Source organism: Halorientalis marina, from assembly GCF_023028345.1.
Classification (GTDB): domain Archaea; phylum Halobacteriota; class Halobacteria; order Halobacteriales; family Haloarculaceae; genus Halorientalis; species Halorientalis marina.
Genome location: NZ_CP095487.1, coordinates 3,579,028 through 3,634,170, shown reverse-complemented (window position 1 = coordinate 3,634,170; position 55,143 = coordinate 3,579,028). Strand labels below are relative to the sequence as shown.

The window sequence follows — 55,143 nt, the reverse complement described above, 5'->3', positions numbered from 1 at the left end:
TACGCCATCTTCGCGACGGCGACGCTCGCCTCGGTGCTGGACCCACAGACCGCGGTCGTCATCGTCATCATCCCGATCCTCGCGGCGAACGTCTCGCTGGTGCGCGAACTCGACCGGAGCGGCCTGCGGTCGTGTGCGCGCCGGTTCTGGCCGTTCGTCGCCGCGGCCGCCGCGGGGACGGTCGTGGGGATGATCGGGCTCGCCAGTGTCTCGCCGGCACCGCTCGCGGCGGGTCTCGGCCTCTTTACGCTCGCGTACGTCGCCACCGAACAGCCCTGGCTCACGGTTCCGGGCCAGGCGTGGCTCGCCGAGGTCTGTGTCGGCGAGTCCCGGCCCAAGAAGGCGGTGCTGGGACTCGTCTCCGGGGCGGTGTTCGGCGCGACGAACGCGGGCGTGCAGGTGATCGCCTACCTCGAGGCGTTCGACCTGGACCACTCGACGTTCGTCGGCGTCGTCGCGATGATGTTCCTCGGGATCGGCGGCGTCCGGGTGGCGGTCGCCTGGTGGCTCGGGCTCTACGATTCGACCGATCTCGTGGTTCTCTCGACGCTCGCAGCGGTTCCGGGTCTCGTCGGGGTCGTAACCGGCAAACGCCTCCGGCCGCGTATCTCGCCGGCCCAGCGTGACGGTGCCGTCTACGTCCTGCTTTCGGTCATCGGCGCGAAACTCCTGGGTGACGGGCTGGTCGCTCTCGCGTAGCCCTCAGGACTCCGACTGGAACTCCTCCCAGAACACCTCGTCCAGCCCCTCGGAGTAGTCCGCCGCGAGGTAGTCCTCCTTGGTGAGGTTGGCCTCCTCGATGAGGGCGGCGGCCTCGCCGGCCCAGGCGTAGAAGCCGACCAGCGTCTCCCGGCGCATCTCGGCGAGGTCGATGGAGTGATAGACGTTGACGACGCCGCCGTCCTCGCGGTTGAGCTGTGACTTCTGGAGGAGGCCGATCTCGACGAGGCGGTTGAGGTAGCGGCGGACGGTCGACTCGTCGTAGTCCAGGTGGTCGGCCACGTCGGCCGGCGACATCGCCCCTTCGCCGATGACACAGAGACAGATGTCCAGCCCGGGCTTGGGGAGGCCGAAGGCGTCCAGCAGTACCTGCTTGATATCGGGCGGCTGGACGTCCATCGCGACGCCGGTGACTTCCTCCATCGGCTTCCCGTGGCAGGTCATCCCGCCGTCGCAGTCCCGGAGCGTGAGAGCCACGTTCTCGCAGTCGGTGCACTCGTAGATGTTGTACTGGCGTTCACCCGGCGGCCCGATGGTAGTGTCGTCGGTCATGCCCGGTCTCCTGCGCTCGGTTCGAACGTCGTGATGGCGAACGTAAAGGTTGGTGTCCCCGTCGACGCTACTGTTCATCGCTCGCGTCCACGACGACGAACTCGTCGTCGATATCGAGTGCCAGCAACTCCCGTGCCGTCACCGTCGGCCTGAACCCGTCGCTCTCGGGCGCGAGCAGTTCACAGTCCGCCAGCCGGTCGAGGCGTTCGGTCGCCGTCTCGGCCGTCAGTCCGAACCGGTCGGCGACCGCCGACGGTGTCAACGGCTCCTCGCGCTCGTCGTAAACCCTGACGGCGAACGCCAGTATCTCGTGTGGGGAGACGGTCATCGATGGGTGCCGACGGTCCGCGCGCCGTATCCGGTGGTCGGGTCACTCCCTAAAACCGCCTCCGTACCTTCCGCTCACCCACTTACGCGCACCTCAGCCACGCTCAAATGGCCGCGAGGTCCCCGTTTTCTCATGCGTTCGCTTCGCCGACCCGGGCCGTCCGCCGCCGACCACAGCGGGGTTCGGTAACGATGGCCGGGGACCGCCCGCGCATCGAGTTGTTCCTCAGATCGCTCGCACCGGCCACCGGCCGGGACGGACAGGAACGGATCGTCGAGCGGCTCCGGACGCTCGACGAGGAGAACGTCGTCCGCGACTTCGAGGTGGTCCTCTGTGGGGAGTGTGTCTGTCCGCAGGCCGCCACGGCCGAGACGGAACCGGGCGAGCGCCTGCTGACCAGCTACGAGGCCTTCGAGGCCTGGGCCGACGACCGCGACCGCGAACTGTCGGGCTTCGAGCAGCGGGACACCAAATCCATCCTGACCGGCACCACGGTCACGGGGATCGTCTTTCCGCGGGTCGTCCTGGCGGAGTACCGCGACGGCGACCTGACGTTCGTGGCACCGTCTGCGGACGACACGGAGAAAACGAGCGTGAGCGACCGACTCTCGGCGTACGAGTCCGGGGAGGCTGCGGAGCGCGCCTCAGACGAGGCCCAGCGAGAGCCACGCGCCGAGGACGCCACCGTAGACGAGGTGGAAGAGTAGGAAGAGCCCGACCACGTTGGGCTCCGGGTCCATCGCGAGGACGAGCCGCATCCACAGGATGGCGCCGACCATCGTCAGGACCACGCCGTAGCCGAGGCCGAGACCGACGGCCAGCGGGAGCGAAAGGGATACGCCGAGGAACGGGATCGCGATCGCCAGCGCCGCACCGGCGCCGATCCCGTACAGCATGTGTAGGGCCATCCCCTGTGGCATATAGTCCTCGGGCGCCCCGTCGCCGACGTATTTCGACCACAGTGCTGCCGTCGGCGGCGGCGAGTCGTCGCCCAGTGCCATCATGAAGACGGTCATGACGACCGTCGCGACCAGTCCGCCCGCGAGTCCGTTCAGTATGCTTGGATCTGCCATTGTGTGACCTCCGTAAAAACCTTCGATTGGTTATCGGGTTACTACAGGTAACTAACTATCGTCGACTCGGATAAAGCCGCGTTGAGGGCTGTGAAAGCCGGTTACGTCTCTGAAACCCTGGGGCTGGTCAGCGGAGCCGCCCGGGGCGCCCGGGCGGCGCGGATATCGGCAGCGGACGGCCGCCGGGACGGGCGAACGTGAGATTATATATGTGGCCCAGACGGTGGGGCACACAGGGATCGCAGTGGTTTCGGTACTACTCATCATTGGGTTGTTCGTCGCCGCCTTCGTCGGGTTCAACATTGGTGGATCGTCGACCGGTGTCGCGTTCGGACCGGCCGTCGGAAGCCGGCTCGTCCGGAAATTCACCGCGGCAGTACTCTTCAGCGCGTTCGCGTTCCTCGGGGCGTGGACGGTCGGCCGGAACGTCATCGTGACGATGAGCGAGGGGATCGTCCCGGCCACACAGTTCACCCCGGTGGCCGGTGTCGGGGTCCTGTTTTTCACCGGCCTCTCGCTGCTGGTCTCGAACCTCTACGGCGTCCCCGCCTCGACCTCGATGACGGCGGTGGGTGCCATCGTCGGCCTCGGGCTGGCGACGGACTCGCTCAACGCCGCGCTGATGTTCACCATCGTCTCGGCCTGGATCGTCGCCCCGCTGATCGGGCTGGCGATCGGGGCCGTTATCGGCCGGTACCTGTACCCCCAACTCGAAGCCCGTATGTCGTTCACCCGCCTCCAGCGGCAACTGATACAGATCGACCGCACAGGTGGGCTCCCTCGCCTCCGGTTCAACGAGAACGCGTCGCTCCGTGACATCGTCGGCTCGGCGCTGGTGCTGGCTATCGCCTGCTACATGGGATTCAGCGCGGGGGCGTCGAACGCGGCGAACGCGGTCGCGCCGCTCGTCGGCAACGGCGCTCTCGACGTCGATCAGGGCGTGTTGCTGGCCGTCGCCGCCATCAGCCTCGGTGGATTCACTATCGCCAGGCGCACGCTCGCGACGGTCGGCGACGGGATTACGGACCTCCCCATCCTGGCGGCGCTCATCGTCTCGACAGTGGGCGCGACCATCATCACCATTCTGTCGTTCTACGGCATCCCCGCCAGCCTCGCGGTGAGTACGACCTGCTGTATCATCGGCCTCGGCTGGGGCCGGGCGAGCCGCGCCGCCACGCTCGCGGAACTCGCCACGCCGAAGCCCGCGGGGGAGCCGAGACCGAACCACCCGACCGGCGCGCTCGCTACCCAGGCCAAAGAGGAGGGCGCCGCCGCCGGCCCGACGGTGGGCGAACTCGCCACCGGAGAAGGACCCGGCCCCGACGAACAACCGGACGAGGCACCGCCGATCCCGGAGATCGGCGAGGAGGACATGGAGGAACTGACCGCGGAGGCCCTGTTCGACCCCGCGGCGACGACCCGGATCGTCGCCCTCTGGATTCTGACGCCGTCGCTCTCCGTCGCCGGGTCGTACCTCCTCTTTGCATTCCTGCTCTGAGCGGGGCGTCCCGTGGGTTCGACAGTTGCGCTCCGACACGAACGCTTATTCGCGTCGTCGATAAAAACTGAAGACATGATCTCGCCCCCGATCCGTGGAGGGCGCTAACCGTGCCGGGGATCGTCTTCTGGGCCCTCGTCGTGTTGGCGACGCTCACGAGCCTCGCGACGGCGTGGGCACTGGGCGCGAACAGCAACTCGCCGCCGTTCGCCCCGGCGATCGGCGCGAACGCGGTCTCGACGATGCAGGCCGCCTTCCTGATCGGCATCCTCGCCGCGCTCGGTGCCCTGGTACAGGGCGGCGCGATCTCCGAGACGGTCGGTGGCGGGCTCATCAACGGCGTGCAGATCACGTCGCTGGCGGCGACGGCGGGCCTGTTGACCGCGACCGGCTTCATGGCCTTCGGCGTCTACACCGGCTATCCGGTCCCCGCGGCGTTCGCGACGACGGGGGCAATCGTCGGCGTCGGGCTCTCGCTCGGCGGCGCACCGGCGTTCGACACCTACCGGCGGATCGTGATCTTCTGGGCGCTCGTCCCGCCGGTCTCCGGCGGGCTCGCGTATCTCACCGCCACGCTCCTCCGCCGTGACGACGTCCCCGAGACGATCAGCGTGCCGCTCCTGGCGGCGGTCGTCGGCGGGATCATCGCGAACGTCCGGCTGGCGGTCATCCCCTCGCCGCCCGACGCCACGGAGAACTCGATTGCGGGCTTTCTCGCGGGCGTCGTCGAGACGCCGACGGCCGCCGGCGTCGACCCGCTCGCCGTGCTGGTGACACTGGCCGCCGCCGCGGTCAGTTTCCAGTTCATCCGCAAACGAACACGGGAGTCGCCGGAAAAAGGCATCCGGACGTTCCTGCTCGTCCTCGGGAGCGTCGTGGCCTTCTCCAGTGGCGGCAGTCAGGTCGGACTGGCGACCGGCCCGCTGGAGAACCTCTACGGTGCGGAACTCGGCCTGCCGGGGATCGTCCTGCTCGCGCTCGGTGCGACGGGCATTCTCGCCGGCGCGTGGATGGGCGCGCCGAAACTGCTCCAGGCGACCTCCCGGGAGTACGCACAGCTCGGGGTCAGGCGCTCCATCGCCGCGCTGGTACCCGGATTCGTCATCGCCCAGCTAGCCATCGCACTGGGGATCCCCATCTCGTTCAACAACATCATCATCTCCGGCGTCATCGGCGGCGGGCTGGCGGGCGGTTCGGCAGGGGTCTCCCGGCGGAAAATCGGCGTCACACTCGCGTTCTGGCTCATTACGCTCGTCTCGTCCATCGTCATCGGCTTCGGGCTCTACCGGGCCTTCGCCGCGGTCCTCGGTGGCTAGCGGTCAGCGGACGACGGTCACCGTCACGGGCGACTCGCCGACGACGGTCGTCGCGACGGTGCCGAGCAACCGACGGGCGACCGCGTTTCGCTCGCCGCCGTGACCGCCCATCACGACGTGGTCGACGTCGTGTTCGTCGACGTACTCCAGGATGCTCTCCGCCGGATCGCCGGTCACCACTGCCGTCTCGACCGTCCGGTCGACATCGGTCGCGCGGTCGCTCGCCCGCTCGACGAGCCGGTCGGCCCGCTCCCGTGCGTTCTCGCGCCGCTCGGCGCCGGGTTCGAGGATCCCGCCTTCGCTCATCGTCGTGTCGATCGGTGTGACGACGTTCAACACCGTCACTCGACAGTCGAACAGTTCCAGTGCCTGTTCCAGCGCCTCGTCCGCCAGCGGCGAGCCATCGAGCGGGACGAGGACGTGTGACGGCGCCATGGGCGGTCTTGTACCCGACGCTACTAAGCGCCGGCGGTGGCTCGTGGTGCGGCGTGGACAGGGGTGTGGCCGGGGCCGCTGTCGGTGTCCGAACCGGCCGGCACGCGACCCCGCTCCCGTCGGCCGTCGGTCTACGTCGTGAACTCGGCCTGGAACCGACTGATGCTCTCGTCGGTCCCGGCGACGACCAGTTCGTCGCCTGGCTCGACCACGAACGCCGGTCCGAGATCGGTGACGACGCTGCCGTTCCGGTCGGCTGCGACCACGGTACAGCCGGTGCGGTTCCGGATGTCCACGTCGGCGAGCGAGTCACCGACGACGCCCGGGGCCGTGGTCCGAACGAGTTTCAACTGTGTGCCGGGGGACAGGATCTCCTCGTCGAGCACGATGGACGCGAGCATCCGGCCGCTGACCGTCGCCAGCGAGAGGACGTAGTCCGCGCCGGCGCGGTAGAGCTTCGAGACGCTCTCGCGGTCGTTCGCCCGGGCGATAAGTTCGATCTGGGGGTTCAGCTCGCGGATGGCGAACGTCGCGTAGATCGCGGTCGCGTCGTCCGGCAGTGCGAGGACCACGGTCCCAGCGTCCTCGATGCCGGCGTCCCGGAGGACCCCCCCTTCGGTGACGTCGCCGACCACGTCGACGGCCGGCCCGTCGACTTCGTCGATGGTCGTGTACTCGAACCCGGCGTCGGAAAGCGTGGCTCCCACCGCACGACCGACCACGCCCAGCCCCGCGATGACCACCCCTCCCCGTCGCCGTCGGCCCTGGGAGCGGGTCATCCCCTTCAGCTGATCGAGCGCCTCCTCGCGACCGGTCGCGACGAGGATGCTCCGAGCGTCGAACCGGGCGTCGGGCGGTGGCGGGCTCCGGAACCGCCCGCGGTACCAGACCCCGATGACGGCGGCGCCGGTGCGCTCGACGATGTTGCTCTCCGCGATGGTCTGTCCGATCAGTTCGCTCCCGCTCTGGAGCGGGAACTCCGCGATGTCGAAATCGTCGCCGATCTCGACGGCCTCGATGGCCGCCGGATCGAACGTGCCGACCGCCTTGTCCGCGAGCTGTTCGCCCAGTATCTGCTTGGGCGAGAGGACGTGGTCCGCACCCGCGTAGCGGTGATAGTTCCCAGCGTTCGGGTTCTCGGTCAGACTCACCATCCGGACGTCGGGATTGACGGCCCGGGCCGAGAGGAGGACGCTCAGGTTCGTCTCGTCGTCGACGTTCGCGATCACCGCGTTGGCGTGTGCCAACCGCGCCCGCTGGAGCGTCGTGTCCGACTCCGGGTCCCCGTACATCACCACGTAGCCAGCCGAGTGGCGCTCGTCGGCGCTGTCCCGGTCGCTATCGACGATGACGTACTCGACGTCCCGGTCGGTGAGTTCGTCGATGAGGACCTCCTCCCGCGGGCCGTAGTTACAGAGGACGACGTGGTCCTCGACCCCCCGAATCGACGAGGGGGCGCTGGACTCGAACGCGTCCTCGAACAGCGGGACGACGAGGACCGGCAGCGCGGCGAAGATGAGGACCAGCCCCGAGAGCGCCATGAGCGAGACGAGATAGTTCATCTGTGGGCTCGACCACGGGGCGTCGCCGCCGTAGCCGACGGTCGTGACCGTCTGGACGACGACCTCAATCGACCGATATAACGGCTGTGGCCGCCCCTCCCACGCGGCCATACCGTAGTTGTAGAGGAGGGCGAACCCGCAGAGCACGCCCACGACCAACCCGAGATAGTACACCGTGACACGGGTCCGTCGGTCCATACTAGCCACAATCGTGAGACAGACTCATAACGTGCGTCCCCGTACCCCCTACCACCGTCCCGGCACCTACAGTACCGCGTGGTTCGCGCCTGCGTGGCGATTGACGTTCACCGCGTCCCGAAGCTGTCGAGCGATTCCTTCTCAAGCGGGGCCTTCGAGAACAGGGAGACGACGTCGCCCGTCTGGATGACGGTCTCGCCTTTCGGCGTGAGGACGTCCCCATCGCGCTCGATCCCGACGACGAGCATCTCGTCGGCCAGCAGCCCCTCCTCGACGGCCTGCTGGATGGTCAGGTCGGCGATCTCGGCACCCTCCGAGACGGTGAACTCCACGACTTCCGCGTCGCCGGCGAGACTCATGAAGTCCGTCAGTGACGGCCCTTTCGGGACGTCTTCCGGTCCGAACGGACCGTACGGCGTGTGGTACTCGCCTTCGATCACGCTCTCGTCCTCGATGTCCAGCCCGATATCGGAGAGTTCGCCTGCAATACTGTTGACGTCGTCGGTGTCAGCACCGACGACCGTAATCACGAGGTTCGCGGAGCCGGCCATCAACTCCCGGACGGAAACGACACCGGTGATCTCCAGCGCGGACTGTGCGAGCCGTGAACGGTCCGGGATGTTTGCCGTGCAACGAAACTGGTAGGTGACGTATCCGTTGATCGTTTTGTAGTCGATGTCGGCGAGGTACCGCCGGAGGATACCCCGGTCTTCGAGCTGCTCGATCCGGTTGCGGATCGTCGCCGGCGTGACGTCCATCTCCTCGGCGATGTCCGACGTGGCGGTGTTCCGCGCATCCAGGGACAAGTAGTAGAGGATGCGCTTGTCGATCTCGTCGATGCGGTGAGCCATGGAAGAACTACGAACACGGCTATTAAATCGTCTTCCCTGTTTCCCCGTTCTCGGACGGGCCGAGCGAATTGGCCTGTAATTCTTGTACAATCTGTGAGGGGATTTATCGTATGCTGCTGCAAATCCGACTGCCGATTTTCGGATTGCGAAATATACTAGGAATATAATTCTGCCAGGCGAAATAGAAGGCGAAGTATTATATGTCGGCAAAAACTGTCGGGTGGATAGACGGAATCCGAGACCGTGGACGGACTGCCCGAGTGCAGCTCGATACGGTCGCCGTCACCGGATCCGGACCAGGAACGGTAGCAAACCATGACCACACCCGACATCGAACGGCCGGAGGATATCCCCGAGACGGTCGCCGAGGCGCTCGAATCGAGTAGCGACGAGCAGCTTCGGGAGATTATCCATTACGCGCAGCAACTCCTCGAGGAGCAGCCGTCACTGACCGACGAAATCGAGTCACGGGACGGTGAAGAAGTCCTCCGGACGGAAGACCACGGCTCGTACACGCACGTGGTGGTCGAACGGTCCGACGATTCGGGTGGAGATACTGGACCCTACGCCTACCGGGTCAAGTGGCAATCCGGAATCGGCGACGACGAAGGGAAATACCGATGGCAATATCTCGGAAAGGTCGACGACCCGGAGGGTGAGTAACGTGTCCTCGTTGCTCTCGCGAGTGCTGGTGCCGGTCGCCAACCGCGAGGACGCCGCGTCGACAACGGCTGCGCTGGCGTCACATGTCGACGAGGTCGGCGGAACCGTCATCGCGGTTCACGTCATCGAGAAGGCCGGTGGGGCGCTCGACAAGGCGTCAGTCGAGCAGCGCGAGGAGGCGGCAGCGGATATCTTCGCCGCCGTGACCGACGGGCTCGACGACACCGAAGTCGATGCCGAGACGGAGATTCGCTACGGCACCGACGTCGCGGCGACGCTCGTCGAGACGGCCCACGACGTGGACGCGAGTGCCATCGTGTTCACCCCGCGCGGCGGGAGTCGCTGGACGAAACTGTTGACGGGCGACGTGACACACAACCTCGTCAACAGCAGTGACGTTCCGGTGCTGGTCTTTCCCGAATCCGAGGTGAGCGACGCGTGAGCGGGAACACACGGGGAGGGGACGTCCGATCCACTGGAGGAGACTGGACATGTACATAATCATCGTCGGCGCGGGCGACATCGGAACGCCGCTCATCGAGATCGCGACTGGGTCCGGCTACGAGGTCGTCGTCATCGAGAACGACACCGAGCGAGCGGACGAAGTCGCCAGCGAGTTCGACTGTCTGGTGCTCGATGCCGACGCGACGGTCAAGGACACGCTGCTCGACGCCGGCGCCGAGCGTGCCGACGCGATCATTTCGACGACGGATCAGGACGCGACCAACGTCATGATCTGCCTGCTGGCGCAGGAACTCGACATCCCCGCCATCGTCTCCGTGGTTCACAACCCCGAGCATATGAATCTCTTCAGGCAGATCGGGGTCAACACGATGGAGAATCCACAGCGGCTCATCGCGGAATCGCTCTTTCGAGCCGTCGAACGGCCGTCGATTGTCGATTATATGCGGGTCGGCGACGTGGCCGAGGTGTTCGAAATCACGGTCGCAGAGGGTGCGCCCATCGACGGTAAGACGCTCGTTGAGGCGGACGAGGAGGGCCTGCTCGGCGACGATACGCTCGTGGTTGCGATCGAACGAGAGGCGGCAGAGTCACCGATTACGCCCCGCGGTGGCACCCGGATCGAGGCTGGAGACATGTTGACGGTCTACTCCGGCACCGGCGCGACCCCCGAGGTGACGGACATCTTCGGACACTACGAGGACCACGAGTCCGACGAACCCAACGGGTTCGGTCTGTGAAAAACAGGGCAGTGATCGACGCATGATAGCATCGACTGGAACGAGCCGGTATCGGACATCTGGCGACTATACACGGAGAAAAAGGTAGTCGCCAGGCGGACACGCGAGCCCACAAATGAGAGTAAATACCCGCACTGTCGGACGTGACGTCGGCCGTATCGTACAGGCCGTCTCGGTGATGATGCTGGTTTCAATCGTCGTGGCGGCGGTCAACATGGAGTTCTTCACGATTCCGGCGTTTCTCGTCTCGGCCATCGTCATGGCCGGACTCGGGAGCGCCCTCGTCTGGCGGTATCGGGATGCGGCCCCGCCCGAGAAGCGCGAGGCGATGGTCACCGCCGCCTCGGCCTGGGCGGTCGTCGGCGTGCTCGGCGGCCTCCCGTTCCTCCTCATCGCCTGGACCATCCAGATCGACCCGTTTCCCGCGTGGATGAACACGCCGGCACCGGCGACGGTGTATCCCACGACTGCGATCTTCCTCAATCCGCTCGATTCGGTCTTCGAGAGCATGAGTGGCTTCACTGGGACCGGTCTCACGATGGCGGCCGTCGAGGAGGACCTGCCACGCTCACTCCACTGGTGGCGGTCGTTCATCGAATGGGTCGGCGGCGTCGGCGTCATCGTCCTTACCGTCGCGATCCTGCGGCGCGGCGGCGGGAGTAGCGGCTCCTACACTCTCTACGAGAGCGAGGCACGGTCCGAGAAAATCCATCCGAGTATCGTGACCACGGTCCAGGAGATCTGGAAGATTTTCGTCGGCCTCACCGTCGGCTCGATCGTCCTGTTCCTGCTGGTCGGGATGCCGCTGTGGGACGCGATCAACCACGGCATGACCGGTATCGCGACCGGCGGGTTCTCCGTGCACGCGGACTCGATCGGCCACTACGACAGTCCACTAATCGAGTACGCTGTCGTGCCAGTGATGTTCGCCGGCAGCATCGCGTTTCCGATCCACTACCTGATTTACAGAGGCGAACTCCGGAACTTCTACGCCGACCTGCAGACGCGGTGGGTGTTCATCTGGTTCACCGCCGGCTCACTCGCGCTGGCAGCGCTCCTGTACGCGAACGGGCAGTACGACACGCTCGAACACACGTTCCGAGCGAGCCTGTTCCAGTTCGTCTCCGCGGTCTCGAACACCGGCTTCGGGACTGAGACGATCGGTGGCGGGACCGAACAGGTCTGGAGTGCCGGCACGACACTACTGATGTGTCTCGGGATGCTCACCGGTGGCGCGGCCGGGTCGACGACCAGTGGGCTCAAAATCATCCGGATGGTCACCTTGATCAGAGGAACAGCTTGGCAAATCCGGGAGGTGTTCCGGCCATCGTCGGCGATCCGGTATCTCCAGATCGGCGACCGTCGACTCAGCGAGGAACAGGCGCAACGGGAGTACACCGAGGCGACGGTCGTGTTCCTGCTCTGGATCACGTTCCTCGTGATCGGGGTCGCCGTCCTCCTTCGCGTGCTCTCGCCGGCACACCCGCTGGAGTACGTGATCTTCGACGTGATGAGCGCCCAGAGCAACGTCGGTCTGGACTCGGGGATCACCGGGCCGACGATGCCCGACACCGCAAAGGCGATGCTGATAATCAACATGTGGGTCGGGCGGCTCGAAATCATCCCGATCGCGGTCCTGCTCGGGTCGATCCTGCAACGGCTAGACCTCTACCGGTGATCGCGCCGCCGTCGGGTCCTCCGCGGACTCGGCCCTGATTGCCAGTCGCCAGGTCGATGGGACCCCGCAGAACGGCCCTCCGTGGCCCATCGCGGGGAGCCCGGAGATCACGTTACACCGCGTCCTTCAGCTCGATATCCCTCGCGTAGAGGAAATACCAGGCGACCGCGACGAGCGACAGGACGACGCCGAGGAGCCGCGAGAGCGGTTGCATGAACGCGATGAGTGCGAAACTCGCGACGCCCCCGACGACCGGGACGGCCGGGTAGCCTGGGCACTCGAAGGCGGGGTCGTACCACGCCGGGTCCCGGCGACGGATCACGAGCAGGGCGACACAGATGAGTCCGTACATGACGAGATGGAGAAACGACGCCACCTCGGCGAGGACTGCCGTCCGGCCGGTGGCGACGAGGACGACGGTCACGCCGCCCACGAACGAGAGCGCGAAGTGTGGCGTGCCGTACTGGCGGTTGATCCGGGCGACCGACGCGGGGACGATGGCGTCCGAACTCAGCCCGTACAGCGCGCGGGACGCGCTGAGGATCGACGCGTTCGCCGAGGAGATCGTGGCGAGCAATCCGGCGACGAGGATGACCACGACACCGGCGAGTCCGAGGTACTCGCGTGCGACCTCGACGATTGCCGTCTCGCCCATCGGGCCGATCACGTCCGGCGCGAAGGTCCCGCCGGCGATCAGGAGCGTCACGACGTAGAGAACGGCGACCAGCACGACCGAGCCGACCATCGACAGGGGTAGGTTCCGGTCCGGGTCCTCGATGTCCTCCGCGACGGTCGCGATCTGTGCGAAGCCGAGATACGAGGTGAACACCAGCGCGGCGGTCGACAGGACCGGGCCGAACCCCCGGGGTGCGAACCGCGCCGGCACGCTCGAGTCCCCGAGCACGCCGAGGATATCGAGGCCGCTGATCGAGAGGAAGACGGCGAGGATCGCCAGCAGGAAGCCGACGACGGCGTTCTGGAGGGACTCGGTGTTCTCGGTCCCGGAGATGCTGAGCACGGTCAACAGCAGGCCGGCACCGATCCCGAACAGGAGGACCAGATCGAGGGGGCCAACGGCGACGTCGGTCGCGCCGATGACGCCCGCTTCGAGGAGGATCGCGGCCGCGTACTCGCCGAGGCCGACGAGGTAGAACGCCGAGGCGAACATGAGCCCGAGGGTGAGTCCGATTCCGACGACCGCACCCGGGAGGGTCCCGAGCCCGCGGGAGATGAAGTAGTACCCGCCGCCGCTCTGTGGCATCGCGGTCGCGAGCTCCGAGGTGGGGAGGGCGACTAGCAGGGCGATCACGGCCCCGATGGCGAAGGAAACGGCGGCCGCTGGTCCGGCCCGACCCGCGGCGAGCCCGGGGAACACGAAGATTCCCGCCCCGATCATCGTTCCCGTGCCGATCGTCATGGCACCCGCCAAGCCGATGGTCCGGTCGAGTTCACCGCCGTCGTCGGTCTCCGTCCGCTCGGACACGGTCGGCAGGTATGGCGGAGTCCGGTATAAATGTGCGCTGCCGAAGCCGGCCGGGGCTGGCCGGTCCGGGGGGCTCCGGGTTGGCCCCGACCCGCCGGGCCGCACCGACGAGCGGTACGCGGCGAGGGCCGGGCCGCGGAGGGGATATCACTAAATCCCTCTATGGCAAAATATCACGCACTGAATCCGCCGATGTCAGAGACAGTCTCCGATCCGATGATTCTCGTCCCCGTCGACGCCAGCGACCCGGGCGGGCCGTCAGAAGCGCTCGTGGAGCTGTTGAGCCCCCACCGGCTGGTCGTGCTCGGCTACTATCCGGTCCCGGACCAGACGGCGACCGACCAGGCACGCTCGCAGTTCGGGGACGAGGCGACCGAGGCGACCGAGGTGATCGCGGACCGCTTCGCTGGACAGGGGTCCGGAGCCGACTCCGTCGTCGTGTTCACCCACGACCGGTCGTCGACGATAGACAGCATCGCGGCCGAGTACGACGTCGACGCGGTTCTCACCGCCGGTCACATCGGCGACACGCTGGATCGGATCCTGGTCCCGTTGCGCGGCGACGACAACCTCGACCGCATCCTCGGGTTCGTCGGCGTCCTGCTCCGCGAGAGCGACGCGACGGCCACGATCTTCCACGTCTCGGAATCCGACGAAGCGGCGTCCCGCGGCGAACTCCTCGTCCGTGGGGCCTGTGACCGACTGGAGGAACGGGAAGGGGTCGGACCGGATCGCGTCGACTGGCGACAGGAAGCGGGGTCGGGCTCGGTCACGAGTACGATCAGCGAGGTCGCGGCGGAATACGACCTGCTGGTCGTCGGCGAAACGAAGCCTTCGCTGACCGAACGCATCGTCGGCGAGGTGACCAGCCGCGTGATCGAGCAGTCCTCCGATCCGCTGCTGGTGGTTCGGGACAAGTAACGGCGAGGGGGGCGGACTCGCCGCGACCGTCGCCGGGGGACCGCGCGATAGCACGCCCCCAAGGGACGCCGCGGTGGGACGGCGCCGGTCACGCGAGCACGAACTCCGTGACGATGATGAGCAGGCCAACGAGCGAGAAGACGACGCCGAGGCCGGTCTCCATCAGTTCGCTCGGGAGGTACTTCCCGACGCGCGTGCCGACGGTGCCGCCGAGCAGGACGCCCGGGATCGACCACGCGACGACGTACCAGACGGGCGTCGCCGTCAGGGCGTGGACGAGTGCGCCGGCGCCCGCGGCGACGGCGAGGACGAACACGCTCGTCGCGACGGCGACCCGCGGTGGGACCCGACAGCGGACGATGAGCTGTGTCGTCACGATTTCGGGCAGGCCCGCACTGATGAGGCCGGTGACGAACGCCCCGACTGTCGACAGCGCGACGCCCGGCGCTCGCCAGCAGGTGTCGTAGGTGAACGTCTCGCCGTCGGTCGCCTCGATGGTCGTCGTCCCGCGCCCCGTGTTCTTCTCTTTCAGGTACTCGCCCTCGCACTCCCCTGGCTCGCAGTTCTCCGGCGACTCGTAGTAGACGAGGAACGCGCCGAGGGCGATCAGGCCGACGCCGAAGATGCCCTTCAGGAGTCGCGGGTCGACGTAGTGCGCGGCGAACGCGCCGACGACGACGGCCGGGACGGCCCCGGCCAGCAGCCACTTCGCCGTCCGGAAGTCGACGACCTGCTGTTTCACGTAGGAGCGAAGCCCGTTGCCCATGCCGAACACCTCGGTCAGCAGCCCCGCGCCGATGGCCTGTGAGGGGGTCAGCCCGACGCCGAGCATGAAGAAGGGGCTAAAAAAGAGTGCCCCGGAGACGCCGGAGGCGAGCGCGACCGTCGAGAAGGCGACCGAGGCCGGGAACACCCACCAGTGCGCGAGGAACTTCGCCATCGGGAACCCACCCGGCACCGACAGCACGCCCGGCACCGACAGCACGCCCGGCACCGACAGCACGCCCGGCACCGCGAATCCGCCGGCGACCCCGGACCCGCACGCGGCGACCGCGGCCCCACCCGCGACTGCGGACCCGCCCGCGGCGACCGCCGACCCCCCACCCGTCGCCCCGAGGGCGGTGCCGACCGTCGTGAACAGTCCGACCGCGACCAGGCCGGCGCCGAGTGCCCGTCGCATCTAGAATAGCTCGGCGATTTCCTCGTCGCTCGGCGTCCAGCCGACGAACTCGCCGCCTTCGAAGGGGAGTTCGACCGACGCGACGTAGTTACAGAGGCCGACGTAGAAGTCCACGAGCAGGCCGACGGCGACGATCTCGCTCGGGTCGTAGTGGCGGGCCACCGCCGCGTGAATCTCGTCGGTCACGTCGCCCGTCGCGACGGTCTCGGCGTACTGGAGCAGAACGAACTCCGCGCCGTCGAACGTCGAGAAGTCGCCGCCGCCGATGGCTCGCATCTCCGCCGTCTCGACGCCCTTCTCGCGGGCGATGTCGACGTGCTGGTGCCACTCGTAGCGGGCGCCCCGCGCCCACGCGACGGTGAGGATCACGAGTTCCTTCTTGCGCGGGGTCAGCTGGTCGTAGAGCGTGTTCAGGTACTCAAGCGTCGCTTCCAGCACCTCGGGGTTGTGCGCCCACGCCCGGAAAATGTGCCTGTCGCCGAGGTAGTCGTCGGTGAAGAGGTAGTGGTACTCCTCGGGAATCTCGTCCAGTTCGAGCAGGTCGACTCGGGTCACGGACGGGAGTTCGCGGAACCGGCTAAAAGCCGTACCTCACACCGGGGTAACCCGATTAGTGACGGCTCACTGCGCCCTCACAGCTCGTGTCCGCAGGCGCAGTTGCCGATGCAGTAGGTCGTCCCCTCGCCGGCCAGTCGCCGTCGCAGACTCTCGCTCGCCGGCCCCGACTCGCCGAGGGCGCTCTCGGGCGGGCGCACCGTGGCGGCGGTCGCGCCGTAGGGCCGCGGTCCCACGGGAATCGTCGCCGTCACCGACCTGCTTTCGTGGTCGATGACCTTCACCTCGTTTTCGGTCTGGACGGGCACGTACAGTTTCTCGTGGCTCGGCCCCCAGGTGCCGACGAAGGCAGAACCGCCCACGTCGATGCGGCCGGTGACGGTGCCGGCGTCGAGGTCGATCACGCTCACGTCGTTCGTCCCCGGCGTGAACACGTAGCCGGTCGCCGAGTCCGGGCCGATTTCGCTGGTAAGCGGTCGCCGTCCGAGGCCGTCGTCGGCCGTCAGCCGGACGCGCTCGGTCGGGGCCGCCGGGTCGCTCGTGTCCCAGACGCTCTCGGTGCCGGCGCTGCCCTCGTTGTGCTCGACCAGCAGCGTCTCGCCGTCGGGTGCGACCGTGCCCATCCAGGGTTTGCCGGCGTCGCCGACGACCGCGGGCACGTCGATCTGCGTGGCGATCTCGAAGGCCGCGACGTCGAGGACGGTCAGCGTGTCGCCGTACAGGTCGGGGACGTAGGCGTACTCGCCGTCGGGGTGGACGGTCACGTCACAGGGGCCGGGGCCGTCGTTGCTCCCGCGGCCGCCCTCCGCGGTGCGGTCGAGTTCGGCCGTGACGCTCCCGAACGACTCCGAAACGGGGTCGGCGTCGATCCGGACCTGGCGGTGTGCCGGTTCGCGGGCGCTGACGATCAGGTGAGCGCCGTCCGGCGTGACCGCCTGCCAGTTCGCGCCCGAACCGGTCTCGACGGCGGCGACCTCCGAGAGCGACCCGACGGCGACTCCCCGAACCCCCCGGCCGACGTTGAGCCAGAGGGGGTCGTCCGCCGCGTCGGTGAGGCCGGGCGCGTGCTGGTTCGCGGGGAAAGAGGCCGTCACGCCGATGTCCGCGGTGCCGACGACCGAATCCGATTCGACGTCGACGACGCTCACCGTCCGGTCGCCGGTGTTGAAGACGTACACCGTGTCCGCGGTCGCGGCCTCTCCCCCCTCCGCTCCGGTTCCGGTGGCGGTGCCGTCGCGGGTGGCCGTGCCGTCGCCGGCGTCCGACGAACAGCCGGCGGTCGCGGTGACGCCGGCGGCGGCAGTACCGGCCAGCAGGAGGCGTCGCGAGACGCGCGTGTCGGCGGCTCCATCCTGGTTCGGGTGGAGGAACTCGTCGTCGGTCATACCCGGAAGTCGGGGCGTCCGATTACCAGTCTTCCGCCGGTGTGCCGGCCGGAGCACACAGCCGCGGCGGTCACCGCCAGCCGTCGAGCGCGACCGTCGAGGCGGCCTGGATCCACTCCTCCGTCTCCGCGACGTGGTAGATGATGCCGTGTCCGTCCGCCGTCGTGACGAACCGGTACTGGTCGTACGGTGCCCGTTCGGGGCCGCTCGTGGGAAACCGGTCGCTCGGACCCCGCGTGTCGGTCGTCATCGTGTCTCACTTCCTGCGAGGGGCATACACAGTGGTACGAGTGGTGATCTAAAGGCGTTCCCGCACCGAGCCCTCACCCGGTAACCGACCGGTAAGGACGGGCGAGACAGGACCGGCCCGGGTTGCTGGTCGGCCGCCAGTTCACCGGCGGTGCTCCGTTCGAGAACACCCAACAGAACGGCTCGCTGGCAAACGGGAAATCGAGCAGACGGGCCTGGCGGTCGAAACGCCCTGAATATACGGCCTCCGCCGTCCCAGATCGGTAGTTCCGGACGAGAAATGGCGGCGTCCTCGCGGACGAGCGACGGCGAGCGACGGGTCGGTCCATCCCGGACGAGCCACCACCAAGGGCCACAGTACGGGACGGAGACCACCTGCGAACTGTGCGAGACCGAGAGACGCTGTTTCGCCCAGTACGGCCCGACCGTGTGGCAGGCGTGTCACCACGAACTCCTCCCGGGTGCGGGCGCGTTCTCGGGCGCTGGCGTGTTCCGAGCGCCACCCGACGACAGTGGTCGGCCGACGCCCGCGGGAACCCACCAAACGCTCTTTCCCGTTCCGGTCGAAAGGCGACCATGTCCACGACCGTCACGACGCCCGATACGGACGAGACGTGTGCGTACTGCGGGTCACGCATCTTCGACCACGACCCCATCTGTGTCCGCGACTGTGCCGACGACTGTGGCTCGCCGACCTACTTCTGTAACTACGCCTGCCTCTCCGTCTACGTCGAGGAGAACGGTTTGACGACCGGTGACGCCTGCGAGTGGTCGCCGGACGGCGACGGCTGTTGCTGATCGCCCACCGTCGGTCCGTCCGCTCCCCGCCCGGTGGGGGAGTTACCCCGACGTGAGGTGACGTTAACCCTGGTGGGCCTGTCGGTCCACCCGAACCATGACTGACGATTTCGATCTGAGCGCGCCGGAACTGGCGAGCGAGGACCTGCTCGTGCTCGAGGACCCGTACTTCGGCCCGGAGACGGTCGCCATCGTGACTGGCGCGGCTTCGGGCATCGGCCGGGCGACGGCCCTCGCTCTCGCCGCAAACGCCCTCACAGTCGTCGGCGCCGACATCGACGAGGCGGGGCTGGCCGAGACCGAGGAGATCGCCGCCGACCTCGGCGTGGCGGGGACGATCCACGGGATCGAGACGGACCTGACCGACGACGAGGACGTCGAGGCGGTCGTCGCGGCGGCCGCCGACGAGGGCGACCTCCGCTACGTCGCCAACATCGCCGGGATGCAACACATCGCCGGCATCCACGAGTTCCCGATGGAGCAGTACGACCTGCTGACCGACATCATGCTCCGCTCGCCGTTCAAGATGGCCCAGGCGGCGATGCCCCACATCCGGGCGACCGACGACGGCGCGGGTGCCATCGGGAACATGTCCTCGGTCCACGGCCACTACGCGACGAAGGACAAGCCGGCCTACATCACGGCCAAACACGGCCTGACGGGCCTGACCCGCGCCATCGCCGCCGAAGGCGAGGGAACCCTGCGCGGTTTCTCGGTCAGCGTCGGCTACGTGTTGACGCCGCTGATGGTCGACCAGATCGCCGATACCGCCGCGGAGCGGGGCATCTCCGAGCGGGAAGTCGTCGAGGACGTGATGCTCGGCCAGGCCCGCACGAAGGAGATGATGACCCCCGCCGAGGTCGCGAACCTCTTCACCTTCGGCTTCTCGAGTCACGCGAAGCACCTCAACGGCGCCGACCTCTTGTTCGACGGCGGCTATACCCACACGTATGAGTGAGTCAGACGACGTGGGGGCCGAGACCGGGACCGTGTCCGACGGTGACACCGACCGCGCGGCCGCGACCGTCGCGACCGACGGCGGGACGGAGGCCACGAACGTCGCCATCGCCTGTCAGGGCGGCGGCAGTCACACGGCCTTCACCGCGGGCGTCCTCCAGCACCTGCTCGAAGAGTGGGACGACGACGAGTACGAACTCGTGGGCATCAGCGGCACCTCCGGCGGCGCCTACAACGCCCTGGCGGCCTGGTTCGGCATCGTGACCGGCGACCGGGCGAAAGCCATCGGTATCCTCGACTCGATCTGGGACGACCTCGCCACCGACGGCTTCTCCGACCGGCTGATGAACCAGTGGGTCACGTCCCTCTCCCGGATGGAGAGCGCCGGGGTTCCGCTGCCCTCCGTCAGCCCCTACCAGATTCCCGGCCCCGAGGTCGGGAAGGAACGCATCACGGAGACGCTGGAGCGCCACATCGACTTCGACTCCATCCCGGACCTCTGTGGGACGGACGCCCCCGAACTCGTCGTCGGGACGGTCGACATCAACGCCGGCGAGTTCGAGACGTTCACGAACGAGGACGTGACGCCGGAGGCCGTCCTCGCGTCGGCGGCCGTCCCGAACCTCTTCGAGGCCGTCGAGATTCACGGCCACCTCCACTGGGACGGCCTGTTCTCCCAGAACCCGCCCATCAACGCCCTCATGTCGGTCCCGCCGGCTCGCAAACCCGACGAGCTGTGGGTCGTCCAGATCAACCCCCAGGAGTTCGAGGGCGAACCCGAGACGCTGGACGTCATCGCCGACCGCCGCAACGAGCTCTCGGGGAACATCTCGCTCAACCAGGAGCTGAACTTCATCGAGCAGGTCAACGCCTGGATCGACGAGGGCTATCTCCCCGAATCGGAGTTCTCTCACACCGATATTCACCGCATCGAGATGGGCAAACGGTTCCACTGTGCGACGAAGGTCGACCGGGACCGCGACTTTCTGGACGAACTGATGAAACTCGGCCACGAGCGCGCGAGCGAGTTCCTCGCGGGGAAGTGAGCCGCGGCGTCGACCGGCCGTCGCCCGGACTGTCGAGCGCTCACGGGACGGCGGTCGAGCGCTCACCTGGAGGTAACTGGGGCTTCAAGGAGCGCGCGACCGTAGCTCCGTCATGGACGAGTTCGACTTCCTGGTCATCGGCTCGGGTTCGGGACTCGACGTGGCGAACGCGGTCGCGAACCAGGGGCAGTCCGTCGCCGTCGTCGAGAAGGGGCCGCTCGGCGGCACCTGTCTCAACCGCGGCTGTATCCCCTCGAAGATGCTGCTGTACCACGCCGACGTGCTGGAGACCGTCGAACGCGCCGGCGAGTTCGGTATCGACGTCGAGGTCGGGGACGTGGACTTCGCGGCGTTCGTCGCGGAGATCAACGACGACGTGAGCGAGGACGCGGCCTCGATTCGGCGGGGCCTCTCCTCCTCGGACCGGCACACGCTCTACGACGGCGAGGCCCGCTTCGTGGACGAGCGGACGGTCGAGGTCGACGGCGGCGACGACGACGGCGCCGAAATCCGCGCCGAGACGGTGCTGGTCGCGGCCGGCACCAGGCCCGCGATTCCGGACATCGACGGTATCGAGGACGTGGACTATCTCACGAGCAAGGAGGCGCTGCGGCTCGAATCGCCGCCCGACCGTCTCGTCGTCGTCGGCGGCGGCTACATCGCGGCGGAACTCGGCCACTTCTTCGGGACCTTCGGGAGCGACGTGACCATCGTCGGCCGCCGGCCACACCTCCTCCCGGAGGCCGACGAGGCGGTCGCCGAGGCGTTCACCGACCGCTACCGCGACCGCTTCACCGTCCACACCGGCCACGAAGTCACTGCGGCCTCGGAGGCGAACGGCGAAATCACCGTCGAGGCACGGCCTTACGAGTACGGCGACGACGGCGGCGTCGTCACGGGCGCGGAGCCGGTCGCGGTGACGGGCGACGAACTCCTCGTGGCGGCCGGCCGCCGGCCGAACACGGACACGCTGAACGTCGACGCCGCCGGTATCGAGACCGACGACCGGGGGTTCGTCGAGACCGACGAGTACCTGCGGACGAGCGCGGACGGCGTCTGGGCGCTGGGCGACATCGTCGGCGAGTTCCTCCTGAAACACAGCGCCAACCACGAGGCCCGGACGGTCGCCCGGAACCTCGTCCGCGACGAACTCGAAGCGGTCGACTACAGCGCGATGCCCTTCGCCGTCTTCGCCTCACCCGAAGTCGCCGGCGTGGGTGCGCTGGAGCAGGACCTCCGCGCCGCGGGCCGCGACTACGCGACCAACACCTACCGCTACGAGGACACCGCCCGCGGCGACGCGATGAAAGCCGAGGGGTTCGTGAAGGCCATCATCGACCTTGACGGCGAGATCCTCGGCTGTCACGTCATCGGTCCCGAGGCCTCGACGCTCGTCCAGGAGGTCGTCGTCGTGATGCAATCGGGGTCGGGCACGATCCAGGCCATCCAGGACGCGGTCCACATCCATCCGGCGCTGCCGGAAGTCGTCCAGCGGGCCTTCTCCGGGCGGTTCACCCGCGGCGGCGACCACGACCACCAGCACGACCACTGAGGTCACCCGCCGTAACGTCGGCGTGACCGGGTTACCGCGGCGTTAGAGGGTCTATTTGTAACCCGATATCGTCTCGTCACCTGCAATGGCTAACGCAGCAATCGTCATCCTCGCGGGAACGGAATCGCACGCGGACACTGGCCGACTCGTCAACGGGCTGGAAGCGGCAAAGGAGTTCGCCGAGACCGACGGCGACGAGGTGGAGGTCATCTTCGACGGGGCCGGGACGCAGTGGATTCCCGAGCTCGAGGACCCGGACAGCGACTACCACGAACTCTACCGGGCCGTCCGGGACGACGCCGCCGCCTGTGACTTCTGTGCCGGCGCGTTCGGCGTCGACGACGCGGTGACCGACGCCGGCGTCGCCCGCCTGGACGACCACGACGGCCACCCGAGCGTCCGGTCGCTCGTCGACGACGACTACGAGATCCTCACGTTCTGACGCGTCCGCCGTTCGACGCTGCCAGCTGCCCGGTTCACTCGTAGTCGTCACACCGGGCCTGGACGTTGGGTTTCCCCGTGGTGTTTGCGTTGTTACAGACGTACTGGATGTCCGTCTCGGCGTCCTCCAGATCGTCTTCGAGGTCGACGATGGTCTCCTCCTGGTCCTCGATAGTCCCGTTTTTCTCGTCGAGCAGGTCCGACCGCCGTTCGAGCGTGATCTCCAGTTCGGTGTTTCGCTCCTGGAGGTCCTCGACCCGCGTTCTGAGCTCGTCGGCCTCGGACTGGAGGCGTTCGGTCTCCGATTCGAGATTCCGGACTCGCGTCGAGAGCTGGTCGTTCTCCGCTTCCAGGTCCTCGATGGTCGCCTCCGCGGCCGAGAGGGACCGCCGCGCTTCCGAGAGGGTCTGCTCGGTTTCGTTCAGTTCCGTCTCCGTCTCGTTCAGCGACTCGGTCAGGGAGACGACGTCGGTCGTCCGCGCAGAGACGCTGGCGTTGAGGTCGCGGAGCTGGTCGCGCGCCGCGTCGAGACGGCCACGTACCTGCTGAAGGGATTGATTGAGCTCGGCGTTCCGTTCGCGGGCCTGTTCGACCTGTTGCTGTGCCGTGTCGACACGGTGTTCGTAGAACAGCGTCGCGCCGGCGGTGCCGACGACGGAGACCACCACGAGGGCTACGAGGACCGTGTTGAGTCTGGTTCCGATCATGTGTTCTCCTCCGGGCGGCGACGGACAGGGCAGCGACGGGGACCAGTGACGACCGCTCTTCCATCCACCCCACCGGCAGGCTCGACGCGTGACCACTGCGGCCAGTTCGACGTGTTCGACCGTCCGTGCGTCCGTTTACGTCCCCGGGCGACGAGGTCGACCCGAAACCGGATGTTATTGCCGACTACCCGGGACGCTGGTCGGTGTCGGGCGGGGCCACATCGATCAGTCGGAACTGGTGGGGGAGACGGCGGGGGTCGGCTCGTCGTCGACGGCGCTGGCGACGAGTCGTTCGCTGCGCTCGTCGCCGACGCAGATGACGACGGGGGCGGCCGCGGGTGCGTACAGGTCCATCTCGGCGCCGCGGGCGGAGTACCCGGTCTCGACGACCTCGACGAGTCCGACATCGGTCAGCGTATCGAGGTGGTAGACGACGTTCTGGAGGGACGTGTCGACCGCCTCGGCGACCCCCGAGGGAGGCATCGGCTCCTCGCCCAGGGCCGCCACGATCCGTCGTCTCGTCTCCGAGGCCAGTGCCTCGATCATCGCGTCGGCGTCGTCGAGCGAGACGACGGTCGGTTCCTGCTCCGGGTCGACGTCGGACGGCCCCATCGGGAACGCGCTTTGTGCCATCTGTGACAGGCACTCGGCGCTCCAGCCGCATATACCGGGCCGCACTGTTTCCGAACCGGAAACACCGTCCCAGCCACCGCCAACGCCCCTCGTCGCCGCGAACGTGTGGGGGATTTTATCCGGTCGCGCATCCTCCGTCCGAACAATAGGATGCGCCACCGATGACATCTACGCGTCAATCACGTCGGGTGGCTGTGGTAGGGGACGACGAGATCGCGTCCCGGCTCGGGACGGCGGGAGCCGACGCCGGCACGTCGCTCGAACTGACGAGGACACCGCCGGGAGCCCTCCCGGACGCGCTCGACACTACCGACTGTCTGTTGATCGACCAGGCGACTACCGACTCGTGGGACGGGCTCGTCGACCGTGCCACGGCCCGGCGGCCGGGGCTGCCGGTCGTCGTGCTCGTCGCCGGCGACTTCGAGGCGGTCGTGCCGACGGCAATCGAGGCCGGCGCGACCGACTACCTCCCCCGGTCGCTGACCGAGACCGACCCCGCGGCCGTCACGACCCGTATCGCCGAGTACGTCTCGGGAACCGCCACCGCGGACGCGACCGACGCGGGGGCGGACACCGCGAACACCGACGACGTGGCGCAGGACGCGGCGAGCGCGACCGACGAATCGGCCGCGTCGCCGTTCGCCAGCGACGACCAGTTCCGGCTGGTCGCGGAGAACGTCGACGAGATCGTCTACGTCGCCAACGAGGACTTCTCGGAGATCGAGTACGTCAACGGGGCGTACGAGGCGGTCTGGGGCCGCCCGGTCGCGGAGCTGTACGAGGACGCGACCGCTTTCATCGAGGGGATCGACCCGCGGGACCGCGAGGCGTTCGAGGCCGACTTCGCGGCGATGCGCGAGGACATCAGGGCGGGAGAGCCGGCGGAGAGCTACGAGTTCGAGTTCCGCGTCGAGCAGCCGGACGGCGAGGTCCGGTGGGTCCTCGCGAACGGCTATCCGGTCACGAACGAGACCGGCGACGACTGGTACGTCGGGATCGCCGAGGACGTCACCGAGCGCCGCGAGCTCGAACGGACCTACCGCGAACTGTTCGAGAACGTCTCGGACGGGCTGGTGGTCCACGAGCCCGAGACGGGCGAAATCGTCGACGCCAACGCCCGGTTCTGCGAGATGACCGGTTACGACCACGACGAACTCGTGGGCGAACCCGTCAGCCTCGTCACCGCGTCGGACGCCGAGTACACCTACGACCGGGCACGCGAACTGATCGAGCAGGTCCCCGAGGAGGGGGCACAGCTGTTCGAGTGGCGCGGCGAACGGAAAAACGGCGAGACCTACCCGGTCGAAGTTCACCTGACGCTGGCGGCGTTCCGCGGGACCGAGCGCGTCCTCGCCAGCGTGCGTGACGTCTCCGAGCGCAGGGAGACGGAGGCCCGGTTCCAGACCATCGTCGAGCGGATCGACGCCGGCGTGATGCTCGTCCCCGAGGGCGAGACCGAGCCGGCGTACCTCAACCCGGTCTACGAGGACCTGACCGGGATTCCGGTCGAAGAACTGTACGACCCCGAGCGGTTCGTCGAGTGCATCCATCCGGCGGACCGGGACGGGTACGTGTCGGACGTGGGCGCGATGGTCGAGGACATCCTCGCCGGCGAGGCCGACGACAGCTACCAGTTCGAGTTCCGGTTCCAGCGGCCGGACGGCGAGACGCGGTGGTTCCACTGGACCGGCTACCCGCTCCTCGAGGAGGACAACGACTACTCCTACGTCGGGCTGACGACGGACGTGACCGAGCGCCGCGAGCGCCAGCGGCGGCTGGCGGCCGAACGCGACCGCCGCTCGGTCCTGTTCGAGAACACGCCGGACCCGATCATGGCCGTCGAGTTCACGGACGGCGACCCCTACATTACCGAGGTCAACTCAGCCTTCGAGGACGCCTTCGGGTTCGAAGCCGAGCGCGTCGCGGACCGCCCCATCGCCGACGTCATCGTCCCCGACGAGGAGCGGGCGGGCTACGAGCGAATCCGGGAGCAGACCCTCGCGGGCGAACCGGTCGAGGCGGAGGTCCGCCGGGAGACCGCCGACGGCGTCCGCGATTTCATCCTCCGGGTCCTCCCCTTCGAGAGCAACGACTCGCACCACGCCTACGTCTGGTACACCGACATCACGGAGCGAAAACGGCGCGAGCGGGCCATCGAGGAGGAGCGACAGAAGTACACGACGCTGGTCGAGCAGAGCACCGACGCCGTCGTCGTCGTCAGGGACGGCCAGTACGTGTTCGTCAACGACCGCTTCTGTGAGATCACCGGCTACGACGAGGCGGAACTGCTCGACATGCCGTTCCAGGACGTGTTCACGCCGGCCTCGCGGGAACTCGTCGAGGAACGGTACGAGCGCCGCGTCGCCGGCGAGTCGCCGCCCAACCAGTACGACGTCGAGGTCGAGACGAAGACGGGCGAGCGGATCACGCTCGAACTCTCGGTGTCGCGCATCCAGCACGAGGGCGAGCCGGCGACGATGGCGAACTTCCGGGACGTGACGGAACGGCGCGAGCGGGAGCGGACGGTCGAACAGCTCCAGACGGCCACCGAGCGGCTCCAGGGCGCCGAGACGACCGACGAGGTGTATCGGATCGCCGTCGAGACGGCACGTGACGTGCTCGGCCTGCCGATGACCGCCTGCTGGCGCCACGACGACGACGCCGAACGGCTCACGTACGTCGCCGGGACGGAGCCGGTCGAAGAGATGCCCGACGGACCGGTCCCGTTTACGGCCGGCGACTGGGAGTACGCGGCCTTCGAGCGCGACGCGGCGACGACGTACGACCCGAGCGAGCATCACGACCACAACCCGCTCGACGCGTCGATCATCGTCTCGCTGGGTGACCACGGGCTGCTGGCGGCGGGCGAGCGAGGCCGCGAGGACTACGCGTCCTACCTCGTCGACGTGACGGGGGTACTCGCCGGCCACGTCGCGAGCGCGCTGGAACGGGTCCACCGCGCCCGGCAGTCACGCGAGAGCCAGCGCCGGCTCGAGGCCATCGTCGACCGCATCGACGAGGCGATCTTCCTCGCGCCGGCCGCGGAACTGAGCGAACCGCGGCCGGCACCGGAGTTCGTCAGTTCCGGCTACGAGACGATCTGGGGCCAGTCGCTGGAGGGCCTCCACGAGACCTACGAGGAGGGATTTTTCGGGACGCTCCACCCCGACGATTACGACGGGTATCGGGCGTTCGTCGACCGAATCACCGACGAGGTCGAGCGCGGCACTGCCCCGGACCGGTACAGCCGGGAGTACCGCATCGAGCGGCCCGACGGCGAGGTCCGGTGGGTCCACTCCGATTTCTACCCGACGGAGTGGGACGACGGCGTCTCGCGGGTCGTCATCGTCAGCCGCGACGTGACCGACCGGAAGGAGCGCGAGCGGACCCTGGAGTCGTTCCACGACGCGACCGCGGCCCTGACGACGGCCGACACCGTCACCGACGCCGGGGACGTGGCGGTCACCGCCGCCGCGGACGTCTTCGACATCCCCGCCACCGCGGTCTACCGATACGACGAGGAGACCGCCGAACTCGATCCGACGGCGACCGGGCCCGCGGTGCCGGCCCCGGGCGACCTCCCGACGGTCAGTGCCGACGACACCCGCGCCTGGGAGGCGTTCGTCGGCGAGACGATGCACCGCGTCACCGTCGACGAGGCACCAGCCCTCGACGTGGGCGCGGGCCGGGAGGCGCTGCTGTTCCCGCTGGGCGGCAACGGCGTGCTCGCGGTCTGGCGGACCGGGGAGGCGTTCGACACGGACGCGGCGAGCATCCTCGCGGCGACGCTCGAAGCCGCGCTGAACCGGTTGCGCGGGGAGCGACAGCTCGAGAGCCGGCGGGCGGAACTCGAAGCCCAGACCGAGCGGGCCCGCCGGCTGGAGGCGATCACGGAGCTGACCCGCCGCGTCGAGGCCGCCATCACCACGCAGTCGTCGAGACAGGGGATTCAGAACGCGGTCTGTGCGGAACTGGTCGACGTCGACCCCTTCGAGGCGGCCTGGATCGTCGCGGCGGAGGTCGGTACCGACCGCCTGACGCCGCGGACGGTCGCCGGTATCGACCGCGACGACGCCGAGCGGGCGCTCGACGGCGAGCGGCCCGACGGGACCGACACGCACCCGGCGGTCGAGGTCTGGGAGACGGGCGAGCCACGCGTCGTCAACGACCTCGTGGGCGGGGGGAGGCGGAGCGACTGGCGACAGCTCCTCCTCAAGACGGGCGTCGGCTCGGTGTGTGCCGTCCCGCTCGCCTACGGCGGGATCACCTACGGCGTGCTCACCGTCGCCGCCGACGAGCCGGACGCCTTCGGCGACCGGGTGCGAGAGGTGCTCGCACAGCTCGGTACGTCCATCGGCTACGCGATCACGGCCATCGAGCGCCAGCGCGCCCTGGAGTCCGACGACACCCTCGAACTGGAGTTCCGGGGGACCGACATGGACCTCCCGTTCGCCCGCCTGGCGCGGGAAACGGGCTGCCGGGTCCGCCACGAGCGGACCATCCGGCGCCAGGACGGCTCGGTCAGCGTCTACTACACGCTCCGGGACGACGTCCCGGCCGACGTCGACGAGACGGCCGTCGAGACGCTGCCGGGCGAGGTCGAGGTCGTCTCGGAGGGGGACGGCGAGGCGGTCCTCGAACGCCGCGGGTCGTCCTGGTTCGGCGCCCTGATCTCGGAGTACGGGGGCGTCCTCCGGCGCGGCCGGGCGACCGACGGGGGCGTCGAACTGGTCGTCGAACTCCCAAAGGAGGCGGACACGCGGACCATCGTCGACCGCCTCCGCGAGGAGTTCCCGGCGCTCGAACTCACCGCACAGCGCCAGCACCACGAGACGGACGCGACCCCGAGCGAGATGCGGAGCCGCCTCCAGCGCCGGCTGAGCGACCGCCAGTACGAGGCGCTGGAGACGGCTCACGCGATGGGCTACTTCGAGTGGCCGCGCGAGAGCAGCGGCGAGGAGGTCGCGGCGACGCTCGGCATCACGCAGCCGACGGTGAACAAACACATCCGGCTCGGCGAGGGGAAGGTGTTCGACCTGCTGTTCGGCTCGGCGTCCGACACGCCGGCGTAGCACGGTCCGCGGGGACGGACCCAGGGCGCGTGGCGGCGTCGGGCAGTGCGGCCGTCGGCGAGGGCCGAACGCGTGGGGGAGCGGGCCGAGTGTCGGGGGACAAGAGGGAGGGCCGAACGCGTGGGGGAACCGGAGGAGGGCCGAGCGTCAGCGGGTGCGACGGGAGCGCCGAGTGCGGGCGCCAGCGCGATGACGGGGCCGCCGTGACGTCAGTCGCTCGCGGTGTCGGTCCCACGGACGGCACCGTCGACGCCGTCCGCACCGACCTGGAACTCGATCTCGTCGACGGCGAGGTGGAACTCCCGCCGGTGGTGGCCGTCGCTCGCGGGCCGCAGCCTGGAGTCGACGATGCCGGCGTCGGTCAGCCGGTCGAGGCGCCGGTAGACCGTCGTCCGGGACATCCCGTGGCGCTCGATGAGGTCCCTGGCCGGCAGCGGCCCGTCGGCGAGCGCACGCAGGATGTCACACGCGTACTCGTCGCCGAGGAGGGCCAGGAGGTCGTCGGCCGCTGCCGCCGTCGGTCGGTCGCCGGCGACCGATTCGTCGGCCGGCTCGTGGGTCGGACCGTGCTGTTCGGCCGGGAGACCCCGTTCGTCGGTGGGGCCGTCCGTCCGGGGTGGGCTGCGGTGTGCCGTCATCGTATCGGTCAACGACACCCATCCTCCCAACCGTGATGGAAACACTGACTGCCCGGCGCCGTGCGACGGGGCTATGCATATTGACTGCCCCCTCGAAACCGCGGGACGCGATCCCGTCGCGGATGCGGTCGGTGGGGCCTGTTGCTGTGTCAGAAACACGCGCCGCCGGTTTACGGTGGCGTCCGTCGTAGCTCGACCCATGACGAGACACCCGCCCCACCGACAGTGGACCGCGCCGACCGACTCCGAACGCTCGACCACGGGACGACTCGACTGAACGGATGGTCGGACCACTCTCGTCCGCCGACCGAAGCGAACGGGGCCCTGCCGGGGACGAACGGGGGCGATCGCCGGCGACCGCTCGGCCGCGGGACCGGCAGATACTGGTCGTCGGCGACGGCCTCGCCGCCGCGGCGACGGCCGGGTTCCTCGGGCAGGCGGGGTTCGATCCGGTGCTCGCGTCCGCGTCGAGCGAGCGCACGCGGTCGCCCCTGGTCACGCTCTGGGAGCCGGGCCTGGCGCTGCTCGAACGGATCGGGCTCCGGCGGCCGGTCGAACGACTTGGCACGCCGCTGGACCGCCTGGCGCGTCCCGACGCGGCGCAGTCGTGGATGCGAAACGGCGACGCCCGCCCGTCGCTCGTCGCCGTCCGGCGGTCCCGGCTCCGGGCGCTACTCGACCGGCAACTGCGCGGCCGTCTCCGAACGGCCGAGCGTCCGGTGACGGACATCGAGCCGACCGCGGACGGCGTCAGTGCGACGTTCGAGTCCGGTATCGACGAGCCCTTCGACACGGTCGTCACGACCGACCGGTCGCTCCTGTGGACGCGGGAGGCCACCCCGACGGCACGGAGCGTCCACACCTGGGCGTTCGAGTGGCCGGACGGGGTGCCGTCGCCCGACGCACCGACGGAAGCGTGGGACGACGCCCTCGCCGCGTTTACCGTGCCCGTGGCCGACGGCACACTCGTTCGTCTCGTCGCGGGTGTGGAAACGGCCCCCGCCACGGCGGTGTCCGTCGACGAACTCGGCGGCCTGTTCGGTCCCCTGTTCGCGGCGACCGGCGACCCCTTCGCCCGCCTCGACCAGCATACGCTCCGGTATCGGCGGGTCCCGCTCGTCGTTCCCGCGTCGATGCGGCCCGGTCGCGTCGCGCTCGTCGGCCCGGCCGCGCGGACGACGCTCCCGGGGAACCCGCTGCGGGCTGCACTCGGCGTGGAGGATGCGTGGGTCCTGGCCGACACGCTCGCGTACGGGCCGCCCGATATCGACGACGCACTCGACGCGTACGAACGCCGACGCCGGCGCCGGTCGACCGAGTTACTACCCGGCCACGGCAACGCCGCTGGCACTCGCGTCGACGCCGCTCTCTGCCCACCGCTCCGGCGGTTGTGTGCCGCCCGCACGCTCGCGTTCGGCCACGTCGTCGACGGCCGCGTCCCCGAACTCGCCAGGTCCGTCCCCGACGCGCTTTGAACCGCCCCCGGACGGCCCCGCCGCCCCGTCTCGCCGGCCGCGGTCAATGTGAATAGCCCTGTCACGCGGTCCCACGGTAGTCCACCGTGACAGGACGGCTACGGGGATGGCCGCGAAAGAGCGGAGTACGATGACGACGACTGCCGACGGAGCGCGTCCCCGCTCACCCCGTCACGACCGGCGCACCGACCCGACGGACGACTCGCTCGTGTCCCGGAGCGACAGCGAGGCACCGACACGGCTCAGCCTGCTCGACGACGAGTACGCACGCGAACTCCTCACAACCCTCACTGCCGGCCCCATGCGCGGCCGGGAACTGGCGGCACGCTGCGAGGCGTCGCGGCCGACCGTGTACCGCCGGCTCAACAGCCTCGAATCGGCGGGGCTCGTCGCGACCGAGACGTCCGTCGACCCCGACGGCCATCACTGCAAGGAGTTCCGCCTCGTCCGCGACCGTCTGACCGTCCGGATCGAGGACGGCGCCATCACGGTGACCGCGTCGCCCGCATCCACTCCCGCCTCGTCAGCGTCCGCCGCCGCTGACGACACCGAGTGGACGGTCTGACTCCGCCGCAATTCGCGGTGTTTCAGACCCTGAAACACTGCTCGACGGTTTACTACGGGGGAGGCCGTCTCTCCACACATGCCCTCCGAAGCACCACTCGGACAGCGACCGAACGCCGACCCCGACGACCGCGGGGACCGGTACGTCGACGAGGAGAGTCTCGTCTGTCGGAACTACGACAGCGAGCGGACACACGAGGTGACGGTCCGGTTCGTGGACGCCGACGACGACGTCACGTTCCGGGAGACGTACGCGGTCCCCCCGGGGTCGGCCGTGAGCATCAGCCTGCGGCTCCCGCGTGCGGTCTACCGCGTCGACGCCCGGATCGACGACGAGTCCACGGCCAGCGCCGAGTGTCTCGTCGGGAGCGGCCCCCACGAGACCGCGCTCGTCGAGGTCGGGAACGGCCTCGTGAGCGTCGCCGAAGGCGCGTTCTGACGCAGTCGCCACCGCCCCCCTCCGCCCTGTTCTGACCCGCCCCGGTCCCCACCGCTCCCGGATTCGAACTGCCTGTTTTGCGAGCTGCGAGGAGCGAACGGATGCGAGTCCGCCGGCCGCAGTCTCGCCCGTTCTCCGGCCGCAGCGGTCGGTGTCCGCCCGGCTCAGTCGTCGCCTGGCGTGACGGCCGGGCGGTCGGCGAGCAGGTCGCCGGTTTCGGCCTGCCACCACGACGCGACGCGGTGCTGGACGACGAGCACCGACGGGAGGACGAACACCGAGGTGAGGTAGGCGTAGCAGACGCTGAGCATCGTGAGGAGACCGAAGACGCCGATCGCGGGGTTCACGGCGAGCACGAGGACGCCGACGCCGCCGACGGTGGTGAGGAGGCTCCCGGTCAGCGCGCCGCCGGTGCCGCGGGTGGCCCGGACGAGCGCCTCGGAGAGCGGGCGCCGTTCGAGTTCGTCGGCGAAGCGGTGGGTGACGTGGACCGAGTAATCGATCCCCAGCCCGATGGTCAGCGAGAGGATCATCGCGTTGAAGACGTTGAAGGTCACGCCGACGTACCGCATCGTCGCCACGACGAACGTGACCGTCATCGCGATGGGGACGACGTTGGCGAGCCCGAGCGTCGGGCTGTCCTCGAGGACCCAGTAGACGACCACGAGAAAGAGCGCGGCGCCGACGAGCGTGATCGCGAGGCTCTGGACGACCGTCTGCATGATCAGCGTCGAGGCCTCGTTCCAGATGATCTTTCCGCCGGTCGCGGTCGCCGGATAGGGGTACTCGGCGGCGAGTTCGGCCCCGTCGGCCGCGACCGTCGACGGGTCGGCGTCGCCGTCGACGGTGTAGGCCACCTTCGCGCTCCCCCGGTCCGCGTCGACGTACTGGAGCGCCCGGTCGCGGGCGGGCGAGGAGAGCAGGGCGTCGTAGACCTCGTCGAGGTTGTCGTCCGGGATACCGTCGTCGTCGGCGTCGTTGCGGGCGACGAGCGCGCGGAACTCCGAATCCGCGGCCGCTCGGCTCTCGATGACGGACACGATGCTCCGGGCCTCGGCCTGGCGGCCGTCGCGCTCGACGGCGCCCGGCGGGTCACGGCCCGCGGCGTGGATGGCCGCGAGCGCGTGATCCTCGTCGAGCTGGCCGCGGACGTACATCATGACGCGGCCGGACGACTCGAAGTGGCGGTCCCGGAAGTTCGTGTCCCGCACGTATGGGTAGGATTCGGGCGGTGCGAACGGCTCGGGCAGGGTCTGGAGGGCGTCCGGCGTCTCTTCCGCGGGCTGGAAGTCGTCGGTGGAGAAGCCGGTCCCGATGCCGGTCGCGTAGACGCCGGCGCCGAGCGTCGCGACGATCATGACAGCCAACAGGAGGGCGGGCGCGCGGTTCGCGACGACCGCGCCGCTGCTCAGGACCCGGCTCAACGCCGATTCGTCGGCACCCAGCGGCGTGCGCCCGAACGCCGGGATGGGGTACCGCTCGCGGACGCCGTCGAGATACACCTTCGCCGCGGGCAGGAAGATCCCGAACACGAGGAAGGTGGCGACGATCCCGATGGCCGCGACGACGCCGAAGTCGCGGATGGGTTCGAGCGCGCTCGCCAGGTTCGAGAGGAAGCCGATGACCGTCGTCCCGGTGACGATGAAGAAGGCGACCAGCAGCTGGTCGGTCGTGGTCCGCATCGAGGGCACGATCCCGCGCCCGTCGACCCGCTCCTCGCGGTAGCGGTTGATGGAGTGGATGCCGAAGTCGACGCCGACGGCGATCAGAAGCGGGACGAGCGCGACCATCAGCATGTTGAACGGGATGCCGACCAGCCCGGTGGCCCCGAACGTCCACAGGATCGCCATCACGAGCGAGAGGACGCCGAGACAGAGGTCGAACGGGTCCCGGAAGGCCACGATCAGGAACGCGACGATGAGCACGAGCGCCGCCGGGACGACCAGCAACAGCGAGTCGGCCATCGTGTTGGGCGAGTCGCCGAGGACCCGCATCTCGCCGGGGACGGTGTCGACGACGGCCTGGACGCGCCGCTCCCTGTCCGAGAGCTCGCCGACGCCGTGGGTCACGGTCGTCTTCGCGGCCGACGCGGTCGCGCTCTCGGCGTTGACGTCCTCGCTGACGGTCGTCCCGAAGGCGTCGGCGGCCGCCGCCTCGCGGACGGCGGCGTCGATCTCGCTCGGCGTCGCGCGCTCGACGGCCCGGCGTTTCGCCTCGAGCGTCGCCGCCGACGGGTCGAGGCGCGTGGCGACGACGCCGGCCGCGCTCGTGGTCCCGGTGACCCGGAGGTCGTCGTGGGCCGCCAGCCGCTCCTGTGCCCGGAGCGACCGGACGAGCGCGGGCTTGGCGAGGACGTTCCCGCCGTCGTGGAGGATGGTACTCGCTGTCGTCGGGTCGCCGCCGAAACTGGCGCCGAACTCCCGGTTGATTTCCTCCATCGCCTCCGCGCTCTCCAGGTCGGCGGTGAACTGGCTGCTGCCCGACTCGCTGTCGAGCGTCCCCAGCCCACCGACGAACACGACCGTCAGCGCGAGGAAGACGAGGGCGACCTTGCCGGGGTGGGCGGCGATGCGGTCGTCGACCCACTCGATGGCTCGAGCGCCCATGTTACCTCCGGCGCCGCAGGACGACGCCGACGCCGACGACACCCACGGCGCCGAAGCCGAGCAGCGGGAGGGGCAGACCGCCGCCCCCGCCGTCAGTCTCCGGTTCGGCGACGGTCACGGGGACCTGGTGGGAGTCCGAGACGTGCGTGTCGCCGTCGGCGTCCTCGTACTGGAAGTCGACCGAGACGGGGTAGGACTTCGCTATCGCGTCGCTCCCGGCGGAGACGCCGAAGGTCAGCGTCGTCGATTCGCCGGGGGCGAGTTCCGCGACGACCGCCTCGCCGTCGTCGACCGAGATGGGGTCGTCTGCGAAGAGGTTCGCCGACACGTCGGTCAGCGTCTCGTCGGCCGTGTTCGTGACCCGGACGGTGAGTTCGCCGCCGCCGCCGGGGGCGTAGGTCGCCTCGACCGGTTCGACCGCGAGGGTGTCGGCGCCCGGAGCGATGCGCTGGCGGGTCAGCAGTTCGTCGCTCGTTCGCGTCTCGCCCTCGCCGTCCCGGTAGGTGGCGACGAAGGAGAACTGCCGGGGGCCGGCGTCCGCGGCGGACCCAACTTCGGCGGTGAACGCGAAGTCGGCGGTCTCGCCGGGTTCGAGCGTGCCAACGGAGTACGCCGTCTCCAGCGGGCTGACGTTCGCGTTCTCGGTCGTGAACTCCACCACGACGTTCCGCGCGGCCGTCTCGCCCTCGTTGGTGATCGTTCCGCGGACCTGTCCCTCCTCGCCGACGCGGAGGTCGGTCGAGACGTTCGACAGGGTGAAGCCCCGCTCGGGCGCGGGCGTCACGCCGACCGACGCGGGCGGGGCGCTCCCCCGCTCGCCGTCCGGGGTCACGTAGTCGACCGTCGCGTCGAGCGCGTAGCTCCGCGCCTCCGCCGCGTCCGTCGCGCTCAGGTCGTACTCGACGGTACGGGTCTCGCCGGGCGCCCAGTCGCCGACGAAGCGGGTCGCCGACTCGCTCTCGCCGAACGCGAGCGCGGGACTCCCCGAGCCGAGGGTGACGGTGGCGTCGCGCACGGGCACGGCGCCGTCGTTTTCCAGGGTCAGCCGGACCGTCCCGGTGTCGCCGACCGCGACAGAATGCTCGGCGTCGACGACCGGGAACCGCTGTTCGGGCAGCGGCTCGACCCCCAGTGGGAGGGACTCCGACTGGCGCTCGACGCCGTCTTCGTCCTCGAAGTTCGCGGTCGCGGTGAGGGCGTACCGCTGGATTTCGGCGCTCTCGGCGGCGGCCGCCTCGTACTCGACGGTACGGGTCTCGCCGGGCGCCCAGTCGCCGACGAAGCGGGTCGCCGACCCGGACTCGCCGAACGTGATGTCGCCGTTCTCCGAGGCGAGCGCGACCGTCGCGTCGCTGGCGGCCTCCGAGCCCACGTTTCGCATCGTCACGCCGACGGTCCCGGTCGAGCCGACCCGGACGGCCGCGTCGGTGTCGACGACCTCGAACCGGGCGCGGTCGTCGATTTCGACCTCGACCTCGAAGTGTCGGGTCTCGGTCTCGTGATTACGGGCGCCGTTGCGCTCCGCGATGGAGGAGGTGTACCGGTACTCCGCGGTCACGTCGAGCGTGTACGTGCCGGGGGTGGCGTCCTCGTCGACGGAGAGGCCGTACGCGAGCGGTGCCTCGCCGCCCTGCTGGAGGCGACCGAGGCTCCGGGTGTCGGTCTCGACCGAGATGGGCGTGCCGCCCGCGTCGACGGTCACGTCGACGCCGCGCGCGGTCGTGACCTGCGAGGCGAGCGCGGGGTTCCCTGCTGACCCGGCGTCGACGTCGCCCTCGTTGGTCAGCGTGAGTTCGAGCTGGCCGTTCTCCCCGGCTGTGACCGTGTCGTCGGAGAGGGAGACCTGCAGGTCGGGACTCCCCCGGACCACCGCGGCCGCGGTGCCCGGGACGACCGCCGCGCCGACCAGCAGGCCGGCCAGAAGGAGGACGACGCCGTGGCGTCCGGTCGGCCTCATTCGTGCTCACCACCGCGGGACGCCGGGCGGGCCTCGTCGAACGGGCGGCGTCCGGCGAGCGGAACTGTTCGGGCGGCCCGGTGCGTCCGTCTGACCTGGCCGGATCGTCCGATCCGGTGGGAGGGCTGTCGTGTCATCTCGGCCGATAGTTGGTCCAGGCGGAACTTAACCCGGGCCGCAGTGTTTCAGAGTCTGCGACACTGTCCGCGGTGGACCGGCGACCGGAATCGGGAAGGCATTTCTCCCTGGCCGTCCGAGCCGACGGTATGGAGCCGGAGGAGAACCGCCGCGGCTGGGCCGAACGCGCCGGGAAGTTCTCGCCGTCGTACTACGCCGAAATCGGTCCCAACGAGGTCAGCGAGACGCTCGCGACCGTCCTCGACTACTACGCCGACTCCGGGGCCGCCGTCCTCGAAGTCGGCTGTGGCTCGGGGCGCCACCTCGCGCACCTGCTCGACGAGGGCTTCGAGAACCTCGCCGGCATCGACATCAACGACGACGCCTTCGACGTGATGGCCGAGCACTACCCTCGGCTGGCCGAGGAGGGCTCCTTCCGGACCGGCGCGCTGGAAGAGTTGCTGCCGGAGTACCCGGACGACGCCGTCGACGTCGTCTACTCGGTGGAGACGCTCCAGCACGTCCACCCCGACGACGAGTGGGTGTTCGACGAACTGGTCCGCGTCACGGACGACCTGCTCGTGACCGCGGAAAACGAGGGCAACAGCCCCCAGCGGGGCCGCGGCGAGGTCGACGTGAGCCGCGTCGAGGGCGAGTTCCCGCTCTATCACCGGAACTGGAAGGACGTGTTCACCGACCGCGGGCTGGCACAGCTCCTCCGGGAGCCGACCGACCGCGACACGGTGCGGGTGTTCCGGGTGCCCTGAGAGGCGCCGTCGCCGTTGCGGGCGGGCCGGGGCGAACGCTTTGTGGGTCCGTCTCCTGGTTGCTGGTATGACGGACGCGTTCGATACCGACCGGGTGGAGACGGTCCTGTTCGACTCATACGGGACGCTCGTGGACACGACTGCCGCGGCGCAAGCGGTGACGGACCTCGTGGCCGACCCCGAGGCCGTCGCCAGGGACTGGCGCGAGCGGGCGCTGTTTTACTCGGTCGTCGCGAACGACCTCGACCAGTACGCGACGTACTTCGACCTGCACGTCGACGCCCTCCGGGACGCGCTCCGTGCGGAGGGCGTCGCCCTCGACGACGTGGACCCGCGAGAGCGGACCGCGGTGTACCACGACCTGGACCCCTTCGCGGACGTGGCCCGGTGCTTCGAGCGGCTGGCGGCGGCCGGCTACGAGCCCTCGATCTGCTCGAACGGGAACCCGGAGATGCTGGCGTCGCTCGTCGAGTCCACGGGCATCGGGGACAGCGTCGGCGAACTCGTCAGCGCCGACGACGTGCGGACGCTCAAGCCCGCCGCGGAACTGTACGAGCACGCCGCGGAGCGGGTCGACACGCCCCCCGAGCGGATCGCACACGTCACCGCCCACTGGATGGACGTCCAGGGGGCGATGCACGCCGGGATGCAGGGGGTCTTCCTCGCCCGCGGCGACGACCTGTGGCCCTCGTTCGGGCCCGACCCGTCGCTCACGGTGGACTCCCTGGCGGCGTTCTGCGACCGACTCGGCGCGTGACTCATTTCGGCTCGGGCGCGAACCAGGCCAGGACGACGCCGACGAGGCCGGCGGCGCCGGCGACGGCGAACGCGAGGGTGTAGCCGGCGGCGTCGATGAGTGCGCCGCCGGCGATGGGGGCGACGAACGCGCCGGCGAGCCCGACGCTCGTCAGGAAGGCGACGGCCGTGGCGGCGACCTCGGGCGCGACCAGTTCGCGGACGTACGCGAACACGAGCCCGAGACAGAGCTGGATGGCGAACCCGGCGATCAGCAGCGCGCCGACGAGCACGGGAACGAGCCTGATGGTCGCGAAGCCGGCGACGAACGGCGTCGCGACGAGGAAGGCCGCGAGGACGATGGGACGGCGGCGGCCGCCGAACAGCCGGTCCGAGAGGACCCCGCCGGTGATCCGCGAGAGGACGCCGACCGCGGGGAAGAGCGCGGACAGAGCCCCGCTGAGAGCCAGCCCCAGTTTCACCTCCTCGGTGAGGTAGGAGGGTGCCCAGCTGTTGACGAAGAGATAGAGTCCGTAGGCGAGAAAGCCCAGCAGGGCGACGAGTACGACGCCGCGGTTCGTGACGACGCGTCGGAGAGCGGCCCCGGTCGCCGCCGGTTCGCCCTCGGTGCGGCCGGCTCCGCGGCTGGGGAGCCAGAACAGCGCCAGCCCGACGACGGCCAGCAGGGTGTAGGCGGGGAAGATGGCCGGCCAGCCGACGGCGTCGGCGACGAGCGGGCCGGTCCCCTGGCCGATGGCGAAGCCGACGGGACCGCTGGCGGTGAAGGTGGCGACGGCCGTCGCCTGCCGGTCCGCGGTGAACGACCGACCGACCACGTCGATGCTCGCGTTCCAGACGACGACGTAGGCGATTCCGCCGAGGACGCGCGAGCCGAGCAGGGAGAGATACGCGCCGTTCGTGGCGGCCTGCCAGCCCCACGCGCCTGCGACGACGAACAGGGCAACGGCGGCGACCAGCGCCCACCGGGAGTTCGTCCGGTCGAGGACGACCCCGGCGGGGAGGCTCGCCAGGACGGCGGTACCGAACATGACGCCGACGACGAGGCCGGCCGCCGAGGGACCGACGGACAGCGAGTCGCGGATTAGCGGCGTGACGCTCGCCGGGACGAGTTCGTAGGCGCCCAACGACACCGACAGGAGGCTCGCGCCGGCCAGCAGGGCGAGGCGAGCGCGGGTACTCGTGACGGCCGGTGCCGCGGCGCTCGCCGTCCCGACCGACTCGTCTGGGGACACTTCGGGGTGGTTTCCGCGGCCCGGATATGAATCTGACGCGTGCTCAGTGTGACGCCGTGACGCCGCCCTACAACTGTTCGTCGATGAGGCGGCTGATCTGACCGGCGATGTGGTCGGGGTCGGTCGTATCGATCTTCAGCCGGTGGTGACTCTCGTCGCTCCCCAGCAGTGACATGCCGGCCTTGTCCACCTCCACGACCACGGAGAGCGAATCCGATTGCCGGACCGGGAACAGTTCGATCTCGTCGAGTTCACTGGCGTAGCGACTCCCGCTCGTGGGCCGGTACTCGAACTCCTGTGCGAACTCGTGGGGACCGAACCCCGACGCCTTGACCGTCTCGACCTCGCTGAGCCGGAAGCCGAGTCCCTCGACGGCCTCGGTCAGCGCCGACAGGTACGGCCCCGGTCTGACGTCGAGGACGTCCTTGTCGGTCGGGTCGACCGACCAGTCGATGTCGAGCCCCGTCTGGACCCAGACTTTCGTCTTCCCGAGTGTCGGCGGTGTGGTCTCCGGAACCCGGATTTCGCCGGCGTCCATCGTCCGCTCTTCGCCGGCTTCGATGGTGAAGCCGTTCGTCAACTCCGTCTCGGTGATGGCGACGTTCCGGTAGGACGTCCCCTCGTCGGTCTCGACCTCGTACCGCGTCATCACGGCGAGTTCGATGTCGTCGACCGTCTGGTCGTCCGACCCGCCCTCGATTTCGATTCGCGCCGGAATGCTGTCGCCGGGCTGTACCGTCTCCGTGTCGAGTATCGTGTCGACCTCGGCCGATCCGATGCCGATACGATTGAGAAGTCCCATCCACATAATATGTTGGCGAATACCACATTAATCTTCCCCGGGGTGTCTCTGGCCGTGCTGGACGGGGCAGCGGACCGACACCGGCCGGCCCGGGCCGCGACCGACGGCTCGACTCCGGTGCCGTGTCGTCACCCCTGCCGGCGTCACACAGAAGGTGACAGCGCCCGTTCGTCCGGTCGTGCCGTCGGAACTGGTCCACCTCGCGTTCGCGGGCTTTCTGGCCGTTGGCCTGCTCGGGCCGGCCTTCGGCCGACGGAGCGTCGCCGCGGTCCTCGTCGCGACCGCGCTCCCGGACCTCGATACGTTCGCCTCGCTGGTCCTGCCGGGTGTCCACCGCGCGCTGTTGCACTCGCTCGTCGCCGCGGCCGTCCTCGCCGCGCTCGTCGCCCTCGACCTCCGTCGCGAGGGCTCGATGCTCGCGCGGCTGTTCGGCGACCACGCCCGCCGGGTCGGTGCGGTCGCAGTCCTCGCGTTCGTCGGTGCGGGCATCATCCCCGACCTCGTGACCAACGGAACGAACCTGTTCTATCCCGTCGTCGACCAGTTCTACACGTTCTCCGGGCACGTCCGGCTGTCCTCGACGCGGGGGGTGGTCCAGACGTTCGTCGACCTCCAGCCCGAGCCGGTCGCAGGCGGCTCCGGTGGTGGGACGACCCAGTCGCGGTTCTACTGGACCGGCGTCGACCCGTCCCGCGGCGCGGAGCCGGAGAACGTCGAACGCGTGTTCCCGGTCGTGAACTCCGGCCTGCAACTGCTCGTCGTCGCGACGAGCGCGCTCGTCGTGTGGGGCCGGTTCCGCGAAGACAGCGACTGATGCGGGCCGTGACGGCCGCGAAGCCGGAGCGCCGAGGCACGGACTCGCCGTTTCCCTGCGTAAAGGAATCAGTAAAAATACGTAGAACGGTCTGTAAGGGGAGCGTAATCGATGCAGGACCAGCGCTTCCTCGAGTCCGAGTGGGACTATTGTCTGGTGCTCGACGCGTGTCGCTACGACGTGTTTAGCGAGGTCTACGACGAATATCTCGACGGCGAACTCGAGAAGCGACGGAGCAACGGCTCGTCGACACCCGAGTGGGCCTACCGGACGTTCACCGACGAGCACGATATCGCGTACTTCTCCGGCAATCCGTTCATCAACGATCTGGGTATCCCGCTGAACGAACTCAAGTGGGGCGCCAGCTGTGACTACGAGTGGGCGGCGTCACAGCACATCAGCGACGTCTTCGACGTGTGGAAGTCGGGGTGGGACGACGACCTCGGGACGGTCCCACCCGAGGGGATCACGGAAGCGTTCCGGGCCAACCGCGCTGCCGTCGAGCGGGCCGAGCGGACGGTTCTGCACTATATGCAGCCCCACGCCCCCTACCTCGCCCGCGGGAAAGGACAGAAGCTCAAACGCATCCAGAAGGGTATCCGGAAGCAAGACGAGGCCGCCGACGACGACGACGACGGTGGCTTCCTCTCGGTCGGCGACACCGTCCGACCGAAAGTCGAGACCCTGCTGGAGGGGAGCGAACTCGCCCAGAAAGCCGGCCTCTGGCTCGAACTCGACCCCACGGAACTGGTCCGAAACGGCACGCGAGACGCGGCGCTGGAACTGTACGAGGAGAACCTCCGCATCGTGATCGAGTCAATCGCCGACCTGGTGGCCGAACTCGACGGCCGGGTCGTCGTGACGGCCGACCACGGCGAGGCCTTCGGCGAGGACGGCGTCTGGGAACACCACATCGAGACCCACATCCCGCCGCTGGTCGAGGTGCCGTGGCTCGAAGTCCGGTAGCGGGCCGGCCGCGGATTTTCCTTCCGGGTCGCGATGGTGCCCTACGAGGTCCGCCCGCCTGCGTCGCCGGGCAGGTCGGCGAAGACGAACTCCGCGCTGCTGCCCAGCGGGTCGCTCACGGTCTCGGTGCGGACGTTCGTGAAGCCGGCCGCGTCGAGCTGGTCGAGCGTGCGGTCACGGCCGGGCGCGGAGAAGAACATCCGGCCGCCCATCCAGCCGCGGCGGACGGTCTCGAAGCGGCCGCCGGAGAGGGTCATCAGCAGCGTCCCACCGGGCCGGAGGACGCGGGCGAACTCGCGGTAGACGGCCGGGTGGTCCGTTCTATCGACGTGGAAGACGGCGTGATAGGCGGTGATCCCGTCGACGCTGTCGGCGGCGAGCGGCAGGGAGACCATGTCGGCCTGGACGAGGCGGGCGTCGGGGACGGTCTCGCGGGCGAGTGCCAGCCCCGACCGGGAGACGTCGACGCCGACGCTGTCGGCGGGGAGATTCGCCAGCGTGCGGGCGCCGTCGCCACAGCCCACGTCGAGGACGACCGGATCGGCGGGCAGGGCGGCGAGCAGGTCGTCGATCAGGTCGGCGTCGCTCCCCGTCGGGTCACGATTGCGAGCGTACGTCTCGGAGATCTCGTCCCACGCCTCGCGGACCTCGCGTCTGTCCATACTCCCGACAGGGACGCCAGGAAAATAGGGGTCCCGGTAGTGCGGGCCGGCGACGGCGGCGGGGTCAGGCGCCCGACTCGTCGAGGTCGGCGTTGGGCGCGTTGCGTTTCACGCTCTCGATGCCGTCGTAGGCGCTCGTCCGCTCCGTGTAGCCCTCGCCGGAGTCGGCGAGGATGTTGCCGTTCTGGTGGCGGAGTCGCCAGCGGTACTCGCCGCCTTTGTCCTCGTAGACCTCGAAGGCGGCGCGGCCGACCTCCAGCCGGCGGGCGTCGGGCGCGTACTCCTGGACGCGGTCGACGGCGTTCTCGGCCTCGCTTCGCTCCGTGTAGCCCTCGCCGGAGTCGGCGACGATCTCGTCGTTGCTGGCGACCAGCCGCCAGCGGTACTCGCCGGCGTTGTCCTCGAAGACCTCGAACTCGTAGTCGTCGATGCGGTCGCGGATGCGGTCGACGGCGCGGTTGGCGTCGTTGCGGCGGGTGTACCCCTCGCCGGAGTCGGCGAGGATGTTGCCGTTCCGGTGGACGAGCCGCCAGCGCCACCCGCCGGCCGCGTCCTGGTAGATCTCGAAGGCGGTCGGGTCGAACCGGAGGTAGTCGGCCGGGCCGACCAGCTCGCGCATCCGTTCGACGGCGCGTTTGGCGTTACTCTTGCTGCTGTAGCCCTGACTGCCGTCGCCGATGATCTCGCCGTTGTCGTGGCGGAGTCGCCAGCGGTAGTCGCCGCCCTTGTCCTCGTAGACCTCGACCGTCGCCTGGCTCTCGGCCTCGACGGCCGGCTCGAACGCCTCCTCGTCGGCGAGGTCGTCCTCGCTCTCAATGCGCATGACCTCGGCCCCGAGCGCGTTGCGGCGGACGCTCGCCATGCCCTTCTGTGCGTTGTGGTAGCGGGTGTAGCCCTCGCCGCTGGTGGCGACGATGTTGCCGTTGCGGTGGCGGAGTCGCCAGCGGTACTCGCCGGCCGAATCCTCGTAGGTCTCGAAGCGGGCCTGGCTCTCGTGGAGTCGGTCGAGCCGCGCCGCGAGGTCCTCTTCGTCGGCGGCGGTGTCGGCGAGCATCCCCCGGAGTTCGGTGACGCGCCGCTGGAGGTCGGCCTCGTCTGCCGCGGTATCGCCGAGTTCCGACTCGAGTTCGGTGACGCGGCGTGCGAGATCTTCCTCGTCGGCGGCGGTGTCAGAGAGCGTCGCGAGCAGGTCGTCGACGCGGCGTGCGAGGTCTTCCTCGTCGGCTTTCGTGTCCGACAGGGACTGCTGGAGGGCCTCGATGTCGGCCCGGTCGGTCGCCAGCGGGATGATGAAGCCGGCGATACCGATGACCGCCAGCCCGCCGGCGTACAGCCCCATCACGGTCGGACTCCCCGTGTTGACGTTCCACCCGTCCGGGTACACCATCGCGAACCAGACCAGCGAGATGCCACAGATGGCGACCCCCACGTACGCGAGATACGTCGCCATCTTCTGGAGCGGTAACCGTACGATCGGCCCGGTGATGAGCAGGACCAGCCCCGTCCCGCCCGCGACGATACTCGCCTCCCGACCGGCCGAGGCCGGCGGACTGACGAGCGTCAGCACCACCCCGACGATCCCCAGCAACAACCCGAGCGCGAACAGCCAGTACCCGTACGCCTCCCCGTTCGTCGCTGGCTTCCCGATCCGAGTCGCGTACCAGTCCACCAGCGCACCCTCTTGTGTGTGATTCTCTGACGCCATACTTCCTACTGACCCTCGGAAAGGTGATAAGAATGCCGGATTTGTATAAAAACACGTATGTTTTCCGGGTGGCTGTGTGCCACCCGCGCGCAGGCGACCCCGGTACGTCGGCGCTTTCCGATGTCCGACCGACTCGGGGGCCGTCCGGACTGCCGGCCGACACTCCCGCTGGCAGATGTAACGGGGTTGGTACACCAGGTCCCACTGCTCGCTCGAGTCGTCGACCTCGACGGTCGCCGGGTTGATAGTGGCACGGACGCACGTGGTTCGTGATGACCGAGGACACCGACACCGTGACCGTGGTGGGGGCGGACTACACCGTCGAGATTCCGGCGACGTTCCGCGAGGAACTCGCGCTCGAACCGGGCGACACCGTGCGCTGGGACGTGACCGACGGCGGCCGCCTCCTCCTCGATATCGTCGAGGAGTGACGGGGCGAACGCTCTTTTCCCCGCCGCCTGAAGGGCGCCCATGACCGCCGCGGCCACGACGCTGCCGGAACCACAGGTACTCGCACACGCGAAGCGCCGGCTCTTCCCGGAGACGGACGAGTCGGGGGCCTACGCGGTCGCGGACACGCAGTTCGCGACCGACGAGTGGCTCCCCGGCGAACCGGTCCCCGAGTCGGTCCGCGCGGCGCTCGCCCCGTTCAACCACGTCCGGGTCGGCAGCGGCTACCCCGACCTCGTCGGCGTCCGCTCGCTCGCCCCCGACCTGCTGGCCGTCGACCGCGTCGGCGACGCCTCGCCGCTGGTCGTCGTCGAGGCGAAAGGACACACTACCGATGGAACGGTCGACACGGAGCGGGGCATCGTCCAGGCCTACGACCGCCTGCACGAGGCGAACGCGTCGTATCTCGCCGCTCCCGCGACCGCCCTCACGGGCGCCGACCGCACGCTCGCCCGGGAACTGAACGTCGGCGTCCTCGCGGTCGAGCGCGACGGCGGCGTCGACGCCGTCGTGACCCCACGCGTCGTCGGCAACCGGACGGCCGACGAGGCCGCGGCGATCCGGTTCCAGGCCAGCACGCAGGGCGTCGCGGACGCGAGCTTCGGCCTCAACCATCCGAAGAACTACCTCGCCTACCCGCTCGCGCTGTACCACGACGACGACACCGCGGCGGTCCTCGGGGAGCGCGTCGTCAAAGCCACCGACGCGGCCCGGACGGGCGCGGCCTTCCTCGATCTGATCGCCGTCGACCCCGACCGGACGACGCTGCGCCCGCTCGGCGAGGAGGTCGTCCGCTTCGCCCTCCGGGAGTACGGCTCGGTCGACGCCGCCCTCGACGCTTTCGCCGACTGGAAGCGCTCACGGCAGCGCTTCGCCGACCTCGCGCCGCGGTGGGGCCAACTCGCCCGCCGCGTCGTCTACGCCTACCCCGCCACCGGGCTCCTCGTCGCGGCGCTCCAGACGATGCACGACGACGGCACGCCCGCCCCGTCGCTCGTCGACCTCGTCACCCACTGCCACGCCACCCGCCCGACGTTCACGGTCGAACTGTTCGTCCGCGGGACCGACGACGCGCGGAACCGCGTCCTCGACGACGAGGGGGACCTCCGGCCCGACGCGCTCGCCGACGGCGACGTGTACCACTCCCCGACGGTCTTTCAGCTGAAGACGATGCTGTACCACGCGGGCCTGCTGACCGAGAGCGGGACCGAGCCGTCGAACCTCGACCCGACGACCGACGAGTGGGCGCTCCGGGACCCCCTCGACCGGTACCGCTGAGATGGCCCGCCCCGTCACCATCGCCTACGAGTACACCCGTCCCCGCTACCGCTACGAGTTCGGTTTCCCCGACGACCCGCCGCCGGTCGAGGGCCACTACTGCACCCACGCCGACGGCCGGCTGGAGTGTCGCGAGGTCGTCGCCGTCGAGGGGCCGGGCGACGACCTGCGGCCGCTCACCGAACCCGTGTTCACGCGGGAGACGGCGACGGTGCCCGGCTTCGAGGCGCGCCGGGTCGGCGAGGACGTCTGGGAGATCGAACTCGAACGCCGGCCGGGACTCCTGGCGCGACTGCTTCCGTGGCGGTGGCCGCCCGGTCCTCCCGAGCGCCCGTTCCCGGACGGTGTCGACGAGCGGGCGCTCGTCCACCCCGATCCCGACGCCCTCTCGACGTGGACTCACGACCTGATCGTCTACTGACGCCGAGGGCTCAGTTCGGCCCGCCGCCGTGTCGGCCCGGTCCCCGCGCAGCGTCGCCCGTGAGCGCGGTCCCGTCCGCGGGCTCGTCCTCGGCGAACGACGGCGCGGCCGCGTCGCTATCCTCGCCACCTTCCTGTGCCGCCAGCGCGTCTTCGAGCGTCGCTTCGAGGTCCTCTTCGACGATGAATCCGGGTGCCAGTCCGAAGCACATACGACACGACAGGGCCCGCGGAGACAAAAACGACCCGCCGCCCGGCCGCGAGGCGCGCCCGACGGAATTAAGTATTCGCTGAATAATCCCCGAGTATGACCACGAGTGGGACGGCGGAGCGCCGACGCGGTGACGCCCTCGCGGAGGCGGGGGAGCGGACCCTCCACGTCGGCCGCGACCGGCCGATCAGAATCAGCACCGGGCACCGGCTTCTGCACCACGACGGGAAGTGTTCGCGCCCTCACGGACACAACTACGAGATCAGCGTCGAGGTGACGGGAGAACTCACCGAGGAGGGGTGGGTCGTCGACAAAGGTGATATTACCCAGGTAATAGACGAGTGGGACCATCGGTTCCTGCTGGAGGCGGGCGACCCCCTCGTCGAGGCGTTCGAGGCGAGCGGCGACGGCGAGAGCGTGGTCGTCCTCGACCACCCGCCGACGGCGGAGGTGATGGCGGTCGTCCTCGAGGAGCGCATGCGGGAGCGGTTCCCGGACACCGTCTCGACCGTCTCGGTCGAAGTGAGCGAAACCGCCGAACTCTGTGCCACCTACTGATGCCGGTCAACGCGGACCGCGACGACGTGTTCGCTGACGAGGGGGCCGACGCGGTCGACGACGAGCGGGCCGGGGACGCACCGGTGGACGCCGAGCACGCCCTGCCGATCAACGAACTGTTCTACTCGCTGCAGGGCGAGGGAACGCTCGCGGGCGTCCCGACCGTCTTCGTCCGCACGAGCGGCTGTAACCTCCGCTGTTGGTTCTGTGACTCCTATCACACCTCCTGGGAGCCGACCCACGCCTGGATGGGAATCGACGAAATCGTCGCCGAGGTCGAGTCCCACGAGCGGGCCGACCACGTCGTCCTCACCGGCGGGGAGCCGATGATCCACGAGGAAAGCGTGACCCTGCTCGACCGCCTGAGTGCGGCCGGCTACCACACCACCGTCGAGACCAACGGCACCATCCACCGCGACGCGCACATCGACCTCGCCAGCATCAGCCCGAAACTCGCCAGCAGCACGCCGACGGCCGAGCGGGACCCGAGCGGCGAGGGCGAGTGGGCCGAGCGCCACGAACAGCGGCGGATCGACGTGGGCGCGCTCGCGGCGCTGGTCGACGACTACGAGAGCCAGCTGAAGTTCGTCGTCACCGGTTCCGAGGACATGCCGGAGATCGAGCGACTCGTCGAGCGCGTCCGAGCGGCGACGACGGCGACGGTCCCGGATTCCGACGTCCTCCTGATGCCCGAGGGCACCACCCGGGCGGAACTGGACGAGACCCGCGAGACGGTCGCCGAACTGGCGATGGAGTACGGCTACCGGTACACGCCGCGGCTCCACGTCGACCTCTGGAACGACGCACCGGGCACCTGAAACGATGCGGAGACGACACGAACACCAATGACCGACACGGACGGCGCAGTGATTCTGGTATCGGGCGGGATGGACAGCGCGACGGCCGTCTACGAGGCGATGGAGCGGGGGTACGAGCCGTACCTGCTCCACACCTCCTACGGCCAGGAGACGGAGGACAGGGAACGGGAATGCGCCGAGGCGCTGGCCGCCGAGGTCGACGCCGCGGACTTCCGCCACGTCGAGACCCGCCACCTCGCGGCCATCGGTGCCTCCAGCCTCACCGACGACGACATCGCGGTCGCGGACGCCGACCTCGACGGCGAGGAGGTCCCCACGTCGTACGTCCCCTTCCGAAACGCGAACCTGCTGTCGATGGCCGTCTCCTACGCGGAGGCAAACGACTGCGGGGCCGTGTTCATCGGCGCACACAGCGAGGACTTCTCAGGGTATCCGGACTGCAGGCCGGCGTTCTTCGAGGCGTTTCAGGGCGTGATCGACGCCGGGACGAAACCCGACACTGACATCGACCTCGTCGCGCCGTTCGTCGAGCACTCGAAGACCGACATCGCCGAGCGGGGGCTGGAACTGGGCGTGCCCTACGAAATCACGTGGAGTTGCTACAGGGCCGAAGCGCCAGCCTGTGGGACCTGTGACGCCTGTGCGTTCCGGCTCCAGGCGTTCCAGCGACTCGGCGTCGAAGACCCCATCGAGTACGCCGAGCGGCCGGACTACACGGAGGAGGACGCCGACGCGCCGACGTGACGGGGGCTTTTTGAGCGGGGGCCGCGACGGTGGAGTACGATGCTCGTTGTCCACGCGGCGTTCCCACTCGACCCCGAGAAGCGTGACGAGGCCCTCGATCAGATCGCGGACCTCGTCGAACAGTCACAGGCGGAAGACGGCATGATCGACTACCGGGCCACGACGGATCTGACCGACCCGAACGTCGTCCGTTTCTTCGAGCAGTACGAGAGCGAGGACGCCTTCGTCGCGCACACCCAGACTGACCACTTCGAGGCGTTCGAGGCAGCCCTGCCGGAGTACCTCGCCGGCGAACCGGAGATCACCCGGTTCGACGTGGACTCGGCGACGGAACTGGACCTCTAGTCCCCGGCCTCGCGCTCCGCGCGCTCCGGGCGGTCCGTGTCGGCGCGGCCGCCCCGCCAGGTCGTCGGGTCGTAGAGGCGGTCGACCTCGCCGCCCTGCTGACGGATCGCGATGGCGGTGGTAAAGAGGAACGCACCGGCCAGTACCGTTCCGACGAGTGCGACGGCCTCACTGACGGCGGCGGGACCGACCGCCAGCGCGGCGGCGTGGTCGGCGATGGCGACGACCGCGAGCGCCAGCAGTGCCGGGACGAACTGCCGGGTCACGGCGGCGATACTCGTCCCCTCCTCGACGCGGACGGTGCCGACGGCGTGATAGAGGGTGTAGCCGGTCGCGAGGGCGAGTCCGGCGAGTTCGAGCGCGGCGACCGCCGGCCCGCTGGAGAGCAGGAACAGCCCCCACCAGGCGCCGACGAACCCGGCGACCACCAGCGGGCCGAGCCACCGGAGCACCTCGTCGGGCACGAGCGAGCGCCCGCCGACCGAGCGGTGGACGGCCCGGACGCCGATGGCGCTGAACAGGAAGACGAACAGCGTCGCGCCCCGGCGGAAGGCGGCCGCGGGGGCGACGCCGGCGGTCTCCGCGAGCCCGGCGACGCCGTAGACGGCGGCGGCGCCGATCCCGACGGCCAGGTAGCGCCACTGCGAGCGGTACGGGGTGGCGATGATGCGGCGGGCGAACCGTCTGAGATACCACAGGAGGCTCGCGGCCGCGACGGCGATCAGCACGTAGCCCAGCAACTGGGCGACTGTCAGCACGGCGGGATCGGTCGCGGATCCCTGAAGCGGGTACATACTCGGACGGAGGGGTTGGACACGTTTCAACCGAACGCCCGTTCTCGGGAACTGAAGACGGGCGTCGGTCAGTCCGAAAGCGCGTCGCGTACCGCGTCGAGCAGGGCTGCACGGGACCGGCCTGCCAGGTTCGGCGGGAGGGTGAGTATCTGCCGGGGGCGGCCCACGTGGCCGGACTGTTTCTCGATGTCGACCACACCGGCATCGGTCAGGTCGGTCTTCACGCGGTTGATCATCGACCGACGCGCCCGCCCCGACCTCGATGCCCAGCAGCCCCGTGTCTCGCTGCATTACCGGCTCGCGACTGTGCGATGACACGTTGTAAAACCGGGGTGCGTTATGTCGGGCGATACGGCGTCGTGACACCGTTCGACGCGGCTCCAACCGCTCCTGCGGGGCGGCGGTCGACGGCGAGGCCAACGACCGTCCACAGCCACCCTGGACAGAACCGAAGTCGGCCGAACCGCTTCGATACGATGGCGTGGGGGCGCCTCTCGCCGGTCGTGGGGGTTATGGGCATCTACACCGACGCCGACGGCCCCGAGTTCTTCACCGAGCGGAGCCTCTCGCACCCGCTGTCGAAACGCACGCGCTACCGCGCCGCGACCGAGTAGCCGGCGTGGCTATCCGGCGTTTCCGTGTCCGTGCCGTCCGGTCGCCGTCGGGTGGCCAGGGGGCCGCGGCGCTGTCGGTCGCCTGCTTCGCCGGGACACCGGGCGTTTAGGGACTCCGGACCCTAGGGGTGGTTATGCCCGAAATCGGAATCGTCGGCGCCGGCGCGGCGAGCGCGGCCGCGACCTTCGTCCTCGAGGAGACGGTCCCGGACGCGGACGTGACGGTCCTCGAGAAGTCCGGCGGCGTCTGTGGCCGCGCGGCCACCCGTCGTCACGCGGACCTCACCTACGACTACGGCGCGAACTACCTGAAATCCGACGACGAGCGCGTCGTCGACCTCGTAACCGAACAGCTGGACGACGAGGGGCTGGTGGACGTGACCGACCCGGTCTACACCTTCGATGGCGACGGCGCGGTGTCGCCGGGCCGGGACGCCGACGACCACAAGTGGTCCTACCGACGGGGCCTCACCCAGATCGCCAAGCGGCTCTTCGGTCGGACGGACGCGACCGTCCACCGACGGACCCGTGTGGAGACGCTCCGCCGCGGCGACGGGGCGTGGACCTGCGTCGACAGTGACGGCGAGGCGTACGGTCCCTTCGACGCGCTCCTGTTGAATCCGCCGGCGCCACAGACCGCCGAGTTGCTCCGGGACGCCGAGTGGGCGGCCGACGCTCGCGACGCCCTCCTCGACGCGGTCGCGGACGTTCCCTACCGGAGCATCTGGACCGCCGTTCTGCACTACGAGTTCGAGGTAGATCGGTCCTACTACGCCCTGGTGAACACCGACGACGCTCACGAGGTCGGCTGGATTTCCCGCGAGGAGTGCAAGCCGGGCCACGTCCCCGACGGCGAGTCGTTGCTGGTCGTCCAGGCCAGTCCGGCGTGGTCGACCGCCCGCTACGACGCCGACCCCGCGGACAACGTCGCCGACCTCGCCGCCCACGCCGCCGATATCGTGGGCGACGACCGGCTGGCGGACCCCGTCTGGTCCGACCATCAGGGCTGGCGGTACGCCCTGCCCGACGAGGGGGTCCTGCACGGACCGGTCCAGTCGGCCGAGGACCACGATCTCTACTGTCTCGGCGACTGGGTGGCCGGCGAGGCGCGCCTGCACGCGGCGCTGGCGAACGGGCTGGACACGGGCGAACGAGTGGCGTACGCCCTGTAGACCGTACTATTCTGGCCGGCGCACTTCCCCCGCCGTCCCGTACCCCGTACTGTCGTCGGCGCGTGGCACACCACGTCCGACCGCCTGCAACGGACCCCCGGCCCCACCGACCGGGAGCGTGACGGGTGCCACGTGACAGGTCCGCTGGCACACCAACCGTCCATGCCGACGACACACCCCCCGGATCCCCTCTCTTCTGTCAGGACGGTCCATCCGGACCACCCTCTCCGTCTCACTCGCTCGGTCGAAAAGAGACGCGTCCGTTCAGCGTCGACGCACGCTCCGAACCGACCGCCGGCCGGTCCGCCGTCGGCGGCGGCGGCGACGCCGGCGGCGGGCGAGCAGGTGCGCGATCACGGCCTTCCGGTCGGCCTGCTTTCGTCGCGGTTCCGTCTCCGTGCTGCGTTGAGTCCGTGACATGGGGCGCAATTATACATTATTGTTCATTATGCATGTCCGCACCCCGCAATCTACGGGGGGTTTATGACTCGGCCCGGGCCGCGACCGGGAGCCAGCCCGGGACTGCCTGCCCGGCGAGGCGGAGGCCGCGGACGAGGAGGCAGGCGGTGAACGCGATGGTGCCGAGTTTGCCGCCGGCACCGACGAAGACGGTCCCGGTCGCGGCGACGAGGAGCCCACAGCACGCGCCGGCGAGGGCCACGAGCCACGCCGTGGGGAGTCGGCGCGGGTGGACCATTCCGGCGAAGGAGGCACAGAACACGACGGCCGCCAGCGCCTCGCCGGCCCCGAAAAGGAGGGGACACAGGAGGCCACCGGCGAGACCGACGAGCGCGGACGCTTCCACCGCGCCGCGGTCGAGGCGGCCGCTCACGACGAACGTCGCGACCGCACCCACGACACCGGCGGGGACGAACCCGGCGGCCGTCGGCGGCGCGACGACCGTTCCGGTGCCGCCGCTGGCCGCGAGCGGGACGGCGACGGCGCTACAGCCGACGAAAGCGGTCGTCCCCAGTTTCCCGCCGTAGCCGGTGAACACGCCGTCGGCAGCCACGAAGACGACGCCCGCGACGACGCCGGCCACGGTGACCGCAAGGGGGTTCGCGAACAGCGCCGGCGACGCCATCCCGACGAAGGCCCCGCAGTAGACCGGGGCGGCGTACCCGGGGGTCAGCCACGCCGCGAGCAGGCCGACGGCCGCGGCCGCGACCACGGCGCCGAGCGCCAGTTCCACGGCCGCCAGTCGGGTCGTCGCTGCGCCCAGAGTCACGGCGGCCACCGTCGCGGCGTCGGCCGTCTCGACTCCCCAACTGGCCTCCGCTTCGAACACCGCCTCGGTCTCGATAGCCGTGACGACGCCGACGATGACCAGCCCGGGCGCCGTCACGAGGAGCGAAAACAGCGTCGACGTGCCCGTGTCGGACGGCGGGAGGCCGAGTGCTGCGCCGCCGATCATCACGGCCGATGCGCCACCGAGCGCGGCGAGCGCGCCGCTCCGAGCGAACCGTCTCATGCACCCGTACCTGTGGCCGGTGGCCGGATGTGCCCGGGGCGTAATAGTGCGGTTCTCGACCCTACCTACCTCACGAGGAGGTCGGCGAGGAGCTTCGACTGGGCGTTCGAGAGGTGTTCGGCGAAGGTGGAGTTGTTGATGCCGAGTTCGTCGGCGACCGCGCTCGCGTTCGCACCGCCCCGGTACTCGAAGTACCCGAGCCGGTAGGCGGTCTCCAGCACTTCGCGTTGACGGTCGGTCAGCCGGCCGCGGTCGACGACCGCCGGATCGCGCCCCCCGTCGTCCGCGGCGTCCGCGCGGACGAGATACCGCACCTCGACGTCCGCCGCTACGCCTTCGAGTTCGCCGACGACGTCCCGGAGTCGGCCGACATCCGGCAGATGCAGCGTGAGCAGGAGTTCCCCGTCGTCGGCGGTCACCTCCGCCACGGGACAGTCGAGTCGCTCGACGACCTCACAGGCACACGCCTCGCCGGCGTCGCGGGTGAACTGATAGACGCGGTCGTCACCGACCGTCAACACCGGCTCCGCGTCGGCGAGCGCGTCCGGACACGCCTCCGCGACTGCCGTCGGAATCCGGAACTCCTCCGTGACCTGCCCGTCCGTCGCCCGCGTCCAGGTCACGTCCCGGACCATCGGTGCCGACGCGTCCGCGTCCGCCGTCGAGAGCGACGCCACCGGACAGCCGGCCGACACGCGTACCGCCAGCCGGGCACGCACCCCGTCTTTCATCATCGTTCGTGTTGGTTTCGCCACGGAAAGGGCTCACGGTCCACGGTCGGCGTTCGTCACTGCGGGTCGGTCGGCCGCGAACACCGTAGACAGAGCGTGCTGTCCGCGACCCAGTTCACGTCCGTCGACCCGCAGTCCGGACAGCGGTGGTGGTCGGTGTCGTACTCGGTCGTGCCACGGGGCGCGGCGAGCAGGCCGTCGGCGACGACCCGCTCGACGAGACCCGGGAACCGCTGGCGCTTGTACCGTGCCCGGTGGGCGAGGAAGGCGCCGGGGTCGCTCGGGTCCGAGCCGTGGAGGTCCTCCCACTTGACCGCGATCTCGCCGTTCGCGGGGCCACGGGCGACCTGCTCGAGCGGCGCGGCGGCGGCCTCGAACAGCGGCGTCGTCCCCCAGTACTGCGGATCGTCGATCCCCTCGCCCGCCGACTCGTAGGCCGCGGCGGCGGCGTCGTAGGCCTCGCTCGCGCCGTCCATCCCCGCGACGGTCCGGAAGTCCGCGACGACCTCCCGCAGACAGGCGTGCTGGACCGGCCGGTCGAGCCCGGTCTCCAGGTCGCGGGTGACGGCGACGCCCTCGACGCCCCGGCGGGTCGCCCGGCCGTCGCGGTCGGCGACGCGGTAACAGACCCCGGCGACGACGAGGGACTGGAGGCCGCGCCCGACCCACCCTTTCTCGTCCGGCTCGAAGGGGTCCTGTCCCTCGCGCGGGTCGGCGAGGGCGCGCCGCCCCGCACGGGTGTAGGCGTCGCCCGCGCGCTCGAAGTCCCGGGCCGCCAGCGCCGCGACCGCACGTTCTCGGTGACCGCCGTCCTGACTCATACACACGCCACGGGCGGGACCGATACGAACCCTGCGGTCGGCGACGGAGGGGATTTGCCGCCCGCGCCCCTCGCTCACACATGGACCGCTCCGCCGCCGACGCACCCGGCGACGCCCGCGTCTGTGTCGTCGCTACCCGACCCGATACCTTCGAGCGGTGC

Annotated in this window: 57 protein-coding genes and 1 pseudogene (2 of these 58 cut by a window edge); 31 read left to right on the top strand and 27 right to left on the bottom strand. The window is 69.4% G+C overall.

What is annotated here, in order from left to right; translation table 11 throughout:
* Positions 1–699, top strand: partial view of a sulfite exporter TauE/SafE family protein gene (locus MUG96_RS18830; RefSeq protein WP_246985308.1) — the 3' portion only. Its footprint begins 84 nt before the window's first position; only the last 699 of its 783 coding nucleotides appear in the window; the start codon falls outside the window, past its left edge; the stop codon is at positions 697–699.
* Between the two features lie 3 nt (positions 700–702).
* Here the strand turns inward: MUG96_RS18830 and MUG96_RS18825 are convergent, their stop codons facing one another.
* Entirely contained in the window at positions 703–1,272 is a 570-nt protein-coding gene (locus MUG96_RS18825; protein WP_246985306.1) for a helix-turn-helix domain-containing protein, read from the bottom strand.
* Positions 1,273–1,339: 67 nt separating this feature from the next.
* Positions 1,340–1,600 carry a MarR family transcriptional regulator gene (locus tag MUG96_RS18820; RefSeq protein ID WP_246985304.1) on the bottom strand — a complete coding sequence of 87 codons (261 nt, stop codon included), beginning with the start codon at positions 1,598–1,600 and terminating at the stop codon, positions 1,340–1,342.
* 191 nt (positions 1,601–1,791) lie between these two features.
* Here MUG96_RS18820 and MUG96_RS18815 point away from each other — a divergent pair, with 191 nt between their 5' ends.
* On the top strand, positions 1,792–2,307 hold the full coding sequence (locus MUG96_RS18815) for an HTH domain-containing protein (RefSeq protein ID WP_246985302.1): 516 nt from the start codon (positions 1,792–1,794) through the stop codon (positions 2,305–2,307).
* On the opposite strand, the gene MUG96_RS18810 is transcribed toward MUG96_RS18815, so the two are convergent.
* On the bottom strand, positions 2,245–2,673 hold the full coding sequence (locus MUG96_RS18810; RefSeq protein WP_246985299.1) for a hypothetical protein: 429 nt from the start codon (positions 2,671–2,673) through the stop codon (positions 2,245–2,247). The two genes, MUG96_RS18815 and MUG96_RS18810, sit on opposite strands and share 63 nt — an antisense overlap.
* A 244-nt stretch (positions 2,674–2,917) precedes the next feature.
* Between MUG96_RS18810 and MUG96_RS18805 the strand changes: the two genes are divergently transcribed.
* Both MUG96_RS18805 and MUG96_RS18800 read left to right on the top strand, forming a co-directional pair.
* Entirely contained in the window at positions 2,918–4,171 is a 1,254-nt protein-coding gene (locus MUG96_RS18805; RefSeq protein WP_246985297.1) for an inorganic phosphate transporter, read from the top strand.
* 110 nt (positions 4,172–4,281) lie between these two features.
* Positions 4,282–5,487: an inorganic phosphate transporter gene (locus tag MUG96_RS18800; RefSeq protein ID WP_246985295.1), complete on the top strand. Its 1,206-nt coding sequence runs from the start codon at positions 4,282–4,284 to the stop codon at positions 5,485–5,487.
* 3 nt (positions 5,488–5,490) lie between these two features.
* Here MUG96_RS18800 and MUG96_RS18795 read toward each other — a convergent pair whose 3' ends face one another.
* The 3 genes from MUG96_RS18795 to MUG96_RS18785 all read right to left on the bottom strand — a co-directional run bounded on the left by MUG96_RS18795 (position 5,491) and on the right by MUG96_RS18785 (position 8,533).
* Entirely contained in the window at positions 5,491–5,922 is a 432-nt protein-coding gene (locus MUG96_RS18795) for a universal stress protein (protein WP_246985293.1), read from the bottom strand.
* A gap of 131 nt (positions 5,923–6,053) precedes the next feature.
* Positions 6,054–7,682: a potassium channel family protein gene (locus MUG96_RS18790; protein WP_246985291.1), complete on the bottom strand. Its 1,629-nt coding sequence runs from the start codon at positions 7,680–7,682 to the stop codon at positions 6,054–6,056.
* A gap of 107 nt (positions 7,683–7,789) precedes the next feature.
* Complete coding sequence (locus tag MUG96_RS18785) at positions 7,790–8,533, bottom strand: Lrp/AsnC family transcriptional regulator (protein ID WP_246985289.1); 744 nt, start codon at positions 8,531–8,533, stop codon at positions 7,790–7,792.
* Between the two features lie 315 nt (positions 8,534–8,848).
* Here MUG96_RS18785 and MUG96_RS18780 point away from each other — a divergent pair, with 315 nt between their 5' ends.
* The 4 genes from MUG96_RS18780 (at position 8,849) to MUG96_RS18765 (ending at position 12,076) form a co-directional block, all read left to right on the top strand.
* Positions 8,849–9,196 carry a hypothetical protein gene (locus tag MUG96_RS18780; RefSeq protein ID WP_246985288.1) on the top strand — a complete coding sequence of 116 codons (348 nt, stop codon included), beginning with the start codon at positions 8,849–8,851 and terminating at the stop codon, positions 9,194–9,196.
* A 1-nt stretch (position 9,197) separates the two neighbouring features.
* The gene (locus MUG96_RS18775; RefSeq protein WP_246985287.1) at positions 9,198–9,638 is read left to right on the top strand and encodes a universal stress protein; all 441 of its coding nucleotides are present in this window, start codon (positions 9,198–9,200) and stop codon (positions 9,636–9,638) included.
* A gap of 49 nt (positions 9,639–9,687) precedes the next feature.
* Positions 9,688–10,398: a potassium channel family protein gene (locus tag MUG96_RS18770; protein ID WP_246985286.1), complete on the top strand. Its 711-nt coding sequence runs from the start codon at positions 9,688–9,690 to the stop codon at positions 10,396–10,398.
* 115 nt (positions 10,399–10,513) lie between these two features.
* Positions 10,514–12,076: a TrkH family potassium uptake protein gene (locus tag MUG96_RS18765; RefSeq protein ID WP_246985285.1), complete on the top strand. Its 1,563-nt coding sequence runs from the start codon at positions 10,514–10,516 to the stop codon at positions 12,074–12,076.
* Positions 12,077–12,188: 112 nt separating this feature from the next.
* Here MUG96_RS18765 and MUG96_RS18760 read toward each other — a convergent pair whose 3' ends face one another.
* Positions 12,189–13,568 carry an APC family permease gene (locus MUG96_RS18760; RefSeq protein WP_246988717.1) on the bottom strand — a complete coding sequence of 460 codons (1,380 nt, stop codon included), beginning with the start codon at positions 13,566–13,568 and terminating at the stop codon, positions 12,189–12,191.
* A gap of 183 nt (positions 13,569–13,751) precedes the next feature.
* On the opposite strand from MUG96_RS18760, the gene MUG96_RS18755 reads away from it, so the two are divergent.
* Complete coding sequence (locus MUG96_RS18755) at positions 13,752–14,480, top strand: universal stress protein (RefSeq protein ID WP_246985284.1); 729 nt, start codon at positions 13,752–13,754, stop codon at positions 14,478–14,480.
* Positions 14,481–14,568: 88 nt separating this feature from the next.
* Here the strand turns inward: MUG96_RS18755 and MUG96_RS18750 are convergent, their stop codons facing one another.
* From MUG96_RS18750 to MUG96_RS18735, 4 genes are all read right to left on the bottom strand, one after another.
* Positions 14,569–15,660: a sulfite exporter TauE/SafE family protein gene (locus MUG96_RS18750; protein WP_246985283.1), complete on the bottom strand. Its 1,092-nt coding sequence runs from the start codon at positions 15,658–15,660 to the stop codon at positions 14,569–14,571.
* On the bottom strand, positions 15,661–16,215 hold the full coding sequence (locus MUG96_RS18745; protein WP_246985282.1) for a carboxymuconolactone decarboxylase family protein: 555 nt from the start codon (positions 16,213–16,215) through the stop codon (positions 15,661–15,663). It lies immediately after the preceding gene.
* Between the two features lie 77 nt (positions 16,216–16,292).
* Positions 16,293–17,600, bottom strand: coding sequence for a YncE family protein (locus MUG96_RS18740; protein ID WP_246985281.1), 1,308 nt, complete (start codon positions 17,598–17,600; stop codon positions 16,293–16,295).
* Positions 17,601–17,670: 70 nt separating this feature from the next.
* On the bottom strand, positions 17,671–17,850 hold the full coding sequence (locus tag MUG96_RS18735; RefSeq protein ID WP_246985280.1) for a hypothetical protein: 180 nt from the start codon (positions 17,848–17,850) through the stop codon (positions 17,671–17,673).
* A gap of 575 nt (positions 17,851–18,425) precedes the next feature.
* On the opposite strand from MUG96_RS18735, the gene MUG96_RS18730 reads away from it, so the two are divergent.
* From MUG96_RS18730 to MUG96_RS18710, 5 genes are all read left to right on the top strand, one after another.
* Entirely contained in the window at positions 18,426–18,647 is a 222-nt protein-coding gene (locus tag MUG96_RS18730; protein ID WP_246985279.1) for a hypothetical protein, read from the top strand.
* Between the two features lie 97 nt (positions 18,648–18,744).
* Positions 18,745–19,605 carry an SDR family oxidoreductase gene (locus tag MUG96_RS18725; protein ID WP_246985278.1) on the top strand — a complete coding sequence of 287 codons (861 nt, stop codon included), beginning with the start codon at positions 18,745–18,747 and terminating at the stop codon, positions 19,603–19,605.
* Complete coding sequence (locus tag MUG96_RS18720) at positions 19,598–20,650, top strand: patatin-like phospholipase family protein (RefSeq protein WP_246985277.1); 1,053 nt, start codon at positions 19,598–19,600, stop codon at positions 20,648–20,650. The genes MUG96_RS18725 and MUG96_RS18720 overlap by 8 nt, the downstream gene beginning before the upstream one ends.
* A gap of 112 nt (positions 20,651–20,762) precedes the next feature.
* A complete protein-coding gene (locus tag MUG96_RS18715) occupies positions 20,763–22,202 on the top strand; it encodes a dihydrolipoyl dehydrogenase (protein ID WP_246985276.1) in 1,440 nt (479 codons plus the stop codon).
* Positions 22,203–22,287: 85 nt separating this feature from the next.
* Positions 22,288–22,644: a hypothetical protein gene (locus MUG96_RS18710; protein WP_246985275.1), complete on the top strand. Its 357-nt coding sequence runs from the start codon at positions 22,288–22,290 to the stop codon at positions 22,642–22,644.
* Positions 22,645–22,678: 34 nt separating this feature from the next.
* On the opposite strand, the gene MUG96_RS18705 is transcribed toward MUG96_RS18710, so the two are convergent.
* Together MUG96_RS18705 and MUG96_RS18700 are read right to left on the bottom strand one after the other, a co-directional pair.
* On the bottom strand, positions 22,679–23,350 hold the full coding sequence (locus tag MUG96_RS18705) for a hypothetical protein (protein WP_246985274.1): 672 nt from the start codon (positions 23,348–23,350) through the stop codon (positions 22,679–22,681).
* 225 nt (positions 23,351–23,575) lie between these two features.
* Positions 23,576–23,983, bottom strand: coding sequence for an ArsR/SmtB family transcription factor (locus MUG96_RS18700; RefSeq protein WP_246985273.1), 408 nt, complete (start codon positions 23,981–23,983; stop codon positions 23,576–23,578).
* A 194-nt stretch (positions 23,984–24,177) separates the two neighbouring features.
* Between MUG96_RS18700 and MUG96_RS18695 the strand changes: the two genes are divergently transcribed.
* Entirely contained in the window at positions 24,178–29,055 is a 4,878-nt protein-coding gene (locus MUG96_RS18695) for a PAS domain S-box protein (protein WP_246985272.1), read from the top strand.
* A gap of 209 nt (positions 29,056–29,264) precedes the next feature.
* On the opposite strand, the gene MUG96_RS18690 is transcribed toward MUG96_RS18695, so the two are convergent.
* Complete coding sequence (locus MUG96_RS18690) at positions 29,265–29,693, bottom strand: ArsR/SmtB family transcription factor (RefSeq protein ID WP_246985271.1); 429 nt, start codon at positions 29,691–29,693, stop codon at positions 29,265–29,267.
* A 281-nt stretch (positions 29,694–29,974) separates the two neighbouring features.
* Here MUG96_RS18690 and MUG96_RS18685 point away from each other — a divergent pair, with 281 nt between their 5' ends.
* The 3 genes from MUG96_RS18685 to MUG96_RS18675 all read left to right on the top strand — a co-directional run bounded on the left by MUG96_RS18685 (position 29,975) and on the right by MUG96_RS18675 (position 32,171).
* Positions 29,975–31,168: an FAD-dependent oxidoreductase gene (locus MUG96_RS18685; RefSeq protein WP_246985270.1), complete on the top strand. Its 1,194-nt coding sequence runs from the start codon at positions 29,975–29,977 to the stop codon at positions 31,166–31,168.
* Between the two features lie 130 nt (positions 31,169–31,298).
* A complete protein-coding gene (locus MUG96_RS18680; RefSeq protein ID WP_246985269.1) occupies positions 31,299–31,733 on the top strand; it encodes an ArsR/SmtB family transcription factor in 435 nt (144 codons plus the stop codon).
* Positions 31,734–31,811: 78 nt separating this feature from the next.
* Positions 31,812–32,171 (top strand): Ig-like domain-containing protein, encoded by a 360-nt coding sequence (locus tag MUG96_RS18675; protein WP_246985267.1) that lies wholly within the window; start codon positions 31,812–31,814, stop codon positions 32,169–32,171.
* A gap of 164 nt (positions 32,172–32,335) precedes the next feature.
* Here MUG96_RS18675 and MUG96_RS18670 read toward each other — a convergent pair whose 3' ends face one another.
* Positions 32,336–34,777: an efflux RND transporter permease subunit gene (locus MUG96_RS18670; RefSeq protein ID WP_246985265.1), complete on the bottom strand. Its 2,442-nt coding sequence runs from the start codon at positions 34,775–34,777 to the stop codon at positions 32,336–32,338.
* Position 34,778: 1 nt separating this feature from the next.
* On the bottom strand, positions 34,779–36,734 hold the full coding sequence (locus MUG96_RS18665; RefSeq protein WP_246985263.1) for a COG1361 S-layer family protein: 1,956 nt from the start codon (positions 36,732–36,734) through the stop codon (positions 34,779–34,781).
* Between the two features lie 266 nt (positions 36,735–37,000).
* Between MUG96_RS18665 and MUG96_RS18660 the strand changes: the two genes are divergently transcribed.
* On the top strand, positions 37,001–37,618 hold the full coding sequence (locus tag MUG96_RS18660) for a class I SAM-dependent methyltransferase (RefSeq protein ID WP_246985261.1): 618 nt from the start codon (positions 37,001–37,003) through the stop codon (positions 37,616–37,618).
* Between the two features lie 67 nt (positions 37,619–37,685).
* Positions 37,686–38,375, top strand: coding sequence for a haloacid dehalogenase type II (locus MUG96_RS18655; RefSeq protein ID WP_246985260.1), 690 nt, complete (start codon positions 37,686–37,688; stop codon positions 38,373–38,375).
* A 1-nt stretch (position 38,376) separates the two neighbouring features.
* Here MUG96_RS18655 and MUG96_RS18650 read toward each other — a convergent pair whose 3' ends face one another.
* Positions 38,377–39,606, bottom strand: a complete 1,230-nt coding sequence (locus MUG96_RS18650) for an MFS transporter (RefSeq protein WP_373221978.1) — start codon at positions 39,604–39,606, stop codon at positions 38,377–38,379.
* Positions 39,607–39,673: 67 nt separating this feature from the next.
* The gene (locus MUG96_RS18645; RefSeq protein ID WP_246985258.1) at positions 39,674–40,408 is read right to left on the bottom strand and encodes a sporulation protein; all 735 of its coding nucleotides are present in this window, start codon (positions 40,406–40,408) and stop codon (positions 39,674–39,676) included.
* Positions 40,409–40,586: 178 nt separating this feature from the next.
* Here MUG96_RS18645 and MUG96_RS18640 point away from each other — a divergent pair, with 178 nt between their 5' ends.
* Positions 40,587–41,222, top strand: coding sequence for a metal-dependent hydrolase (locus MUG96_RS18640; protein WP_246985256.1), 636 nt, complete (start codon positions 40,587–40,589; stop codon positions 41,220–41,222).
* A gap of 111 nt (positions 41,223–41,333) precedes the next feature.
* Positions 41,334–42,188 (top strand): hypothetical protein, encoded by an 855-nt coding sequence (locus MUG96_RS18635; protein WP_246985254.1) that lies wholly within the window; start codon positions 41,334–41,336, stop codon positions 42,186–42,188.
* A 41-nt stretch (positions 42,189–42,229) separates the two neighbouring features.
* On the opposite strand, the gene MUG96_RS18630 is transcribed toward MUG96_RS18635, so the two are convergent.
* Positions 42,230–42,850: a class I SAM-dependent methyltransferase gene (locus MUG96_RS18630; RefSeq protein WP_246985252.1), complete on the bottom strand. Its 621-nt coding sequence runs from the start codon at positions 42,848–42,850 to the stop codon at positions 42,230–42,232.
* 64 nt (positions 42,851–42,914) lie between these two features.
* Positions 42,915–44,555: an HVO_2922 family protein gene (locus tag MUG96_RS18625; protein ID WP_246985249.1), complete on the bottom strand. Its 1,641-nt coding sequence runs from the start codon at positions 44,553–44,555 to the stop codon at positions 42,915–42,917.
* Positions 44,556–44,827: 272 nt separating this feature from the next.
* On the opposite strand from MUG96_RS18625, the gene MUG96_RS18620 reads away from it, so the two are divergent.
* The 3 genes from MUG96_RS18620 to MUG96_RS18610 are packed head-to-tail and all read left to right on the top strand — an operon-like array spanning position 44,828 to position 46,704.
* Positions 44,828–44,986, top strand: a complete 159-nt coding sequence (locus MUG96_RS18620) for an AbrB/MazE/SpoVT family DNA-binding domain-containing protein (RefSeq protein WP_246985247.1) — start codon at positions 44,828–44,830, stop codon at positions 44,984–44,986.
* A 40-nt stretch (positions 44,987–45,026) separates the two neighbouring features.
* The gene (locus tag MUG96_RS18615) at positions 45,027–46,283 is read left to right on the top strand and encodes a hypothetical protein (protein ID WP_246985245.1); all 1,257 of its coding nucleotides are present in this window, start codon (positions 45,027–45,029) and stop codon (positions 46,281–46,283) included.
* Between the two features lies 1 nt (position 46,284).
* Complete coding sequence (locus MUG96_RS18610) at positions 46,285–46,704, top strand: hypothetical protein (protein WP_246985243.1); 420 nt, start codon at positions 46,285–46,287, stop codon at positions 46,702–46,704.
* A gap of 10 nt (positions 46,705–46,714) precedes the next feature.
* Here MUG96_RS18610 and MUG96_RS18605 read toward each other — a convergent pair whose 3' ends face one another.
* Complete coding sequence (locus tag MUG96_RS18605; protein WP_246985241.1) at positions 46,715–46,915, bottom strand: hypothetical protein; 201 nt, start codon at positions 46,913–46,915, stop codon at positions 46,715–46,717.
* 95 nt (positions 46,916–47,010) lie between these two features.
* On the opposite strand from MUG96_RS18605, the gene MUG96_RS18600 reads away from it, so the two are divergent.
* Genes MUG96_RS18600 through MUG96_RS18585 form a run of 4 tightly spaced genes read left to right on the top strand, consistent with a single transcriptional unit; the run spans position 47,011 to position 49,379 of the window.
* Entirely contained in the window at positions 47,011–47,472 is a 462-nt protein-coding gene (locus MUG96_RS18600; protein WP_246985239.1) for a 6-pyruvoyl trahydropterin synthase family protein, read from the top strand.
* The gene (locus tag MUG96_RS18595; RefSeq protein WP_246985238.1) at positions 47,472–48,290 is read left to right on the top strand and encodes a 7-carboxy-7-deazaguanine synthase QueE; all 819 of its coding nucleotides are present in this window, start codon (positions 47,472–47,474) and stop codon (positions 48,288–48,290) included. The genes MUG96_RS18600 and MUG96_RS18595 overlap by 1 nt, the downstream gene beginning before the upstream one ends.
* A 27-nt stretch (positions 48,291–48,317) precedes the next feature.
* Positions 48,318–49,034 (top strand): 7-cyano-7-deazaguanine synthase QueC, encoded by a 717-nt coding sequence (queC, locus tag MUG96_RS18590; protein WP_246985237.1) that lies wholly within the window; start codon positions 48,318–48,320, stop codon positions 49,032–49,034.
* A 39-nt stretch (positions 49,035–49,073) separates the two neighbouring features.
* Positions 49,074–49,379, top strand: a complete 306-nt coding sequence (locus MUG96_RS18585; protein ID WP_246985236.1) for a putative quinol monooxygenase — start codon at positions 49,074–49,076, stop codon at positions 49,377–49,379.
* Here the strand turns inward: MUG96_RS18585 and MUG96_RS18580 are convergent.
* On the bottom strand, positions 49,376–50,173 hold the full coding sequence (locus MUG96_RS18580; RefSeq protein ID WP_246985235.1) for a hypothetical protein: 798 nt from the start codon (positions 50,171–50,173) through the stop codon (positions 49,376–49,378). The two genes, MUG96_RS18585 and MUG96_RS18580, sit on opposite strands and share 4 nt — an antisense overlap.
* 68 nt (positions 50,174–50,241) lie before the next feature.
* Positions 50,242–50,430: pseudogene (locus MUG96_RS18575) on the bottom strand (transcriptional regulator TbsP domain-containing protein); the annotation flags it as partial.
* Between the two features lie 491 nt (positions 50,431–50,921).
* Between MUG96_RS18575 and MUG96_RS18570 the strand changes: the two are divergent.
* On the top strand, positions 50,922–51,959 hold the full coding sequence (locus MUG96_RS18570) for an NAD(P)/FAD-dependent oxidoreductase (RefSeq protein ID WP_246985233.1): 1,038 nt from the start codon (positions 50,922–50,924) through the stop codon (positions 51,957–51,959).
* A gap of 264 nt (positions 51,960–52,223) precedes the next feature.
* On the opposite strand, the gene MUG96_RS18565 is transcribed toward MUG96_RS18570, so the two are convergent.
* The 4 genes from MUG96_RS18565 to MUG96_RS18550 all read right to left on the bottom strand — a co-directional run bounded on the left by MUG96_RS18565 (position 52,224) and on the right by MUG96_RS18550 (position 54,982).
* A complete protein-coding gene (locus MUG96_RS18565; protein WP_246985232.1) occupies positions 52,224–52,379 on the bottom strand; it encodes a hypothetical protein in 156 nt (51 codons plus the stop codon).
* Positions 52,380–52,440: 61 nt separating this feature from the next.
* Positions 52,441–53,430, bottom strand: coding sequence for a hypothetical protein (locus tag MUG96_RS18560; protein ID WP_246985230.1), 990 nt, complete (start codon positions 53,428–53,430; stop codon positions 52,441–52,443).
* Between the two features lie 65 nt (positions 53,431–53,495).
* Positions 53,496–54,161 (bottom strand): helix-turn-helix domain-containing protein, encoded by a 666-nt coding sequence (locus MUG96_RS18555; RefSeq protein WP_246985228.1) that lies wholly within the window; start codon positions 54,159–54,161, stop codon positions 53,496–53,498.
* A 56-nt stretch (positions 54,162–54,217) separates the two neighbouring features.
* Positions 54,218–54,982 carry a hypothetical protein gene (locus MUG96_RS18550; protein WP_246985226.1) on the bottom strand — a complete coding sequence of 255 codons (765 nt, stop codon included), beginning with the start codon at positions 54,980–54,982 and terminating at the stop codon, positions 54,218–54,220.
* Between the two features lie 80 nt (positions 54,983–55,062).
* Here MUG96_RS18550 and MUG96_RS18545 point away from each other — a divergent pair, with 80 nt between their 5' ends.
* A protein-coding gene (locus MUG96_RS18545) for a DUF8743 domain-containing protein (RefSeq protein ID WP_246985224.1) crosses the window boundary here: on the top strand, positions 55,063–55,143 show its 5' portion. The gene runs 348 nt beyond the window's last position; 81 of the gene's 429 nt are visible here — the first part of the coding sequence; its start codon is at positions 55,063–55,065; the stop codon falls past the right edge of the window.

Bases quoted from the DNA above. Each gene is read 5' to 3' on its own strand.
- MUG96_RS18785 (WP_246985289.1), bottom strand. From the start codon at position 8,533: ATGGCTCACCGCATCGACGAGATCGACAAGCGCATCCTCTACTACTTG.
- MUG96_RS18755 (WP_246985284.1), top strand. From the start codon at position 13,752: ATGTCAGAGACAGTCTCCGATCCGATGATTCTCGTCCCCGTCGACGCC.
- MUG96_RS18790 (WP_246985291.1), bottom strand. From the start codon at position 7,682: ATGGACCGACGGACCCGTGTCACGGTGTACTATCTCGGGTTGGTCGTG.
- MUG96_RS18600 (WP_246985239.1), top strand. From the start codon at position 47,011: ATGACCACGAGTGGGACGGCGGAGCGCCGACGCGGTGACGCCCTCGCG.
- MUG96_RS18770 (WP_246985286.1), top strand. From the start codon at position 9,688: ATGTACATAATCATCGTCGGCGCGGGCGACATCGGAACGCCGCTCATC.
- MUG96_RS18740 (WP_246985281.1), bottom strand. From the start codon at position 17,600: ATGACCGACGACGAGTTCCTCCACCCGAACCAGGATGGAGCCGCCGAC.
- queC (WP_246985237.1), top strand. From the start codon at position 48,318: ATGACCGACACGGACGGCGCAGTGATTCTGGTATCGGGCGGGATGGAC.
- MUG96_RS18655 (WP_246985260.1), top strand. From the start codon at position 37,686: ATGACGGACGCGTTCGATACCGACCGGGTGGAGACGGTCCTGTTCGAC.
- MUG96_RS18555 (WP_246985228.1), bottom strand. From the start codon at position 54,161: ATGAAAGACGGGGTGCGTGCCCGGCTGGCGGTACGCGTGTCGGCCGGC.
- MUG96_RS18765 (WP_246985285.1), top strand. From the start codon at position 10,514: ATGAGAGTAAATACCCGCACTGTCGGACGTGACGTCGGCCGTATCGTA.
- MUG96_RS18825 (WP_246985306.1), bottom strand. From the start codon at position 1,272: ATGACCGACGACACTACCATCGGGCCGCCGGGTGAACGCCAGTACAAC.
- MUG96_RS18795 (WP_246985293.1), bottom strand. From the start codon at position 5,922: ATGGCGCCGTCACACGTCCTCGTCCCGCTCGATGGCTCGCCGCTGGCG.
- MUG96_RS18670 (WP_246985265.1), bottom strand. From the start codon at position 34,777: ATGGGCGCTCGAGCCATCGAGTGGGTCGACGACCGCATCGCCGCCCAC.
- MUG96_RS18550 (WP_246985226.1), bottom strand. From the start codon at position 54,982: ATGAGTCAGGACGGCGGTCACCGAGAACGTGCGGTCGCGGCGCTGGCG.
- MUG96_RS18660 (WP_246985261.1), top strand. From the start codon at position 37,001: ATGGAGCCGGAGGAGAACCGCCGCGGCTGGGCCGAACGCGCCGGGAAG.
- MUG96_RS18680 (WP_246985269.1), top strand. From the start codon at position 31,299: ATGACGACGACTGCCGACGGAGCGCGTCCCCGCTCACCCCGTCACGAC.
- MUG96_RS18780 (WP_246985288.1), top strand. From the start codon at position 8,849: ATGACCACACCCGACATCGAACGGCCGGAGGATATCCCCGAGACGGTC.
- MUG96_RS18625 (WP_246985249.1), bottom strand. From the start codon at position 44,555: ATGGCGTCAGAGAATCACACACAAGAGGGTGCGCTGGTGGACTGGTAC.
- MUG96_RS18700 (WP_246985273.1), bottom strand. From the start codon at position 23,983: ATGGCACAAAGCGCGTTCCCGATGGGGCCGTCCGACGTCGACCCGGAG.
- MUG96_RS18570 (WP_246985233.1), top strand. From the start codon at position 50,922: ATGCCCGAAATCGGAATCGTCGGCGCCGGCGCGGCGAGCGCGGCCGCG.
- MUG96_RS18725 (WP_246985278.1), top strand. From the start codon at position 18,745: ATGACTGACGATTTCGATCTGAGCGCGCCGGAACTGGCGAGCGAGGAC.
- MUG96_RS18595 (WP_246985238.1), top strand. From the start codon at position 47,472: ATGCCGGTCAACGCGGACCGCGACGACGTGTTCGCTGACGAGGGGGCC.
- MUG96_RS18605 (WP_246985241.1), bottom strand. From the start codon at position 46,915: ATGTGCTTCGGACTGGCACCCGGATTCATCGTCGAAGAGGACCTCGAA.
- MUG96_RS18720 (WP_246985277.1), top strand. From the start codon at position 19,598: ATGAGTGAGTCAGACGACGTGGGGGCCGAGACCGGGACCGTGTCCGAC.
- MUG96_RS18705 (WP_246985274.1), bottom strand. From the start codon at position 23,350: ATGATCGGAACCAGACTCAACACGGTCCTCGTAGCCCTCGTGGTGGTC.
- MUG96_RS18635 (WP_246985254.1), top strand. From the start codon at position 41,334: ATGCAGGACCAGCGCTTCCTCGAGTCCGAGTGGGACTATTGTCTGGTG.
- MUG96_RS18630 (WP_246985252.1), bottom strand. From the start codon at position 42,850: ATGGACAGACGCGAGGTCCGCGAGGCGTGGGACGAGATCTCCGAGACG.
- MUG96_RS18675 (WP_246985267.1), top strand. From the start codon at position 31,812: ATGCCCTCCGAAGCACCACTCGGACAGCGACCGAACGCCGACCCCGAC.
- MUG96_RS18645 (WP_246985258.1), bottom strand. From the start codon at position 40,408: ATGGGACTTCTCAATCGTATCGGCATCGGATCGGCCGAGGTCGACACG.
- MUG96_RS18735 (WP_246985280.1), bottom strand. From the start codon at position 17,850: ATGACGACCGACACGCGGGGTCCGAGCGACCGGTTTCCCACGAGCGGC.
- MUG96_RS18615 (WP_246985245.1), top strand. From the start codon at position 45,027: ATGACCGCCGCGGCCACGACGCTGCCGGAACCACAGGTACTCGCACAC.
- MUG96_RS18580 (WP_246985235.1), bottom strand. From the start codon at position 50,173: ATGTACCCGCTTCAGGGATCCGCGACCGATCCCGCCGTGCTGACAGTC.
- MUG96_RS18810 (WP_246985299.1), bottom strand. From the start codon at position 2,673: ATGGCAGATCCAAGCATACTGAACGGACTCGCGGGCGGACTGGTCGCG.
- MUG96_RS18730 (WP_246985279.1), top strand. From the start codon at position 18,426: ATGTCCACGACCGTCACGACGCCCGATACGGACGAGACGTGTGCGTAC.
- MUG96_RS18560 (WP_246985230.1), bottom strand. From the start codon at position 53,430: ATGAGACGGTTCGCTCGGAGCGGCGCGCTCGCCGCGCTCGGTGGCGCA.
- MUG96_RS18585 (WP_246985236.1), top strand. From the start codon at position 49,074: ATGCTCGTTGTCCACGCGGCGTTCCCACTCGACCCCGAGAAGCGTGAC.
- MUG96_RS18685 (WP_246985270.1), top strand. From the start codon at position 29,975: ATGGTCGGACCACTCTCGTCCGCCGACCGAAGCGAACGGGGCCCTGCC.
- MUG96_RS18610 (WP_246985243.1), top strand. From the start codon at position 46,285: ATGGCCCGCCCCGTCACCATCGCCTACGAGTACACCCGTCCCCGCTAC.
- MUG96_RS18665 (WP_246985263.1), bottom strand. From the start codon at position 36,734: ATGAGGCCGACCGGACGCCACGGCGTCGTCCTCCTTCTGGCCGGCCTG.
- MUG96_RS18750 (WP_246985283.1), bottom strand. From the start codon at position 15,660: ATGCGACGGGCACTCGGCGCCGGCCTGGTCGCGGTCGGACTGTTCACG.
- MUG96_RS18690 (WP_246985271.1), bottom strand. From the start codon at position 29,693: ATGACGGCACACCGCAGCCCACCCCGGACGGACGGCCCCACCGACGAA.
- MUG96_RS18565 (WP_246985232.1), bottom strand. From the start codon at position 52,379: ATGTCACGGACTCAACGCAGCACGGAGACGGAACCGCGACGAAAGCAG.
- MUG96_RS18620 (WP_246985247.1), top strand. From the start codon at position 44,828: ATGACCGAGGACACCGACACCGTGACCGTGGTGGGGGCGGACTACACC.
- MUG96_RS18820 (WP_246985304.1), bottom strand. From the start codon at position 1,600: ATGACCGTCTCCCCACACGAGATACTGGCGTTCGCCGTCAGGGTTTAC.
- MUG96_RS18715 (WP_246985276.1), top strand. From the start codon at position 20,763: ATGGACGAGTTCGACTTCCTGGTCATCGGCTCGGGTTCGGGACTCGAC.
- MUG96_RS18815 (WP_246985302.1), top strand. From the start codon at position 1,792: ATGGCCGGGGACCGCCCGCGCATCGAGTTGTTCCTCAGATCGCTCGCA.
- MUG96_RS18710 (WP_246985275.1), top strand. From the start codon at position 22,288: ATGGCTAACGCAGCAATCGTCATCCTCGCGGGAACGGAATCGCACGCG.